Below are 57,671 nucleotides of genomic sequence, written 5' to 3' on the forward strand. Positions count from 1 at the left end.
TGTATTTCACTTCTTTTCTATTATAACATAGCTTAATTATGCTAAACATAAAATTTTAAGATATTTGCTGGCCCTTTATATTAAATAAAATACTTTATTTTCTTATAACCAAATGGTCATAATTTTCATGCCCAATAAATATTTCACATTCTTTTTTAAAACCATAACTTTCGTAGAGTCTTCTCGCTCCATGATTACTCTGAGCAACATTTAAACTTTTTAAAGGATGCTTTTCTATCGTAAATTTAGACAATAATTTATTACCTATTCCTTGTCCTCGATTTTCAGCAAAAACATAAAGTGTATCTAGATAGTGTTCCCCAGGCAACATTTCATCGTAATCAAAGATTACAGTATCATTTTTAAGTTCAAACATGGTAACTACTTTATCAAACCAAAAACTACGCATTTCCTCTAATTTTTCATAATTATATCCAAAAGAAAAACCTAAAATTTCACCGTTTTCTTCATATACCGTACAGTATTTATAACTAAATCTATCTTCTGTTGATTCGAAAATATATGTTAAAATTTCATAAAATTTCTCTTGTGATACTTCTTTTAATATATCAAGCTCTAGCGATTCAACAAACTCCCCTAATCCATCTAAAACTCTTTTATCATCCCTTGTTGCTTTTCTTAACATTACTACCTCCATAAATAGAAAAAGATATGTTTAAGAACATATCTTTTATTATTCATTAAACATACCTTTATCTTATACTTTTATATTACTAATTTCAAGTGATGTACCATGTATAATACGTTTTTTATACGAAATGCTAGCTGGTGAACTATCATCCCAAACACTCTCAAACCATTCTAAAAATTTCTCAATAGAAAAGTCTATTTTCACCAACTCTACATAAATATTATCTATTTTTTCTGAAACAATCGCATCTTCTGATGGTGTTTTGGCAATCCTTGTTATTAATCCATAAGTAGAATCTTTTACATTAGCCATACCTGCCGCTCCGTTATTCACAACAATATGTTTATCATTATTGTATAATGCTGGCAAGCAAGTATGCGTTGTTGCGAGTATATCTACTTTATTATCATCTAACCAAGTATTCAATTCATCTTGGCGCTCTTTTTTCTGCAAAGAACTATGTGAACACTGCCAGCCCGACATACTTTTCTCATCACCATGGGTAATGGCAATTTTTTTGTTTAAAAACTCAACAGACAGCGTCTTACCACGAAGTTGTATTTCTTCTAAAATATCATCATTTCCTAGGTTATCTTTCATCATTTGATGAATAGCATTGGACCTTTCAACAATTTCCTCACTTACATCTTCGGGATAATTGCATCCACAGCCAAGATTATCTTTTGAATTTATTAGTTCATATTCAACATTTCCTAATAGCTTAATCCCTTTAATAGAATTATTTTCTACAGTCAAAAAATCATCTTTATTTATATCAAACCAATGCATATCTCCATTAAAAATGATTTGAGCATTTTCTTTTTCAGCATTGCTATTAATCAACTCTAATGCAAAATTATTACCGTATAATCCACCTACTACATAAAGTACATCTTTATCTATTCTTAAAGTATTCTTCGCCCAATCCTTGTTTAACATATAATCAAGAGAGCAGTTTCTTCCTTTAGTCATAACTATTTCCTTTTAGCAAATAGTCCTGGTATGACATATCCTAGAGTGCATAAAATTAATCCATAGAAGTTTACCCCTAGAAGTAAGGCACTCTTACCACTACCTATTGCCCAAGATGCTGGTATCATCTTAACTGTTAATAATACTCCAAGAATAATTCCAATCCAAAAACTTAGATGGAATCCTATTTTTGTTGGTTTAACAAAACCATGAAGTAGAAATATAGGCGCTAACCCTATAACCATTGTACCACTAATAGTAGTTGCTTTAAGAATATCAGTTCCTATAATCATTGGAAGATTACCTATAAACGCAAATGCTACCATAAAGATAATTGCTACTAGTTTTGGATTTTTTAATGGTTTACCTGCCATTTCTGGTAAATCTTTACCTGTTAATTTCCCAAGACTTGCAAATGTAGAGTCAAGAGTAGACCCTGCCGCAGAAATCATAACAACAATCATCGCAAAATATCCAGCAACTCCTAATGTTTTACCTAAAGCAGCTGGAACGTTACTACTAACTTCCATACCGATAAGTTTTGCATGAATACCTATAAAACTGAATATTAAGATAGAAATAAATCCTAAGATTCCTGATACAATGAAAGCACGTAGCATTGTTTTTTCTTCTGCTATAAATCCTCTATCTGTAAGTACCGGATCATGGAATGGATAACTAAACAATTGAAGAATTGTTACAAGTAACATATCAACCCCTGCTTGCATTGTCCAAGAACCAGACGTAACAAATTCACTAATATTATGTTGTGGTAAAATTAAAGTTATTACCCACCCAACAAAAAATACAAAAATAATCGCTTGAATTACATCTGTAACAATCGAACTACGAAGTCCACCTAATACTGTATACCCTAATGTAATTACTGTAAATAGAATAGCCGAAATAATAAACTCACGACTTCCTGATTTTCCATAGTATCCACCAACAACAGAAGTATTACTCCAAACTTCATTAAATAAACGAATAAGAATTGCTGCTGAAAATGCAACCGAAGCTGCTTTTCCGTAATTAGAGTTTAAAAAACTAACTAATCCTGTGGCTTGATACTTTCTTCTTAAACGATAAATTGCAAAACCTGCTATTGGAATACATAGCCAATATGTAGCATATGCCAAACCGCCAACAAAACCATACTGAGCACCTAAGTTTGCAGCATTAGTAACTGATTTCGCAAAAATCCAACTTATGAAAATACTTAACATAAGCATCATTTCAGTTGGTCGTTCACCTTTATTACTATCTCCTCTAAAAAATCCTGCTTCTGTAACTTTCTTTGGGGATAATAGGAACATAATAAATCCATAAACTATTAAGAATCCCCAAAACAAATATCCTGTCATACCTGTCATTTTCTAATATATCTCCTTTAAATTTTCTCTATCTTACTCAACTTCTCCAACATTAGCATATCTTGCAAATGAAGGTTCATAGTTTCTTACTTTATAACCTAGCTCTTCTAAAATCACTGCAACATAAGAAGCACGTACTCCTGTAGTGCAGTACGTAATTTGAAGTTTATTTTTATCAAGCCCTTTGCTTACAAAATATTCTTCTAACGCTTCTCTTGATTTTATAAATCCATCTTCGTCTACTAATGAATTAAACGGAACAGAAATAGAACCTGGGATGTGTCCTGCTTTATTTTCACCATAGATAACTCGCCCGTTGTACTCTGCTTCTAATCTAGTATCAATAATTTGAACATCTGTACTATTCACGAAAGATAATAACTCATCAGTAAATATTGCTTTTTCATTATCTTGAGCCTCTTCACGAACTATATTTGATACGTTTATTCTATCAGTTTCTGGATTATAGTTTTTATTAAATCCTAGTTGTTCTACTTTATCAAAACCACCATCAATAATTTTTATATTATCAAAACCTGCATAATTAAAAGTATAAACAACACGAGCCTCATCTCCAAACCCTTGATTTGGCATTGTAAAACCATAAACAAGTACTTCTGTATTTTCTTTTATACCTAGAATATTAAAAATTTCTTGATAATTATCTTTTGATAGAAGCTTTCCAAGGTCTTCTCCTCCAAACTCACCTAACAGGCTTATATCCGTCCAATCGACTACAGTAGCTTTATCATACATTAAAGCACCTTCTTTTAGCATACTACCACGTGCATCAATCACGACAACATTATCATTACCACGAGTTTTTAATAAATAATCAGCATCAACTAATTTTTTAAAATCAAAATTTGTCATAGCAAATCTCACTTTCTTTAAATATATGAATTATTATACCATAGAAGATAGAAAAAAACATATTTTTTATTATTAAATAGCATTAATTAAAGATTTTTTTTATTAAGTAATTTTTTTATTTTTGTATAGGCAATTTGAAAATAGATAATATTTATTATTACTATCTATAAAAAATACGATGTATTCTTTTTGAACACATCGTATTTTACAAAATCATACTTTAACTATATTTATATTTTCTAAAATATAAATGAACTTAACTACAAGTATTATTTAAAATTCTTTTTTCTCCTCAACAATACTACTCCACTTAAAATACCTAATGCTGCTATAGTTGTTACTAAGTTAGAACTTGCAACACCCGTATTTGGCAATTTATATTTTGGTTCAGATGGAGCTGGTTGAGGTTTTTGTAAGTTTTCCAGTTTATTTGGATCTTCTCCAGGTTTTTGTGGGTTTTCCGGTTTGTTTGGATCTTTTCCAGGTTTATTTGGCTCCACTGGTTTAGCAGAATAATTAACATCTTTAACGATATTTTCTTGAGTTACTGTTTCTGCTGCTACAATCGAAATATCTACTGTATATCCTTCAATTGTAGGTGATGTAACTTCTGCGTATTTTTCTTTATTTGCTACCCAAGTACCATTATCTGTAACTAATCCTGTTACTTTATCTGTAATTACTGTACGAGTCCATGTTGCTTCTTCCACATGGCTTGGCGGTGTTTTATCACCAGCTCCGTGATAATTAACTGTTAAGCTTACTTTCTTAGTTTCTTCTTTGCTTTCAGTTCCATGTTTTAAATGGATAGTAACAACTTGATCTACTGAATCATCTGTATCAAACTTATTAGGTAATGCTTCTTGTGATACTAATTCATATCCTTTTGCTTTATAAAATTCGACAACATTATTGTAATCTGCTGTTGCTGATACTGGTAAATCAGTATCCGAATCACCTTCTACCAATTTTTCTTTATCACGTAATGTTTTTTGTTCTGTATCATCTATAACTGTGTAAAGAACTTTTTGTTTTGGTTTAGCAGTATATGTAACTTTCTCATTGATATCATTACTATCAGCAGTTACATTAGCTACAGCATCAATTTTAGCCCTATCTGGTGTGAATCCAGCAATATTTGGTGATACTACTTCTGAAAAACTATTTGTAGCAGGCGCCCAGTTCCCATTAGCTACTATCTGACCAGTAACTAAATCTTTACTATTACTTCTTGTGAAATCAAGTTTCGCTACTTTAGTTGGAGCTGCTTCACTACCATCTGCGTAAACGTATTGAATAGTTTGAGTCACAGTTTTATTTTCAACAACTGACTCTTGTTTATGGCGAAGACGAATCACAACATTTTGATCAACATTATCGTTACTATCAAACTTAGCTGGAAGTACATCGCTACCAACTAACTCATATTTATCCATATAACCATCAATAATATCTTGATATTTTGCTTGAGTATCATTTGGTAATTTGCTATTAGATTCTCCCGATACTAATGGTTTTCTATCTTCTAAAGTTTTTGAATCAGTTTCATCAACTACTGTATAAGTAACTTTTTGTGTATTAGCACTATAAACATAGTAAAATACTTGATCATCATTTGCATAAGGAATTGATTTTGCTGTTGTTAATTGCGTTCCATTTACCGTAGTAATTGGTTTAGTTGGTGCTGTTGTTAATAATTTGTAACCAGGTATTGACTTAACTACAGCACTAAAATTTGGAGATGCTGGCGCTATTGGTGACCCTGCTGGATAACCATATCCATAATCTTGAGTAGCAAGCTCATTACCTTCAGTGTCTAAATGATGAATTGTAATCTTTTGTTGTCCTGTGGCTCTAGCATTTGATGGCGTAGTTTGGGCATTAAGAGCTTGATTTGAAATTTCAGTACCTATTCCTTGATCATTAACAGCATAACTATAACTATGAGAATCTATAGAAATACTATTATTAATAGAAGAGTCAGCAAATACAATTTTCGCTGATAAACCTGTTGACTGAATAACATTCATATTTTTTAGAGTTTTATCTACTCTTTTATTTACTTCTTCGGTTCTATTAATTTCTTGATATTCATCGCCTTTAGTAGCATAGTCATCCGTTTCCCAGAAATCATGATAAGTAGTGGCTTCTGGACCTTTTATTTTTCCTAAATTAATAGCCACTATATACTCATCTTCAGCTTTTTTAATTATGACTGATGAATTCTTTCCAGCTTGTTTTAATGCTCTAAAAATATCATCTTTAGTTGCTGTTTCAGGTAATGTTATACTCTTATGATTATCATCACTTTTAATTACATTAGCATTATTAGTATCCCCTTTTACCAAATATCTACCATCTTCACTAATAGCAAGTGATGTTGTGAATCGTTTGTTATTTGGAATAAGAACATCAACTATCTTTGATCCTGGATTAGCTTTTACACTGTGAATTGTAATAATATCACCATCTGGAATGCCAGTTTCTCCTGGATTTTGGCCATCACTTTCAAGCATATTATTATAATAATTAAAATCTGATGTAGCTGTAGTAATATTTATAGTATTCGCACTCGGACTGATAGCTGAATTATAAACATGAAAATCTCCAACTTCTTTATCAAATTGTCTTCTTTCTGGTTTAAATGTAAACTTTGAACCATTAATTGTTAAAACCATATCTGAATAACTTGATTTTGGAGCAAAAAAACCATAATCAGCTGCACGTTGAACAATTTCTACAGTTTTTTGTGTTCCATTTGGCACACTGTCAACAAATTCTTGATTTAATGTTAATATATATGCAAAATTATCTCTAGTAGTATCAAAGCTAATATCCCCAACACCTTGCACTGGCTCTATTGTGCCAGAACTTAAATTAGCCACATGAGTACCATGCTCGTAAATAACATTTGCAAGTTCAACAGGAATACGAAGTTTCGTTCCATTAGCCAATGTACCATCTTGAGTAATTGTAAAACGCATACGTACTTCTTCTAGTTTAGCATTTTGACCTACAAGTTGTTCTATACTATCTGCAGTTAGAACTTTACCATCGCGAGTTTTTATTGTAGCAGTAAAATTAGAAATCTGACTTGGAGCTTGATTTAAAGCTACATTCTTGCCAGATTTTAATAATTCTTTTGGAATTTCTTGTGTAGAATTATTTTCTTTTGACTCAGCTAATGCCTCTAATTTAGATGTTACAGCGTTGTCTTCTTTTGTGACTGTATTCTCTGCATTATTTTTTTCTTGATTATTAGCATATCCAACTTGACCACCCATCGTAGTTCCTAAAACTACAAAACTAGCAACTGCAACCGAAAGAAAATTTTTATTTTTCTTTCTCATAGAAAATTTATAATATTTTTTAAAATTCATAAAATAACCTCCTTTTTAAGTAAAGCGCGCGAAGCTTATCATAACCATTATATATATATATATATATATATTGTCAAGTTTTTCTATATAAATTAATAAAAAATATTTAATATTTTTTTAGTATTAAAAATCGTATTAACTATATATATAATAGTAAAAAATAAAATATTCTTTAATATTTTGATAACATGTATGTATTAAGAGTAAATAAATATTATTTTATAAATCGTAATTATTTCTATTTACAAACCACTAATATTATGTTAGAATAAATCGTAATCATTTTGAAAAATAGAAATTAAGGAGAACTTTTTATATGAATAAAAATAGAAAAACTGCACTTATAATTCCCTGCAGTATTCTTGCACTTGCTGGAATTGGCTACGCTGGTTATGAATTTGGAAAAAATACTGATTCTACTTCCTCTAGCCTTGTTCAAAGTAAACAATCTAAACGCATCGCTTATGCAGATAAGGTAAGTGATATTGTTGTTACAGAAATTACAGAAGATGGTTATGTAACTCTACATGGTGATCATAGCCATTATGAAAAAGGTCTTGTTCCGTATAACGCTAAATTTTTAGACAAACTTGTTTATAATGATAAAAATTATAAATTAAAAGACGAAGATATCCAATACGAAGTAGCTCAAGGTTATATTATAAAAGTCAACGGAAAATATTATTACTACCCTAAAGAAGGTGTTAAGCAAAGTAATATCGTGGACGAAGAAACTGCTAAAACTATTTCAGCTTCTTCACATAGCCATCACCATGAAAAAACTTCAACTCACGAAGATAATTATCAATTCAATCCAAAAGATATTGTTAAAGAAACTGCTGATGGCTATGTAGTCCGCCACGGAGATCATTATCACTTTATTAAAAAATCTGATTTAAGCACTAATCAATTAAACGCTATAAAACAAGCTGGTGTAAATAATGAAGCACCTAGTAGTACAGCCGGTATAACTCACGCCACTAGTGATGGTTATATTTTTAAAGGGGAAGGTGATATTATAGGGCGCAATAGTTTTGGTTTTATCGTTAAACATGGTAGCCATAATCATATTATTCCATTCGATAGTTTACGCGGTACTAAATGGGAATATTTGATAAATAAGAATATTTTTAATAATCATAACACAGTACCAAATTTTAACTATAATAATCATGATAACTATAATTTTAATCCCGAAGACATAGTTGCAGAAGATGAAAATGGGTATACTGTACGCCATAATGATCACTATCATTATATTCCTAAGGAAAAAAGCAATAAACCTGACAACAATAATACTCCATCTTCTGAGTCAAAAACTAAAATAACTAAAGAGATTCAAGATAAAATAGACTATCTATCAAAAATATTAAATATTGATAAATCTAAAATTAAAGTCATTGAAACTACCAAAGGGATAGCCCTTACTTATCCACATGGAGATCATACTCATACTGTCTTTTTAGATGAAATTCATATTGGTGATGATTCTAATCTTTTAAATGATGAAATAGAAAAACAAATTGAGTATATTGCTGATGTCTATGGTGTTCCAAAAAAAGCAATAAAAGTTACAAAAGACTTCTTTATTTTTAACGAACCAACCCAAGAATATGATCCGACTCATATACATCCTTATTTAATTCCAAGAAGTAAATTCAGAATTCCAGAAGTAACAGGAGATAAAGAATTAGATTTTGAACAAGAGTTACTAGCGTTATCAGAGCGTACTGGTATTGCCCCTGATAAAATTCAAATAGACGGAGATAAATTCGTTATTCCCCATGGTTCTCATAATCACTATGTAAAAATAAAATCTGGTGGTGCTGAAGCTTATTTAAAAAATAAAATCCCTAATATTATAGGAGCATATATTAAAGGTGAATTTGATAAGAATACAGTTATTAATAGAATTAATTCTTTAATCGCTGATAATAATCAACTTAATAAAGATAGAAAGCATGCTAACCGTATTAATCGTGCCTTAAATCAATTAAAAGATAGCATTGAAGAACTTCCTACTAACTCGACTATTGGCTACTTAGCTATGTTAGATAGTTTTGATAAAAAATATATTCATATAAATACTTCTACTACTGATAAAAAAGATGAGAAATTTATTAAACAATATAATACGTTACTTAATCGGGTGAAAAATGCAAATATTGAACACTTAGGATATGACAAAGAAAGTTTAATTGAAGAATTGAATGTAGCATCATCAGAACACAATACTGATGCATTCACAAAGATAGAACATATGCTAAATGAATTAGAAAAATTTGACCTGCAAACTGGCCCTACAATCTTAAGTTATACTAAGTACTTCTTAGAAAATATAAATAGCAATAAAATTGATAATGAACTTAGAGAAGAACTTGCATATTTAATAGAATATTCTTACCTAAGTGAAGCAAAAATCATTGAATCTCGTACCAATGAACTCATTGCAAGACTTATAAATGCTAAAAACAAACTTTATTATCAACTTCAACACAATAATGTTCAAGAAGTTAAATACGGAGAAAACTATGCAAAATTAAGTAGAAAATATAATAACGATGATGAAATGTCCATTCTAGATTCTGCAAAAAGCTTTATAAAAGAATTAGAGGATTTCTTACCTACTTTAGAATTTTCAAAAATTAACAACTCAAAAGAACTAACAACAAAAATTAAAAATAAAAATTCAGAAAATAGTGTTATAAAAAATAATAGTAACACTACTGAAAAGGCAACAAATAACACTAATGTAGAAAAAAATAATATTATGTCATCAGATAAAAAAATTGAAGAAAAAGAAGCCAATTCAGAAGAAAGTTTAACGGATGACCATAGAGATGATGAGCATGACTTTAGTTTTAATACTAATGATGTACTAGAAGAAACTACAGATGGTTTTATCGTAAAGCACGGAGACCATAAGCATTATGTTGACAAGAAAAATCTTACAGCTCTTCAAATCAAACAGGCACAAGAATTTTTGAAAAAAAGTAAGTAATATTTAGTTAAACAGCTTGACAAAATACTTAAAGATAAAGTACAATTGATTTAAATAAATATAAAATTTGATTATAGATATGTTTTAATCTAAGAATTTTTTAGAGAAGGTGTGGTTGGTGAAAATACTTAAAATTCATTTTAAAATTCTACTATAACTTATATCAAATTATTTTTAAAGAATCCTATGGATTGAATTTGGGTGGAACCACGATAATTTAGTCGTCCCTTACGTTTAAGTTAAACGTAAGGGACTTTTATTTTAGCCACTCTTTCTATAATATTATAAATAAAGGAGAAATATATATGTTAGATATTAAATTATTTAGAGCAAATCCTGGAATGGTAAAAGAAAAATTGGCAGCAAGAAATCTTGATACTGATGTTGTTGATCTACTAATAGATCTTGATAAAAAGCGTCGTAACCTTCTTGTTGAAGTAGAAGATTTAAAAGCTCTTCGTAACAAACGCAGTGAAGAAATTGCAGTATTAAAGCGCAAGCGTGAAGATGCTACTGATGTTATTAATGATATGAAAAAAGTATCTGATGAAATAACAACACGTGATATCGAAGTAAAACAAATTTCTGAAGAAATTAACGAAAAAATCATTCGTATTCCTAACTTAATATCTGATGAAACTCCTTTTGGAGAAACAGAAGATGAAAACATTGAAGTTCGTCGTATAGGAAAAGTTCGTGAGTTTGATTTTGAACCAAAAGCTCACTGGGATTTAGTAGAAGAATTAGATATTGCAGATTTTGAACGCGCTGCTAAAATATCAGGAAGTAGATTTGTATTCTATAAAAAAGCTGGAGCTTTATTAGAACGTGCTTTAATTAACTTTATGATAGATACTCACGTTATTGAGCATGGTTATGAAGAATACATGGTTCCTCAACTTGTTAATAAAACAGCACTATTTGGAACAGGTCAATTTCCTAAGTTTGTAGAGGATGTTTATACTGTAGAATCAGAAGGATTAACACTTATTCCTACTGCTGAAGTACCATTAACAAACTACTACAACAACGAAATTTTAAGTGAAGACATGCTTCCAAAAGGAGTAACTGCATTTAGTATCTGCTTTAGATCTGAGGCAGGAAGTGCAGGACGTGATACTCGTGGCTTGATTCGTCTTCACCAATTTAACAAAGTAGAAATGGTTCGTTTTGCTAAACCAGAAAACTCATATGAACAACTAGAAATTATGACAGAACACGCTGAAAACATTCTGAAAAAATTAAACCTACCATACCGTGTTATAACTTTATGTTCAGGTGATACTGGATTCTCAAGTGCAAAAACTTATGATATTGAAGTTTGGTTACCAAGTTACGATGCATATAAAGAAATTAGTTCTTGTTCTAACTGTACTGACTTCCAAGCTCGTCGTGCTAATATGCGTTTCAAACGTGAAGATACAGGAAAAGTTGAATTTATTCACACTCTAAACGGTTCTGGTCTTGCTGTTGGGCGTTGTTTAGCAGCTATAATAGAAAACTACCAAAATGAAGACGGTTCTATCACTATACCAGAAGTGCTTCGCCCATATATGCGCGGTCTTGAAAAAATTGAAAGAGATTAATTAAATAAATATAAAAATAAGAGTTTGATGTTAACATCAAACTCTTATTTTTTATTATCTTGCTAAAAATGATAAAAATCCACTAATTATGGCTACATTAAAGAAATCAATAAACAATGCACCTACTATTGGCATAACGAAAAATGCAATATGAGAATATTTATATTTATCTGTTACACTTTGCATATTTGCTATACCATTCGGTGTTGCACCCAGTCCAAATCCTACATGGCCTGCTGAAAGCACAGCCGAGTCATAATTACTTCCCATTACTTTAAACGTTATGAAATAAATAAATACACAAGCAAGTACCGCCTGAGCCAATAATAACAGCGTTAATTGACCTGCAAGGCTTCCTAATTCCCAAAGTCGTAAGCTTATCATTGCCATCCCTAAAAATAAGTTTAAAGAGACACTTTCAAGGACGTGAATTTCTTCGTAATGAAGATCAAATCTAGTAGTTGCATCCGAAATATTTCTAAATACAGCCGCTATAAGCATTGGTCCTATATAACTTGGAAACTTTAGGAACTGATTTATATAAATAGATAGGTAACTTCCTATAAACATCGCTAATAAAATTATAAAAAATGCCTTTGCAAAATTTTCCCCATCTAATTTTTTAATACTATTATTAAATAGAAATTCATCATTTTTATGTCTTTCTTCTATTTCTTCAGCTTTGACTTCTAGATTCTTCCTTCTTATCAATCTATTTGCGAGTGGTCCTCCTAAACTTGATCCAGCTATAAGTCCAAAAGTTGCCGCTGCTATTGCCACACTTTTTGCTCCTGAATACCCCATCTCTTCTACAATAGGTGCCATAGCTGCTGCTGTTCCATGTCCTCCTGTCATAGCGGTTGATCCCGTAAGTAATGCTATAAGTGGATTAATTCCAGTAGCATACCCTATACTAACCGCTACTATATTTTGTAGTACTACTAACATAATTGCAGATAATAAGAATAAAACTACTTTTCTTCCACCAACCTTTAGTAATCTCCAACTCGCATTAAAACCTATACTTGTAAAAAACAACGTCATAAAGAAACTTTGTAGTGTATTATCAAACTCAAATATAACTAAATTAGTTTGTCTTAGTACTAAATTAAGTATTGCGAATAAAAATCCTCCAATTACAGGTGATGGGATACAATAAGTCTCAAATATTTTTACTCTCGTTCTTAAAAATCTACCAATTATTAAAATAACAACAGCGAGACCTACTGTTTGTATCATGTCCATTTTAATATTAAACATGTAATCATCCTTTCTTTGTTAAATTTTCTCACAATCTTTCCTTTAATAAAATAAAACTTCGATTTGATTATTATAGAGCTTATAATAAGTTCTTCTCAAATCGAGGTTCTATTTTTTCATATTTATATATTACAATATTCTTTCTAATCTTACAATATTACGTTAGAAAATTTAACAAGTTATAGATTTACCAAGAATTACATAACTGGTTTTAAAAATTCTGACCAACTTTCATAATTATCTTCTCTTTGCGCTTCTTCTCTTGTTTCCCATTTTATAACTAATGTATCATCTTCTTTTACTTCTACTTTATCTTTATCAACTTCACATTCATAAACTACTCCTATATGAACTTGACCTACTTCTGTTTTATCATCATTAATTAAACCAATAAAATGAAGATTTTCTAACGCATACTCCTCTGATACTCCTACTTCTTCATTAAGCTCACGAGCTGCATTAACTTTTAACATTTCGTAAATAGTTTTCCCTACTTCTTCATTCATATGTCCGCCTATACCTACTGAGGCTTTACCATGAAGTCGAGCTTCTCCTCCGCCTGTTAGTCGTCTATAAACTAAAACTTCTTTTGTTTTAGAGTCTTTTAATAACGCATATCCTATTAATTGTTTATAGCTTGGATCTTCTTCCATATCTCCACGACGTTTTACTTCATACGATACAAACGTATCAACTATTTTTTTTACCTTTTCATCTTCTTTTGGTAAAAAACCGTAAAAATGATTCTCTTCATCGTTAAATAAATCTTTTCTATTTACTACTAAAATTTGTTCATCCCATTTGCTCATGTTCTTTCTCCTTTATTTCGCTTGGTATGTACCATCTCTTAATTCTTTTGCTATTTTAGCTATTTTTCTAAACCTATGATTAAGCCCAGACTTAGATAATTTCCCATCTTCTATCATTTCAGCAATTTCTTTTAGAGGATATTCTGGATATTTCAACCTAGCTTCAGCTACTATTCGAAGTTTGTCATCAATATTATCTAATCCTAAGCGTTCTTCTATAACATTAATATCCTCAACCTGTTTTGCTGATGCATTAACTGTTTTGTTCATATTGGCCATATCACAATTTTGCATTCTGTTAACAGAGTTGTTTATATCGCGGACTATTCTCTCATCTTCAAATTGGAATAAGGCTTGATATGCTCCAACAAGATTAATAAATTCAGCTATCTTTTCCGATTCTTTTATATATACTATAAAACCTTTTTTTCTTTCAAGAGTTCTAGAATTCAAATTAAATGAGTTAAGTAAATCATTTAATTCTTTATTATGTTCTTTGTAGTGAGAGAATATTTCCATATGATAGCTGGACGTACGAGGATTATTTACCGAGCCACCAGCTAAAAATGCCCCACGCAAATATGCTCTTTTCTTTTCCTCACTATTTATTAATTCGTCCGCTATATCAATTCTCATAGTATAATTATCATCCAAAATATATAATTCCGTTAATATTTCTTTTACATTTTGATCCAAACGACAAATATAAACGTTATTTTTTTTTAACTTCAATTTTTTTCTAACTGAAATATTTATGTGCACATTGTAGAAAAATTTTATTAATGAATACATACGACGCGCTATTGAAGCATTTTCTGTTTGAAAACTAAGACTTAATCTACCATTCGCTATGTTTAACATCCCATTCATCTTTATAAGTGCTGATAACTCTGATAAAAATTCTCTATCTCTTGTTATTTCTATCATAGTTAATTCTTTTTTCATATCCGAGGCGTAAGACATATATTCCCTCCTATCTTCAATATTTATACAACTTATTTATTTTATCATGTTAACAGCCATTAGACAAATTATTTGATGAAGTTATTTTCATATTTCATAATAACAAACTATCTTGTGTAATTTATCTAACTTCTATATTTCTAATAAGAGAAAAATTAATTCTCCATTAACAAATTATCAATTAAATCTGTCTATAACACTAATGAACTGATATTAAAATAACATCAGCTCATTATATCTAATATTTTTTCTTTTGTATCACCATCTACTTCAATGCGTTCTTTAATACCTTCTGCACCAAATTGTAGTACTTCATCAGCTATAGTGCATAAAAATTCATAATCATGGGTAATTACAAAAATTATAACATCATCTTTAGCTATCTCTTCAATCAATTTACTTAGTTCTATCATATTAATATAGTCCAAGCCACTTGTAGGTTCATCAAAGATTAATATTTTTTTGTTAGAAAGTAATGCAGAAGCTATAGCTACACGTTGTTTTTCTCCACCACTAAGTGTATTAGGATGCCTATTTAGAAATTTTCTAATATTTAATTTATCTACAACTGTATCAAATAACTCTAGATTTTTACTTCCTAGTCGAATTTCCTTTTCAACTGAATTAGTGAATAATTGATAGTTAACATCTTGCATAACTTGGAACGTATTTTTTAACAAATCTTTTTTAGATAAGTTTTTCCCATTTAAAGTTATATCTTGTTTAATCTTAGACAATCCTGTTAAAGCATTGGCAAAGGTAGTTTTTCCACAACCGTTATCACCTATTACCGCATATATTTTTGAAGTTGAAAAAGTATGATTTTCTATTTTTACAGTTCTATTATTTACTTCATATTCCAAATTCTTTATTTGAAGGTAATTATCTTTATGTGCTCTAGTTGTTTTTTCTCCTAATTCAACTTTTTTTAAGTCTATTTGTCTAGTCCTACAAGCTCTACCATCAAAATCAGCTAACTGTTCTTTACTCACTTCGTGAATTAGTTGACCATCTTTAATTATGTACATACGATCAATCAAATCTCTAAGGTAATAAATTCTATGTTCTGCCACAACAATAGTTTTACCTTGTTTTTTTAGACTTTCTATAATTTCGGATATAAGTTTTATTGCTTTTAAATCTAGGTTACTAGTTATTTCATCAAGTACATAGATATCTGCATCTAACATTATGCTAGCCATAAAGGCAAGCTTTTGTTTTTCTCCACCACTAAGCTCCAAAATATCACGTTCTAGTAAATGTTCTGCAGAAAACTCAACACTTACCTCTTTAATTCTTTTAGTAATATCCTCTCTTGGATAACCATAGTTTTCCATACTAAAGGCTAATTCACTTGTTGAATCTAAATTAAAAAATTGATTTTTCGGATTTTGAAAGACACTTCCTACTATTTTAGAAAATTCTTTTAACTTATCACCTATTTTCAAATGAGCAACTTTTAACTCTCCGTTATATCCTCCATCAAAAAATTCTGGCGCAAGACCATTTAATACTCTTAGTATTGTTGTCTTACCACATCCACTAGGTCCTGTAAAAAGAATACACTCCCCTTTTTTTATATGAAGTGATAAATTTTCTATATTTAATTGTTCTGATTCGATATATTTATAATTAAAATTTTTAAATGTAATCAATTTATCACCTCATAAACATAATATAACTAAATCCTATAATTGCTAATACCATTAAAATATAATCTTGTGTTCTAAATTTTAACTTTATGTACGAAGTTGGTATTTCTTCATTATCCAAACCTCGACATAAGCACGATACCGAAAGTTCATTTGCTATATTTGTACTAGTAATAACGTACGGCACAAAAACATACTCAAAAAATTTAAATGGATGGAGCAAGTAGTACCCTCTACTTACTCCAATTCCTTTCATTCGCAATGAATTCCTAATAAGTTTATAATCCGTCATTAAAACGGGGAAAAATCTATATAAGACAGCTAAGACAACAATCACCTTCTTAGGTAGTCTCAATTTTCTTAAAAAACAAATTAGTTCTGATACTTTTGAACTGCTAACCAACCCAACTCCTGCACAAAGTGGAAAATATAATGTTTTATACATTAATGTTGTCAGTAGTAAAAAACTATCAATTACTTTAACTGTAATCGTGTGAGAGAAATACATTTCATAAATAGTAAAAAACATATATATTAAAAAGAAATTTATCATTCTTCTAGCATTAGAAGTTATCCCTAGATATAGTGTAAATACTATTGCGACGATTAAATGTAAATTTAAACTCATCATTTTGAACATAAGAATATTAGCTATAATCAGTATTAATATTTTAACTCTTATGTCTAATTTTATCATTTTATAATCCTGCTTTATTAAAGTTTTTAAAATATAATTTGCGCCCTAAGTATATTCCAACAAATGACGATAACACGGTAAAGATAACAATAAATACAAATATCTTAATATCAGTACTTCCCATTACCAAATCTATTTTTTCCTGTGAATAATGTCTTCCTTGAAGGTGCCTTATGTAACTTTCTTTCATGAAAAACATTGGTAAAATAATACCGATATTTCCTAGATTAAAGCATAAGTACGAAAGATACTCATTTCCTTTTCTATAGAAAAATTCCGCTAGCATAGCCGCTATAACCAATGTTATTGAACCGACTATTGAATGTCCTGATATTCCCATAAATAACGCAATTATAACTATCATAATAAATATAGCCATATTTTTATTTATTTTATTAAAAATTAAACTATATGCACTTCCACAAACTAATGCTACGGCAACTGATGTATACGTCGCAAAATAAACCTTTCCCCCAAAAATAATCGAAGTAAATAATGTCCCTAAGCCTACTCCTACACCCATTAGAAGAACTAATAGAATAGTATATAGTCCTAATGTTATTAAATCTTTTATTTGAAGATTTTTGCTCTGTTCCCTATTTATATATTTTAACTCTGTCATTTACTACCTCTCTTGTAATTTTTTTATTTCTGATAATGCTGCTTCATAATTAGGTTCATTCCCTACTTCTTCTAAAACTTCTTTATATCGTATAATTCCCTCTTTATCAACAATAAAAACTGCACGAGTAAGTAGTCCAAGCTCTTCAATTAAAAGTCCACTATAGTTTTCAATATCTCTATATTTATAGTCCGATACTGTTATTGCATTTTCTATTCCTTTAGCAGCACAAAAACGTCCCAAAGCAAATGGTAAATCTTTTGATACTGTTACGGCAACAACACCCTGAAAGTTACTTACTTCTTTATTAAATCTTATCGTTTGTAAAGCACATATTCCTGTATCAATTGATGGAAATGTATTTATTACCACAATATTCCCCTCATATTCATCTAGTTTAAAATCTGATAAATCTTTCTTTACAGCAGAAAAATTCGGAAAAATGTCCCCTATATTTAATTTATCTGCAATTGTTACCGCTGTGCCTTTAAAACTAATTTTCTTTTTCATTTATCATTACCTCTATAAATTTACTAAAAAATCTTTTTCCAAAAATACATATCTTAATGATAACATATTTCAATTAGACTTCAAAGTTTTTTCAACTATTTTAGTTGTTTTTTATGTAGTTATGATATAGTTTTGTGGTATAATGTTAATATTAGAGTTATATGAAAGGATTGTAAGAATGACAAAAGAAGAAAAAGATAAGTTAAATAATGATAATTCATCTAACACAGACTCACAAGCAAAGAACGTATCTTTTTTTAACCGTCTAAAACAACAAGTAAAAATTTTGAACTTCAAAAATGAGAAGCAAACAACTGATGATGAAAATATAACTCAAGCTGATGATATTGTTTTAGAGGAAGAATTAAAGAGAAAAGAAAAGGAAGCAAAAGAACGCGCATTTAAACTAGAAAGCGCGAGAAAAAAATTCGAAAAAGAGCAAAAACGTATTGAAGAAGAACATAAAAAGAATATGGCAGATAGAGCCGAACAAGAGCGATTAGAAGCTGAACGCATTGCTCGTGAAAAAGAGCTCGAACGACAACGTATCGAAGAAGAAAAAGCTCGTAAACGCGAGGAAGAACGCTTAGAACGTGAGCGTATTGCTCGTGAAAAAGAGCTTGAACGACAACGTATCGAGGAAGAAAAAGCTCGTAAACGCGAGGAAGAACGCTTAGAACGTGAACGTATTGCTCGTGAAAAAGAGCTCGAACGACAACGTATCGAGGAAGAAAAAGCTCGTAAACGCGAGGAAGAACGCTTAGAACGTGAACGTATTGCCCGTGAAAAAGAGCTTGAACGACAACGTATCGAGGAAGAAAAAGCTCGTAAACGCGAGGAAGAACGCTTAGAACGTGAACGTATTGAAAAAGAACAGGCTGAACAAAGAAGAAAATTATTCCAAAAAAAAGATAAAGAATTTAAACTAGCGGAAGATTTGAAAAAAATTGAATTTCTTGAGAAAGAAAATGAGAAAAAAGAACACGAGAATAATCTTCTTGCTTTAAATACTTCTTTAATAGCCTTGGAAGATAAGATTGGAGAAAAAGCACTTTCTATTAACAAATTAAAAAATAGAAATGCTGAAAAAGAACAAATACTATTAGAGGAAAAACGTTTAGGTACCCTTTTAACTCAAAAACAAATACTCCAAAAAGATATTGCAGCCGAAAAAAAATTAATAGAAAAAATCCAAAAAAATCTTGAACTCGGGCATAAAATTGATGGATTCAAAAAAGAAATTTATAGTATTAAAAAAGAGGTTGTAAATGAAGATGAGACTATCTTCAAAGTTAAAAATCATGAAAACAAATTAGAAAATATATTTATTGCTGCTTTTACTTCTATAAAAGCATTTGTGCTGAAATATATTTTCAAGAAAGAGGTTAAAGACTATAACGGCATTAATAAGACTGCTAAAAATATTAAAGTCAAAATAGCTACTTCTTTCATCCTAGCGATATTATTGTCTTTATGCTTTTTGATTATGCTTAAGTTTATTTCATCTGCTAAGGAACATTATGTTAGTTTTGATGATCTTCAAACTACCGCTGTAGATACTACTGATGAGATGAAAAAACAAAAAGAAGCTGAAGAAAGAGCAAAAATTTTAGAAGCTCAAGAAAAAGCTAATGCTGCTCGAATCGATTTAGAAGCACAAGATGAAGAGATAACAGCAAAACTAGCTGGAACATTTGTTTCTTATTCATTTGATGTTAATCGAGAAATTACAGTTAATAAGAAACTACATACGTTTAAATCTGCAAATTGGTCAGATACTGGAGACGTTATTGAAGCTGGAACTAAGTTTACTGTTGACAAATTGGTTTCACCCGCTGGTTATATGATGTATCGTATTTCATCAGGAGATCATGCTGGACAATTTGTTACTGCTAATGAGAAATTCGTTAGCGTCGATAAGAAAAATGATAATTTCTCTAATTTTGTATCACGTCAAGTTGCTATTAAATTCTTAGCATCACAAAATGTCTATAAAGACCAAGAAATTAATGATGTAAGAGTAACAATGAGTAATGGAGCTGTTCTTAATATTAGTGGTTATGGCATATCAAAAAATAATAGATTAATCTACCATATCACAGACGGTTCATTCATTCCTGTTAATCCTGTTCGTTTAACAGAAGTTAATCGAGAATCTGCAAATTCTAAAAACATAAATAAAGAAGATAAGAATAGTTCAAATAGTCAAAGAAATAGTACTACACAAAATACAACACAAAGAAATAGATAATAGTAAAAAGGAGTTGATTACAGTAAATTAATCAACTCCTTTTACATAGAGTATATCAAAAGCTGTTCAAGTGAATTTACTTGAACAGCTTTTTTTATCTTATTTCTGCCCCATTAGGTATATCAACATTAATTTCTACAACACGTAAAATTCCATCTTTTTCTGCCGAAAGTATCATACCTTCACTTAATTCGCCACAAAGCTTAACAGGTTTCAAGTTAGCAACCACAGCTACTTTTTTCCCGATTAAATCTTCTGGTTTATAATATTTTGCAATACCAGAAACAATTTGTCTTTGATGATTTCCTAAATCTAATTTAAATTTAAGTAATTTTGAGCTTTTCTTAACTTTTTCACATTCGAGTACTTGTGCCACTCTTAAAGACGTTTCAAAGAATTTATCTATTGTTATTTCTTCCGCCAACTCCACATAAGTACCCTCTTCTACTTTATCTTCAGTTTCTAAATTAGCCAGTGCCTTGGGAGACATTTGCTCTTTAATATACTCTACTTCTACTTCTTTATCAAAACGAGGGAATATCGGAGTTGGTTTTTCTACAACTTTAGTAGTGCCATCAAATACGCCAAAAGTTTTTGCTGTTTCGAATGTCAATAAATCGTCTGAAAGTCCTAGTTGAACTTTAATTTCTTTTGGTGCATTAGTTAATGCTGGACTGATTAAAATAGTTGCAATTCTCAAACTTTCCGCTAAGTAATTCATTACCTTATCTAATTCAGTCTTACTAGCTTCATCTTTAGCTAAAATCCAAGGTGTAGTTTGATCAATATATTTATTAGTTCTAGAAATAAATTTCCATACTGATTCTAACGCTTTAGAAAATTGCATATTTTCCATATAACCATCATATTCATCTATAACTTCTTTTGATAGTTCAATAAGTTCAGTATCAAATTCAGTTGTTGGTTCAACAAATTTTGGTATTACCCCATTACAATATTTATTTATCATAGAAATTGTTCTATTAAGGAGGTTTCCTAGATCATTAGAAAGATCTGAGTTTATTCTATCAATAAAGCTTTCCGGTGTGAAAATACCATCTTGTCCAAATGGAACTTCTCTAAGCAGATAATATCTAGCCGCATCCAAACCATAACGCTCAATTAACATATATGGATCTACTACATTACCTTTTGACTTACTCATTTTACCATCTTTCATCAATAGCCAACCATGAGCAAATATTTTTTTAGGAAGAGGTAAATCCAATGCCATAAGCAATATCGGCCAGTAAATAACGTGGAAACGAACGATTTCTTTACCTACTACTTGAACATCAGCAGGCCAATATTTATTAAATAACTCTTCACTTTCTCCAGTTGCATATCCTAATGCTGTAATATAGTTAACAAGTGCATCAATCCACACATAAACAACATGTTTCGGGTTTGATTTAACTTTAACTCCCCAATCAAAAGTAGTACGTGTTACCGCCAAATCCTCTAATCCAGGTTTAATAAAGTTGTTTAACATTTCATTTTTACGACTTTCAGGTAAGATAAACTCTGGGTGTTCATCGTAATACTTAACTAAACGGTCTGTATACTTGCTCATTTTAAAGAAGTAACATTCTTCACTCACAAGCTTTACTTCATTACCGCTTGGAGCAATACCACCAATCATATTCCCATCTTCATCACGAAATACCTCTTGAAGTTGTGTCTCTGTGAAGTACTCCTCATCACTAATCGAATACCAACCTTTATATTCCCCTAGATAAATATCACCTTTTTCTACAAGTCGTTCAAAGATTTCAGCAACTGCTCTTTCGTGATATCCATCTGTTGTACGAATAAATTTACTGTAATCTATATCCATTGCAGACCATAACTTTTTTATATCTTTTATCATATCATCAACATACTGCTGCTCGCTAACACCTTTTTCTTGTGCTTTTTGTTGAATTTTTTGACCATGTTCATCAGTTCCTGTTAAAAAATAAGTATCAAAACCGCTTAATTTTTTATATCTAGTTAATGCATCACATGCCACAGTTGTGTATGCATGGCCGATATGTAAATTACCACTTGGGTAATAAATCGGTGTTGTAACGTAAAATGTTTTTTTCATCATTCTACATTCTCCTCTCATCAGTTTTTTCATTAATATATACTTAATCATTTTATCATATATTCTGTTTAATTGTATAGCTTTTATTTATATTTTTTAAAAATTTTAAAACTTTAGAATTCCTTACTATATATAAATTAATATATAGAGATAAATATATTATTCATAATACAACATACTATTTCCTAAATTAGATTAATTATTCACCTCAAATTACTTATTAATTTCAAATCATTAACTCCATAACTATCTTAACTTTACTTATGGAAAATATGAATATTATACCTTTTTAAAACTATATTCTCTAACTTATTTTTTGATACACCTTATCTTTTGTAAATGATAAAGTATATCATTTACAAAAAAGCAAATTTATATATTGTTTTACTTTGTATAAATAAATCAAAAATCTTATACAAATTCTACTTTTGTTATAATACTATTTATTATATAACAGAAATTAATGCTTTTTTATATTTTTGCAAAAGATTAAACTAACGACTATAGAACACTCTGTTTATGTTTTTAACCATTCTCTTATCTATATCGATTTATATTTTTACAGAAAAAGATGAAACCTCCTCTTCTTTTATTTTCATTTTCTTGTTTTTATATTTATTTAGCTTATACTTCCATTTTAAAGCTGTTTCATGTTATACTGAAATTGCAAGGTAGTCGACACCACTGCAAAAAAAATAATTAATGTTTAAGGTTATAAATTAACATTTTATCTAAATTAAATTATTTTAAATCCCTTCTTTTAATATATTTAAAAATTTTAAAATTTATACCTTAAATTATAAAATAATTTTAATTTTAAAAATATTAATATATAACACTTTATGAATATACGTTATAATTAAATGATCTTTTAGGGAGGAAATTATTATGGTAAAAGAAAAAGTAGTAAATAATGATGCTGTACAAGAAGTAGATATACTAGTAAATAAAGCTCTAACTGCTTTAGATGAATTTAGAAAAATAGACAATCAAGAAAAAATTGATGCCATTGTTCAAGCAGCGGCTGTGGCTGCTGTAGAAGAACATGGACCTTTAGCTATTGCCGCTGTAGAAGAAACAGGGCGTGGTAATATAGAAGATAAAGCTATTAAAAATCTATACGCTGCTGAATATATTACAAATAACCTTCGCGGCCTAAAAACAGTTGGTATTGTTGACAGAGACGAATCAGACGGTCTTATAGCAATTGCTGAGCCTGTTGGAGTTATCTGTGGGGTAGTTCCTACTACAAACCCTACATCAACTACAGTTTTTAAATCACTTATTGCTTTAAAAACTCGTAACCCTATTATTTTTAGCTTCCATCCATCTGCTAATGAATGTTCTAAAAAAGCTGCACGCATAGTGAGAGACGCTGCTATTAAAGCTGGCGCTCCTGAAAACTGTATTCAATTCATTGAAAAACCTACTTTAGATGGAACTAATGCTTTAATGAAACACCCTGGCGTTTCTACTATCCTTGCTACTGGTGGTGGCGCTATGGTTAAAGCAGCTTACTCATGTGGTAAACCTGCTCTTGGGGTTGGACCTGGTAACGTACCAGCTTATGTACATAAAGAAGCTAAATTAAAACAAGCTGTTAATGACATAGTTTTAGGTAAAGCATTTGATAATGGAATGATTTGCGCGAGTGAACAAGCTGCAATCGTGGATAGAGAAATTTACGATGAATTTATCAAACTTATAAAAGCACATCGCGTTTACTTCGTTAACGCTGAAGAAAAGGCTAAATTAGAAAAATTATTATTCGGTGTGCAAGCTTACTCACAAGATGTTGAAACTGCAAAACTAAATTCTGTGATAGTTGGTAAATATGCTGAAGATATTGCAAAAATGGCAGGATTTGAAGTTCCAAAAGGTACTGTTATTCTAGCTGCAGAATGTAAAGAAGTAGGGGTTAACGAACCTCTCACTCGTGAAAAACTTTCACCAGTATTAGCTGTTCTTAAATCTACTAGTACAGAAGATGGTATTGAAAAATCTCGTCAAATGGTAGAATTTAACGGATTAGGGCACAGTGCGGCTATTCATACACAAAATGCAGATGTTGCTGAAGAATTCGGTAAAGTGGTTAGAGCTTGCCGTATTGTTTGGAATTCTCCATCTACATTCGGTGGTATCGGGGATGTGTATAATGCATTCATTCCATCACTTACATTAGGATGTGGTAGCTTCGGAGGAAACTCAGTTTCTGGAAACGTTAGTGCTGTAAACCTTCTAAATATAAAGTTAATCGGTCGAAGAAATAATAATTTACAATGGTATAAAATTCCACCTAAAATATATTTCGAACCAAATGCTATTAGATATTTAAGTGAAATGGAGGGTTTAGAGAGGGTAATGATAGTAACTGATGAATCTATGGTTAAACTTGGATTCGCAGCACGTGTCATCGATCAACTAAACCGTCGTTCAAATAAAGTTCAATATGAGGTATTTGCTGGTGTTGAACCTAACCCAGATATCACAACTGTTCGTCGTGGTTTAGAAATAATGAATGCATTTAAACCAAATGCTATTGTTGCACTTGGTGGTGGTTCTGCTATGGATGCAGGTAAGATTATGTGGTTATTCTATGAAAGACCTGATGCAGACTTTAAAGAGTTAGTTCAAAAATTCATGGATATCAGAAAACGTACTGTAAAATATCCTCATTTAGGTAATAAAGCTAAGTTTATCTGTGTAGCAACTACTTCAGGTACTGGTAGTGAAGTTACACCATTTGCAGTTATTTCTGATAAAGAACACGGTAAAAAATATCCGCTAGCTGACTATGCACTTACTCCTCATGTTGCTATCGTTGATCCAAATATGGTTATGACTGTACCAGCCCGCCCTACAGCTGCCACTGGTATGGACGTTCTTACTCACGCTACAGAAGCATACACTTCTATCTTAGCAAATGATTATACTGACGGTATCGCTCTACAAGCAATAAAAATTGTATTCGATAACCTTGAAAAATCAGTAAAAGAATTCGATAAAGAAGCTCGTGAAAAAATGCATAATGCTTCATGTTTAGCTGGTATGGCATTTGCAAATGCTTTCCTAGGTATTTGTCACTCTATGGCTCACAAAATTGGTGGTAAATTCCATACTATTCATGGTGAAACAAATGCTACTTTACTTCCATACGTTATCCGTTACAACGGTACACAACCTGGTAAAGTATCTATTTGGCCAAAATATGAGCATTATCAAGCAGCTGAAAGATTCCAAAACATTGCTCGCATGTTAGGGTTAAAAGCAGATACTCCTGAAGAAGGTGTTGAATCTTATGCACAAGCAGTATTCGAACTTGGTAAACGTGTTGGTTGTCCTATGTGTTTCAAAGACCATGGAGTTGATTATGAAGCATTCAAAGCGGAACTTCGTCAACTTTCTCTAGATGCATATGAAGATCAATGTACTCCAGCAAACCCTCGCCTTGCACTATTAAAAGATTTAGAAGGTATTATGGAGGCTGCATGGTTTGGATATGATAAGAAAAAATACGAAGAAAATAAATAATTAAAATCAATATAACAGAGAAACCCTATTAGCACTTTCAAGTTAATAGGGTTTCTTCATTTCAATTTAATATACATTAAAATAAGATTGTAAAATTTAAGGATGATCTAATTAGGATTATCCATAATTTTACAATCTTATCTGCTAATTATCGATCACACCACGGTGTAATCTTTTCTACTTTTTTGCTAATTTTGCAATCTCCACAATTACATCTGATGCTTTTTTCATGTGCTCTAGACAACTAAATTCATATTGTCCATGGAAGTTTTCTCCACCAACAAATATGTTTGGTGTTGGAATACCCATATATGAAATTTTTGATCCGTCTGTTCCTCCGCGAATTGGAATAATTATAGGAACAACATCAGCATTTTTCATAGCTTGTTCTGCTATATCTACACAACGTTTATCTTCTTTTATAACGTCTCCCATATTATAATATTGATCATACATTTCATACTCAACAACATTACCATACTTAGCATTTATTTTAGCTGCTACTTCTTCTGCAAATTTTTTACGGGCTAAGAATTTCTCTTTGTCATGATCTCGAATTATATAACTCATTTCAGCAGATTCTATGCGTGCTTCCATGTTATAAAGTAAGAAAAAGCCTTCATAATCATCTGTGTGCTCTGGTACTTCTTTTTCTGGGAATAGCATTGCTAATTCAGCCGCGATCATATTAGCATTTTTCATTTTTCCTTTAGCGGTTCCTGGATGTACACTTACACCAGTGATTTTATATGTAATTTGTGCAGCATTAAAGCTTTCATATTGAAGTTCTCCAAGGACACTTCCATCCATAGTATAAGCATACTCTGTCCCAAATCCTTTGGCATCAAAGTGATCTGCTCCGCGTCCAATTTCTTCATCTGGTCCAAAAGCAATTCTGATGTCTCCATGTTCTATCTCAGGATGTTCACTTAAATATTTTATAGCTTCAACAATTTCTACAATACCTGCTTTATCATCAGCACCCAATAAAGTTGTTCCATCAGTAGTAATTAAAGTTAATCCTTTGTAGTTTTTAAGATTTGGAAACTCTTTTGTTGTCATAATAATATTTTTTTCTTTATTAAGAACTATATCTCCTCCATCATAATTTTTTACTACTTGCGGGTTAATTCCCTCTACATTAAAGTCAGCTGTATCAACGTGAGAAATAAACCCAATCGTATCATAAGGTTTATTAGTATTAGCCGGTAATGTCGCTGTTAAAAACCAATTTTCTTCATTAAGGACTATATCATTTAATTTAAGATCTTCTAATTGCCCCTTTAACATTCTTAAAAAATCTTTTTGCTCAGGAGTTGATGGAATTGTTTTACTATTCGCATCAGACCTAGTTTTGAAATTAACATAACCTAGAAATCTTTCTAACATTGTTTCATATTTCATTATTCTCCACCTCATTTATTTGTTATTTACTCCATTATAATATACTCTTTCACTAAATGTAAAGGTTATAATTTTTAATTTATAATTTATATTTTTCTCTTAATATATTTTCTTTAATATGGTACAATAAATCATATATTCAAAAATTTTATAAATATAAATAAATTTATTGATTCACATTATAGGAAAACTATTAAAATATATAACAAGGAGAACACCTATGCAAGAGGTTATTAATTATAAAGATACTAGAGTAGAAAATTTCCATACAATTTACCCTAATCATATGAATAGACATGATACATTATTTGGAGGTCAAACTCTTTATTGGCTAGATGATGTTCAAGGATTAGTTATAAGAAGATATACTCACTTACCATTTTTCACTGCAAGTATTGATACTTATCAATTCTTAGATGTTGTCCATCGACATGAAGCACTTATAATAGATAGTTATATTTCGAGAGTTGGGACCCGAAGTGTTGAAATTTTTGCTGAACTAAGTGCATTCAATCACGAAACAAGACAGACTCGTTTAGTAGGAATTTGTTTTTCTACTTTCGCCCTTAACAAAGAAACTGTTCTTGAAAATCCACTACCAAAAGTAGAATATACAGATGAAATTTCAAAATTTGTAAGTGGAACATATGCCGATAGACAAAGTGGAAAATTAACTGCTCGTGCTTTTTGTAAAGAATATTTAAAATACTATAATAAATAACAAAAAAGTAAAGTACTTTCTAACATATAAGTACTTTACTTCTTTTATATTAATTAGTCGATAGAATAAAGTAATTCTAAAACTTTTTCTTCAAATTTAACTAACTTCTCTTCTGCTACATCTTTATTTTCGTCTTTTACATAAATGTAAAGCTTAACTTTTGGTTCTGTTCCACTTGGTCTTAATGTATACCAAGATTCATCCGCATAACTGAATTTAACAGCATCTGTTTTTTCAATATCAATAGCTTTTTCTTCTCCAGTAGCTACTGTTTTCTCTTTTTGAGTTAAGTAATCAGTTACTGCAACTACTTCGCTTCCTGCAATCTCACGTGCAAAGATTTCACGATATTGTTTCATCATACGTTTAATTCTTTGCGCTCCTGCTGCTCCTTCAAGTACGATTGAAATAGTTTTATCTAGGTAATAACCATATTTTTCATAAAATTCATCTAGAACATTAACTAATGTTTTGCCTTGTTTTTTGTAGAATGCTGCTGCTTCTACTAATAACATAGCGATAGTAACACCATCTTTATCTCTTAAGAATGTTCCTACATTATAACCGATACTTTCCTCATATCCCATAACATAGTTTTTCTCACCTGTATTATCCCATTCATTAGGTAATGCACAAATATTTTTAAAACCTGTAAGAACGTCTATTACCTCAACTCCATATTCTTTACATAATGGTTCTACCATTTTAGAAGTAACGATAGATTTTACTAAAACAGGATTTTCTGGTAACTTCCCTTGCTTAGCTAAGTTTTCAATTACGTATTGAACTAAGATAGCTCCAACTTGGTTACCATTAAATGATACTACTTCTCCGCTATGCATAGCCTCTACTGCTAAACGGTCACAGTCAGGGTCTGTTGCAATAAGAATATCCGCATTAACTTTTTTAGCTAATCTTTCACTATATTCAAACGCTGCAGTATCTTCTGGATTTGGATATTCAATAGTTGGGAATGTTCCATCTGGATCTTTTTGTTCTTCAACAACATGAACATTTTCAAAGCCACGACGTGCAAGAACTGTGGTTACAGCCTTGTATCCTGCTCCATTAAGTGGTGTATAAACAACAGAAATATTTTTATCTATATTTTCATCATTTATTGCACAATCTAAAGATTCTTTATAGAATTCTTCATCAACTTCTTCCCCAATATAAACCAACAACCCTTTAGCTTTTGCTTCTTCTTCTGTTATTGTTACATATTCTTCAAAAATATCCATTGAGTTGATGTATTCAAGAACTTTATCACTTATATCTGATTTAATTTGAGATCCTTCTTGCCAATATACTTTGTATCCATTGTATTCTTTTGGATTGTGGCTTGCAGTAATATTAATTCCACTAGCAGTTCCTAAATAACGAACTGCAAACGACAATTCTGGAGTTGGACGTAAATCTTCAAATAAATATGCTTTAACTCCATTACTAGCCATTACTAAAGCTGCCAATTTTGCAAATTCTTTTGAAAAAAGACGTGGATCATGTGCAATAGCTATACCTTTTTCTTGTAAACCATTATCAATAATAGTTTGTGCTAAGGCTTTAGTTGCACGTGCAATAATAAAACGATTCATCCTGTTTGAACCCATTCCTACTTTACCACGAAGTCCTGCAGTCCCAAATTCTAATTCTTTATAAAATCTATCTTCTTTTTCTATTTCATCGCTTCCCACAGCTTTTAGTTGAAGCTTTTCCTCTTCTGTTAAAGCTGGACTATTAAGCCATTTTTCATATAATTCTTGATAGTTAGTCATAGTTTTTACTCCTTTTACATATTTTTACGCTAAACCTAATGCAATTTCCATCATTTTAGTAAATGCTGTTTGTCTTTCTTCTGGTGTTGTTTCTTCGCCAGTAACTAATGAATCACTTACTGTTAAAATTGTTAATGCATTTACTCCTGCTGCTGTTGCATTAGCATACAATGCTGTGCTCTCCATTTCTACTGCTAGCACACCCATTTTAATCCAGTTATTCATAGCTTCTTTATCAGCATTATAAAAAATCTCACTACATAAGATATTTCCCACATGCACTGGTTGCCCCATTTCTTGAGCTTTATTGTACGCTTTTAATAGTAAATCAAATGATGCTGTTAAACTATAATTCCCTGGTATATTATATTGGTGCATGTAATTTGAATTAGTTGATGAACCCATTCCTAAAATTACGTCGTATAATTTAACTTCTGGTTGTAACGCTCCGCAAGTCCCTATTCTTATTAGGTTTTTGACTCCAAAAGTATGAATTAATTCATAAGAATAAATACCTATACTAGCTGGTCCCATCCCAGTTCCCATTACAGAAATCTTTTTACCTTTGTATGTTCCAGTATATCCAAGCATTCCACGTACTTCATTGAAACAAACCGCATCTTCTAAAAATGTTTCAGCTATAAACTTGGCTCTAAGCGGATCTCCAGGTAATAAAATAGTTTCGGCAATTTCTACTCCATTTGGTTTAATATGTGGTGTTTGTTTATGTGACATCAATTTGTCCCCCTGTTGATATTTAATAACTCTATTATACCTTTTTTCTTTTTCTTAAACAAGGGTTATCAAGAGTTATTAAAAAAATAATTATCTATATTTTGTACACAGTAACCACTCTACTCTTCATTATATTCTTTTTTTAACATTCCTTTTATATATGTTTTTGAAATCGTTTTTATAATAATATTTAGACTCTGTTAAGTAGTATTTAATATTAAAATTTGTTGATTTATTGATACAAATTCACGTTTACTAAAATAATAATTTTATTTGAGATATAAAATAATTTTCTAAAAAATAAATTTTAATGGTATTTTAAGCTATTTTATTATATAATAAATGTTATGAATAAAATTTATTAGAAAGAGGTTTTTATATGTTACAATTAGCCGTCTTTTTACCAGTAATTGCAATGTTCTTTGTTCCATTTTTAAGGAGAACCTTTAAACAAATTCATACTGGTAAATTTGTTATAATTGTGCCTTTAATCTTATTTGGATATTTCGTATTTAATATTAAAGATATCTACTTAGGTGGTACTATCTATAAAGCTTGTTCATTTGCTTCTAACGTAGGACTAGATATAAACCTAAAATTAGACGGTTTATCATTATTATTTTCTCTTCTTATTACAGGAATTGGTACATTAGTAATATTATACTCTTGTTATTATATGAGCATAACAGACGAAAAATTACATAAATTTTATATATTTTTATTAATTTTTATGTCAGCAATGTTAGGAGTTGTCTTATCTGACAACCTTCTAAGTATGTATATGTTTTGGGAGCTGACTTCTGTGTCTTCTTTTCTTCTAATTAGTTATTGGCATGAAAATGATGCTTCAAGAAAAGGAGCGTTGAAGTCATTAATTATTACAGTTTTTGGTGGTGTTTTAATGCTTGGAGGAATATTTATTCTTCATAGAATCACTGGAAGCTTTAATATAAGTGAAATTATAGAATATAGTCATAACCATGGTTTTAACACTACATATTTTATAGCAATGATATTAATACTATTTGGGGCATTCACTAAATCTGCACAGTTCCCATTCCACATTTGGTTACCTGATGCTATGGCTGCTCCTACGCCAATTAGTAGCTATCTACATTCTGCAACAATGGTTAAAGCAGGTATCTATTTACTTCTTAGAATAGGTATAGTTTTTTCATTTACTCCTATCTTTGGAAATATATTAATCATTGTTGGAACTCTAACAATGGTTATTGGTTCAATTTCTGCTATTTTCCTTAAAGATTTAAAAGGAATTTTAGCTTACTCTACTATAAGTCAGCTAGGTATGATGACTTTAATGATAGGTATAGCGAATTTAGGTCTATATAATGACAATAACTATGTTTATACCTTTGCATTTTATGCTGTTTGCTTCCATATCATTAATCATGCTGCATTTAAGGCTGGGTTATTTATGATTACTGGTGTTATCGATCATACATTCAATACGCGTGATGTAGATAAATTACGCGGTATTCGTAAATTTATGCCAATTAGTTTTATACTTAGCGTTATCGCTGGATTCTCAATGGCTGGTATTCCTCCTTTAAGTGGATTCTATTCAAAAGAGTACTTCTTAACTGCTGTTTATAGTTTAACTAGCTCTAGTATTCTTTATACTGTAATCGCAATTCTAGTAGTTATCGCTGCACTAGGAACTGCCATTTACTCATTTATTTTATCATTCAAACCTTTTATGGGGACTCTTGATAAAAATAAACTTGAAGGTAAAAGAATCCACCTACCAGACAACAATATTTTTATAGCGCCTATTATTCTAGTATTTTTTGTAATTATAAATACTTTTATAAAAGACTATGTTGTGATACCTGCGCAAAAAGCGGCACTTGCTACCAATGTTACCAATAATGAAGTTATTAATCACGTTCATCACGGAAGTTTCTTTTCAATAGAACTAATTACTTCTATTTTAATAATAATAGTTGCTGGAGTTCTTTATAAGTTATATGCTAGCACTAACAATATATATAAATATAACCCTACTATCTTTTCTGTTCATGGCTTGTATAACCGTCTGGGAAATATGCTTCACAAAGGAAGTGCACTTCTTCATGATACATTTGTTACAAACGAGCTTAGAAGAAATATGAGTTATATCTTTAGTGTTTTATCTATAACTATTATTGGTGGATACTTCGCAGTTGGTTCGCCAATTGTTATAAATAAATTTTCTACCGTACATATTATGAATATTTTTATTGGGCTTTGCATCGCTGTGTGTTGTATTGCTTTAGCTAAAACATATAATCGCCTTGTGCTTATTATCCTTTCATCTGGAATTGGCTTTATGATGACTGCACTTTATGTTACTTTCAGAGCACCAGACCTTGCAATGACACAATTTGTTATAGAATCTATTTCAACTATTATTTTCTTAGTTGCCTTTATTCTATTAACTGACAAAACAAAACATGTTGAAAAACAACCATTTAAACTAACTAATGCTATTATAGCTACACTTAGCGGAATCAGCTTTATCATTATTGGTTTAGTTGCATATGCTTATAAACATCCATCAGAAATTAGCCAGTTTTATTTTGATAATGTTGTTGCCTCTGGTGGAGGAAATATAGTTAATGTTATTATTGTTGACTTCAGGGGATTTGATACATTATTTGAAGTTACAGTTATGACAATGGTAGCACTAATTATTTATGCAATGTTTAAAATTATCAAACGAGGAGGTCCTAAAGATGAAAACTAATGATGTTATTTTAAAATCACTATCTATTATAATCTCAGGTTGTATATTTTTACTATCACTTAGTTTATATTTTGGTGGCCATTTTCTTCCTGGTGGTGGATTTGTGGGCGGACTACTATGTACTATGGCTTTGGCCCTTGCAATGTTCACTTATGGAATTGATAAAGTAAATAAATTGCTACCTATTAATTATGTTTATGTCACTGCTCTAGGATTACTATTTTCAATCGGAACTGCGTTTAGTGGTATAGTTACAGGTGAAAATTTCTTCAGACATCACTTTACTCACATCCATATGCCACTTATGGGTGAAATGGAACTACATACAGCTGCAATTTTTGACCTTGGCGTATATTTAATTGTTGTTGGAGTATTGATGTCTATAATCTTAGCTTTTGGAAAGGATGGTAAATAATGGAATTTTATATGATTATATTATGTGGTATTCTTGTTGGATTTGGCGTTTACCTTATGCTTTCTAAGAGTATGATGCGTATTATCATTGGTGTTGGGCTTTTTGGGCACGCCGCAAACTTAATTATTCTAATTGCTGGTGGATTATATGATGGAGATATTCCCATTATCTCAGAACTGGGAAAAAATTATATTGATCCAGTTCCAGCAGCATTAATCCTTACTGCAATTGTTATTGGATTTGCAGTTACATGTCTTTTAATTTCAATTTATATCGCAAACTATAAGCTAAAAGGTAGTGATAATGTTATTGAGTTAGAAGATACAGAACATATAAAGGAGGTTAATAAAAATGCATAGTAATTTACCTGTTATACCAATTTTTATACCTCTTTTATTCGCGGCAATTACAATATTGTTTAGAAAAAGAATAGGTATGCAACGCTTTTTAACGTTTATAGCTACTATTCTTACCCTTGGATTTTCTATCTATAATATTTATGTAATAAATAAACACAAAATTTTAATATTAGAAATGGGGAATTGGGCAAGTCCATTTGGTATAACACTTACACTGGATGGTTTAAATAGTATTCTAGTGACAACATCTAGCGTAGTATTTCTAGCTACACTATTTTATTCATTTAAAACTATTGATAAAATACGTGAACTTAGCTTCTTTTATCCTGGATTTTTATTAATCATGGTTGGAGTTAACGGAGCATTTACAACTGGAGATATATTTAACCTTTTTGTTTTCTATGAGATACTTCTTATGGCTTCATACTTACTCCTTTTAGTAGGTATTAACAAAGAACAGCTTAAATCTTCAATAAGTTATGTATTAATGAATGTTTTTGCTGGAAGTTTATTTGTTATTAGTATTGGTTATTTATATACGATTGTTGGTAGTTTAAATATGGCGTATATTTCACAAACCATTGCCAATATGGATGACCGCCGAGGTGTTTATCTTGTTGGAGCAGTTATGATTTTTGTTTTCTGTATGAAAGGTGCATTGTTCCCATTATTTACATGGATGAATAGATCATATGCAGCTCCACCTATTGCTGTATCAGTAATTTTTGCTGCACTGCTAACAAAGGTTGGTTTATATTCTATTATTAGAACTTATGGATTATTCTATTACGCATCAAGCTTCATAAAATCATATTTATTAATTCTTGGGGCTATTTCTATCATTGCAGGATGTATTGGTGCCATTTATCAAAAAAATCTAAAGCAAATTGTAATCTTTAATATAGTTATTTCTCTTGGGGTTATGGTTTGTGGGACTGCAACTTTAAATATTTTTGGAGTTAAAGGAGCATTATTCTATGCTGTTAATGATATCCTCCTAAAATCTGCACTATTTATAGTTGTCGGATTAATAATATATGTTAGCGGAGTTAAAGTTCTTAAAAAATGCGGTTTAATAAATAAATATCCACTCTTAGCATGGACTTACTTCATTATTGTATTATCTCTAGCTGGTGTACCACCATTCAGTGGTTTTTATGGTAAAGCACTTATTATTCGTGGACTAGTTCTGGATAATAATATATTGATTGCTGTTCTTGTCGCAGGTTCAGGTCTAGTAGTATTTTATTCTCTAATAAAAATATTCCTTAATATTTTCTATGATAATATTAATAAAAGCCTTATATTAACAGTTCTACCAAAAGGGATTTTAATACCACTTGTATCATTAGTTGCTATTGCTTTCATTATAGGAATATATTCTAATCAATTGGATCCTTTCTTTGAGCAAGCAATCCAAATGATTTTGAAACCTGAACAATACATTGATTTAGTACTTAAGAAAGGAGCATAAGTATGGCACTACAATTTTTAATAAATATACTTGTCGGAGTTATATGGATGTTCTTTTCAGCAAACTATAACTCAGAATACTTCGCTGTAGGTTTCTTTTGGGGGATGGTAATTCTATTTATTTTTAGAAATACCTTCGCTAAGAATTTCTTAGGAAAACAACTATATTATGTTTATCTCTACAAATGGATAAAACTAATAGTAATGTTTCTTATAGAATTATTAAAAGCTGATATCAACGTATTAAAAATGATGTTAAAAAAGGATTTAGATGTTAATCCTGTAATTTTCGAATATCCTTTAACAGTTAAAAAAAATTGGCAAATAACACTACTTGCCAATATGATTACATTAACACCCGGAACTTTAACCGTTAATGTAGGACATGACAATAAACAATTGTTTATCCATTGTCTTGATACGAATGATATTGAAGGTGAAATTGAAGGAATTAAAAATAGTTTTGAAAAAGCGATACTGGAGGTTGATTTAGATGGATAAAATCTTAGACTATACTATTATAATAGGTATTTTTGCTAGTATAGCAATGATATTTTTCCTATTAGTTTATATTGTTAAAAAACCAAGTATCTTTGATAAACTAATAGCCAGTGATTTACTTGCTATGCCTCTTATTTGTTTAATAGTTTTGGTAAGTATGTATTACAAAACATTCTCTTATGTTTCACTTATCTTAATTATTGCAATTATTTGCTTAGTTGGAACAATTGTCACAGCAAAATTCTTAGCAAAAAAGGAGGTTTTCAGTGATGATACTAAATAGTATTTTAGATATTATAATGATTATCCTTATCCTTATTACTGCAGTAGCTATGGCTGCAACAGTAATTGGATTTATAAGACTTCCTGATGAATTAACAAAAATACATGCCGCTGGAGTTACAGGATCATTTGCAGTTGAATTAATTTTAATAACTGGTTTTATCTATTTCTATAGATATCTCCAAATATTTGAGTTTAAATTTCTATTAGCAATTGCCTTCTTATTTCTAGCAGCACCTGTATCTGCACATATAATTTCGATAAGTGCAATAATTTTTAACAAAAAGGTTTACTCTAAAAATCAAAAAGATGAAGCTAAAAAAGTTTTAGATGACATACAAAAATTAAATGAACAATAGAAAAAAGACGATTGCACATGCAATCGTCTTTAATTTTCTTCCGTTTCCCAAACTTCTAAAGTTCTTATTTGATTTTCTTCTACTTTTCTAACTATAAAAGTTAGTTTATCGACTATATATGTTGCTCCTACTTTTGCCTCATATTTTTCTAAATAAATATATGCCCCTATCGTATCTACCTCTTCATGTGGTAGTTGAACATGAAAAAGTGCATTAACATCTTGAATAGGAACCCAACCGTCTAATAAGTAATGACCATTTTTTAATTTTTTAATTAAACTTTGCTCATCATTATCAAATTCATCTCTAATTTCACCAGTAATCTCTTCTACAATATCTTCTAATGTAACTACTCCACTAGTTCCACCATATTCGTCTGTAATGACTATCATATGCTCTCGGCTTTGTTTTATAGTCGCTAATACTTGAGAAATAGGTGTATGCTCAAAAACCTTTATAGCTGGCGTTATATACTTTTCTAAATCCTCTGTTTTTTCTAACGGTTTATCAGTAAATAATAATTTTTTTACATTCAAAATACCTAATATTTCATCTTTGTCTCCATCTTCAATTACTGGATACCTTGTATATTCTTCTTGTTTTAGTTGACGCATGATAATTCCTAAAGAATCACTCATATCAATCGCTTCGACTTCAGTCCTTGGAGTCATAATCTCTTTTGCAATTTTATTATCAAATTCAAAGATTTTCTCCACATATCTATATTCAACATCGTTTATCTGACCATGTTCTCGCGAAGATTTCATAATCGTACGCAGTTCTTGTTCACTATGTATTTCATCATGTTCAGATGCTGGTTCAAATCCAAATAATTTAGCAATAAGGTTCGCCAATGAATTTAGCAACCATACTAGTGGACGCATAATTTTATCAAACATGTACATTGGCCACGCAACTCTCAAACACGTCTTTTCAGCTGATTGTATAGCGATTGTCTTAGGGACTAATTCTCCTAATACTACATGTAATAATGTCATAAAACCAAACGCAACTACCAGCGAAATCGTATGTGTAATAGTTAAATTCAGGTCTAAAAGCTCAAACATTGGTCTAAAAAGAGCGTGAAATGTCGATTCTCCTAACCAACCTAACCCTAAAGATACAATGGTAATTCCAAGCTGTGTTGCTGATAAATAATGATCTAATTGTTCTACCATCATTACTAAAATTTTAGCAGTCTTATTCCCTGATTCTGTCATTTCATTGACACGTGTTGGCCTTAACTTCACTAGTGCAAACTCAAACATTACAAATATTGCTGAAGCGATAAGTAATAATATAATTATTAATATTTTAATTAAGATACTGAGATCCATATGGTTCTAATTTATCCTCTTTCTTTTTATGTATTAATATATAATTTTACTATATAAAAACAAATTTTTCAAATATTAAAAGTTTTATTATAATAATTTTTCTAATTTATATTATAGTTACTTTCTCTCAATAAATAATATACTATAAATTTTTTATTGTATTAAGTAAAATACTAAATATCAAAGAATTTTTTAATATAATTTAACCAGTCTGTATTTCTACAGACTGGTTCTCTTTTTATTTTTAACTAATTTTTCCCTTTAATTCCATATTTTTAACAATCTTCTCTATTGAATTGACATATGCAGCTTTTCTCATCGGAATAGTAAATCTTTCTTTGACTTTCCAGATATCATTAAATGCTTTTGTCATAACTCTGTCTTGTTTTTCTACTACTTCTTCTTCAGTCCAATAATAACCTTGTAAGTTTTGAACCCATTCGAAATAAGAAACCGTAACTCCTCCACTGTTGGCTAGGATATCAGGAATTACTACAATTCCTTTTTCTTGAAGCACCTTATCCCCTGCTAATGTTGCTGGTCCATTTGCACCTTCAGAGATGACTGGTGCTTTAATAAGTTTAGCTTCTTGCTCATCAATGGCATTTTCTAATGCACATGGACAAAGCACATCTACATCTAACGCCCAAAATTCATCTAATGTTAAACGTTTAGTATTTGGCAATGTATGGAATCTAACTTTTTTATCTTTGCATTCTTGAAGTTCATCATAAGTTAATCCTTCTGCTCGATAAACAGCATATTGAATACCGTCATCATCACGTTCAGTAGCTGCTACTACTGTAGCACCATATTCAATTGCAGTACTCACCGTATAACTACCGACATTACCAAATCCTTGGACCGCAAATTTTGCTCCCTCAACAGATTTTCCTAATTTTTCTAAAGCAAGCTTAGCAGCTAATGCAACTCCATGCCCAGTCGCTTGTGTTCTACCTAATGATCCTCCAAGTTCTAAAGGTTTTCCTGTTAAAGTCCCTATTCCTTGCTCACCTGTAAGAATATTGAACTCATCTATCATCCAAGACATAATTTGACCATTTGTGTTTACATCAGGTGCTGGAATATCTTGTTTTTCTCCAAGATATTTATATAGCCCTCGAATATATCCACGCGATAATCTTTCTAATTCTCCTTTAGATAATTCATTAGGATCTACTATAACTCCACCTTTTCCTCCACCATATGGAAGATTAGCAACAGCACATTTGAATGTCATCCAAATTGACAATGCTTTTACTTCATCTCCTGTAACCTGTGGATGGAAACGAAGTCCACCTTTTGTTGGGCCAATAGCATCATTGTGTTGTGAGCGGAAACCTTTGAAATACTTAACTTCACCATTATCCATTCTTACCGGGATAGAAATTTCTATAAAACGTTGAGGATCTTTTAGTGCTTCATATACCTCTTCTTTATAACCTAATATATCACAAGCATTTTTTATTTGTTCTCTTGCATTCATTAATGGATTGTTATTCATAGATTAATTCTCCTTAAACTTTTAAATTATATTTTATAACTGCCTCTTTTTTTATTATAACAGACTTCGAAATATTTTGTAAATTATTTTTTGATATTTTTCATTATTTTTCTGAAAAATAAGGGTGCTATCTATACTTTCACAACTAAAAAACTCTAAGTAACTTTTCGGTTACCTAGAGTCTATTATATACCTTATTTTATCCATTAAATATTTTTTGTTAAATTATTTAACATGGCATAATTATTTAGTGTCATACCACGAGCTTCCGCTACTAGCTTCTGCTTTAAGCTTAACATCTAGTTCGACCGCTTCTTCCATAATTTTTACCATTTCGATAGTAAACTCATCTACCACATCTTTATTTACATCAAAAATAAGTTCATCATGTACCTGAAGTAATAATTTTGCATCAACTTCTGTTTTTTCAATATAGTCAAAAGCATTTATCATAGCAAGTTTTATTATATCAGCTGCAGTACCTTGAATTGGCGTATTCATAGCTAACCTCGCATTAAGGCTTGCTACTATTTTATTTTTAGCATTAATTTCTGGTAAAGCACGACGGCGATTATATAAAGTTTCTACATATCCATGTTCCTTAGCAAACTCAACTATATCTGTCATATATTTGTTAACACCACTAAATGTTTCTAAATATTTGTCAATAAATTCTTTAGCTCTCTTGCGTGTTATTCCTAAATTATTTGATAACCCAAAGTCAGAAATTCCATAAACTATACCAAAGTTTACGGCTTTAGCCTCTCTACGCATAGTTGGAGTTACCTCATCTAAACTTACTCCATTTACTTCACTAGCTGTCTTAGTATGAATATCTAAATCATGAGTAAATGCATCAATCATTCCCTTATCCTGTGCCATATGGGCTAATACACGTAGTTCAATCTGAGAATAGTCGATAGATAATATTACTCTATCAGCCGAAGCAGGAATAAACGCCTTGCGAATTTTTTTACCCTCTTCTATTCTCGTAGGAATATTTTGCAAGTTTGGATTAACAGATGACAATCGCCCCGTTTGTGTTAATGTTTGTTCATAACGTGTATGAATTTTCCCTTTACGAGTAATGTCTTTAACCAAACCTTTGGCATAAGTTGAGTTCAATTTTGTTAATACCCTATACTCCATTATTAAAGGTATGATTTCATGGCTATGTTGAAGTTGTTCTAATACTTCTACCGACGTAGAATAACCTGTTTTTGTTTTCTTTACAGGGGGTAATCCTAAATCTTCAAATAATACTATTCCCAATTGTTTTGGTGAGGCAATATTAAACTCTGAACCCGCTAGCGTATGAATACTTGCTTCAAGTATTTTTATTCGCTCATCTAACTCATCACTCATATCCTCTAATGCTTTCTTACTAACATGTATTCCTTCAAACTCCATATTAGCAAGAACACGCGCTACTTTTATTTCGATATTTTTATAAAGAGAATCCATATTTTCTTCTTTTAATCTCGCACTTTGAATTTCTTTTAAATCAAAAATACTTTTTACTACTTGTGCTAAGTACGGATAAAGAATTTCGTTAGTTGGTAACGTGCGTTTGACACCTTTTCCATAGATTTCTTCTTCACTTTTTATAATATTACCTAAGGTATTAAATACTATTTTATCAAGTTCTGTTTTTACCGTAACGTCTAAAAGATATGCAGCAATTTTTACATCAAAAACATTACCAGCTATATCAGAAATACCATTTCTTTTCGCAATATACAAGATTTTCTTGTAATCATAAACTACTTTTTCCGCATCACTTTCCAAATAGTTACGCACAAATTTATTTTCAAAGAAGTTATCTTCACTAAAAATATAGACATTTTCATCTTTGTATACTGCTATATTAACAACATCTGAATTATGATAATCTTCTGTAAAACATTCAATATGTAGTGAACTATTTTCAAAAGATAGTTCTGTTTTTTCATCAGCATTTATTATTTCTAGTTCTTTTTCTTCTTTTCCATCAACATCTACATCGTCATTTTCAGCTAATTTTTTTAAGAAAGAAACAAACTCTAATTTTTCAAATAATTCTTTTTTCTTGCTTCTATTCTCACTAAAAGTTAAATCCTCTAACTTGTTTTCTACTGGAACTTCTGTAAAAATTGTAGCAAGTTCTTTACTAAGTAAAGCATCTTCTTTACCTTCTGCTAAACGTTCTTTTAGTTTTTTCCCGCTAATATTATCAATATTATCTAAAACATTTTCTACAGTTTTGTATTCAGCTAGCAATTTTATCGCCGTTTTTTCTCCTATACCAGCTATCCCTGGTATATTATCACTTTTATCTCCCATTAAGCCTTTCATATCAATGATTTGTTCTGGACTCAAACCATATTTTTCATTGATAAACTCTGGAGTATAGTGGTCAACTTCAGTAACTCCGCGTCTTGTGTAGTAGATTGTAATATTATCACTAGCTAGTTGTGTTAAATCTTTATCTCCCGAAATAATTATTACTTCAAGCCCTGCTTTTTCTGCTAACTTAGCATAGCTTCCTATGATATCATCAGCCTCATAATCAAAATGTTCTTCATATTTTATTCCATAAGAGTCTAGCAATTCTCTTACATAGCCAAATTGTTCAACAAGTTCACTTGGTGTTTTATCACGTGTACCTTTATAGTCTTGATAAGTTTTGTGACGGAAAGTTTGTTTCCCTTTGTCAAAAGCTACTAATGCGTACTTTGGCTTTATATCTTCTAACATTCTTTCTAACATCAAAGTAAATCCATATACACTATTTGTATACAAGCCACTTTTGTTTTGTAGAGCAGGCATAGCATAGAAAGCACGATAACTCAAACTATTCCCATCTAATAAAATTATTTTATCCATTTACCTCTCCTAATAACCAAATATTTGCAACTAGAAAACTAGTTTTATATTTAATTTACATCTGTAATTAACTTTAATATTTTATAACAAATTATAGATAGTTTCTATTTTTTTCTTCCAAGAATGTCTTTCTACTTCTTCTAATAATTCTTGTGGTAGTTTTCTTTCTTTTCTTGTCCTTTCTATCATAAGTTCCAATGCAGCTACTATTCTTTCAATAAAAGCAGGTTTTTCTTCTTCTACTGCTTTATCAGTATCGTAAATAGTCGGCATAGCAATATATTCTATAATATCTGAGTTATTTATTTTATCTCCTAAAAACTCAATAAGTCCCTCTATTTCAGTAGCAACGACTCGCAACCCGCTTCCTAGAGCCTCTACAGCTATAAGACCTAACCCTTCAAAATAAGATGGCAAAATAAAAATATCTTTTTGGCGCATAATTTCTCCAAGATGCACTTGATCCATTGCATTATAAATTTTAATATTTTTTGAATCTCCTACCAAACTGTAAACACGTTCTTTATCTTCTTCTTTTAAATTTCCTATTAAATCTAGCTCAACATCTCTTACTTTTGTTTCTAATATTCTAAAAGCTTTTATAAGCTCATAAAAACCTTTTGACTCATCAAACTTACCTGCATATAATATTTCTAATTTTTCTTTTGGTTCATAGTTATTTAATGGAAAAAATACCTTCTCATTATAGCCAGCTCCTATATTAATAATATTTTCTTTTGAATAGTTATATACAGTTACTATCTCATCAATTTGACTGCTACTAAGTGCTAATATTTTATCCAATTTATCTAAATTCGTCACATACTTCTCTTTTATACTTGGATTTTTCTCTGCCTGACGTAAATCAGTATTATGACAAATTGCCAGAACTTTTTCATCAGTAAAAATTTCACAGACAATTGAACTTAATATCCATAAATGATGTGTAATAACTATATCTGGCTTAAACTCATCTTTAGCTTTTAATAATTTTTCTCGAAAAGCATTTTGCCATGTAGTCATCATATTCTCACTCATATTTTTATAAAGAGTATTATTATAAGGCATAACGTCACTCATCCCTACAATAGGAAACTCGATATCCTTGCCTTCAAATTCCACTTCATACACTGTATCTAAAATATTAAACTCATATTCTGGTGTTGTTCCATAAATTGCAGCTTGTTCTACTTCATAATTTTTCAAACCATCTATAACATTAGTAAAATATACCCCGCTTCCCGTTTTTACTGGTAATTGAGCAAGAACATGTAAAACTTTCATAGTATGAATCCTCTTTTTTTAAATTTTATCTATTTTTATATTATACCATACATATAGAAATATACCCTACTAAGTACTTAAAATCATATAAAAAAACTTTGAAGATAAAAGTATCTTCAAAGTCTTCTATTATAACGATAACCTTATCGTTTTATTAAATTCTACCCTCAAGCGCTACATGCTGCAGCATCCTTTTCTGCTGGATTTTCATCATAATCTTTCGGATTATAAAATGCATCTCTATACTTCTTAGTATAAAATGGTTCTACTAAATTAATAATAGTATAACCTTCTTCTCCTAATTTTTTACAAACTGGTTTACTTTCCTCTGGAGTATCACTATATACAAAAATATCCGCATTTTTATCTAATTTGTCTTTTACTGAATTAATGTCTGTTGGTGAAATTTTAATCTCATCATCGTTTAAGATTTCAGTACCTAAATTTAACAATTGTTTATTTTTACTCTTAGTAAGTCGATATTTAAACTCAGACAGCAAAGCATTTGTGTAAATAGCTTTACCATAATCATATTGTTTTACTCCGTCTCCAATGTGAAGTTTAGTGAACCCACGTTCTAGCAATAATTTCTCAGTAGCACGTGATGTTACATCCACAACACAGTAAAGAATAATATCTTTATCTTTATAATCATCTAGAACATCACTACCATCTTTAAATAGCTTTATCGGTAAGTTTACAGCGTTTATAGCATGTCCTCTGGCATATTCTTTACGCCAACGTACATCCACAACTAATGCCTCTTCATAAGTTTTCTTCTCTACATCATGACCTTGAATACGTCCTGGCTTTCCTTTTTTTAATTTTAACCAGAAAGCATACAGTCCTAAAACAATAACTAAGAAAATTATTGCAATTGTTGATAAAATATTCATTGTTATGCCCCTTTCTGTTCTGATATAATTTTATCATATTTTTTTTATTTTTTGTAATAAAATGTTTTAAAATTACTTTGATTTTTTTGCTATTAGGAGTAAAATATAAATTAGGTATATATTAACAATAAATAAAAAAGAAAGGAGTTAAATGTGAAAATCAATAATATTAATAATATTGAAAATAAAAATATGAAAATTGAATCTTCACTCCTGCTTAATGGTATATTAGTCGGTATTTTGGCGGGAGTTGTTGGAGCGATTTATAGACTTCTTATAGGCTATAGTGAAAAATTAGTTCACTTCACTGCTGAATATATCAAATCAGGAATTTTTTATAAATTTATTCTTCTAATAATACTGATTATTCTTGCCCTTATTTCTGGATTCCTTCTAAAACGTGAACCTATGGCTAGCGGCAGTGGTATCCCACAAGTTTCTGCTGAAATAACAGGACGTCTTAATTCTAATCCTTTAAAAGTCTTAATTTATAAAATAACCGGTGGTTTAGTCGCTAGTCTTGGAGGGCTATCACTTGGGCGTGAAGGCCCATCTATCCAATTAGGTGCAATGAGTGGTAAATTAGTATCTAGGATACTACGAAGAAATAGTATTGATGAGAAATATCTAATTACATCTGGTGCTAGCGCGGGTCTTTCTATTGCATTTGGAGCTCCTCTTGCTGGTGTTTTATTTTCGATAGAAGAAGTTCATAAAAATGTTACTAAAAAAATAATTATAGGTTGCTTCAGTGCGGCTGTAGTTGCGAATATTATTGGACAATACATTTTTAGCTTAAAACCTGTATTCTCTTTTCCAGATATTGATTACGTAACTCCTAGTATCTATCCTTGGATTGTTATCCTTGGAATTTTACTTGGGATTTTTGGAACATTTTATAATAATACAATAAAAGTCTTATATAAGCTTTATGAAAAATTAAATCTTAATATAGTATTTAGACCACAGGTAGCGTTCTTAACATCTTTTGTACTTTTTATTTTTTATCCTATAGTATTAGGTAGTGGGCATGGTCTAGTCAGCTTCTTATTAGAATATAAGTTTAGTATTGTATTTTTGATAATATTATATTTTATAAAAACTTTATTCTCACTTATCTCATTTACATCTGGTGTTGCTGGGGGAATATTCTTGCCGATACTAATTCAAGGAGCCGTATTAGGAACTTTATTCAGTAACTTTTTTGATAGCAAATATGCAGGATTATTTATTATTCTAGCTATGTCAGGCTACCTAACAGCCATTGTTCGTAGTCCTATTACGTCTGTTATCCTATTATTTGAAATGACTCAAAAACTAAATTACTTCCTACCTATTGCATTGTGCTGTTTATTTGCATATTTCACTGCAAATATCCTTGGCACAAAACCAGTATATGAATATTTACTAGATAGAATTTTAACTAGTAATAAAATAAAAGATGAAGAGCTAGATATGGAAGTGGAAATCACAACAACTATAACAAATGATAGTACATTAATTGGAAAGACTATTAGCGAAATCCAGTGGACCAAACATACATTAGTATCAAATATCGAACGCTCTGGACGAGAAATTATTCCTAAAGGAACTACTATTCTTGAGGCTAATGACAGACTTACAGTAATCATGCCAAAAAGGACTGTTGATGAATTCCTAAAAAGATTTAATGATGTGTAATAGTATAATTTTAAAGAGATAAAAAAATCTTTGAGGATCTTAAATAAATTCCTCAAAGATTTTTTATTCTAATACTCTAAAATGTTTTAAAGCATAAGTAATTCCATCATCATCAACATCTGCTGTAACAAAGTCCGCTATTTCTTTTACATCATCCCTCGCATTTCCCATAGCAACACCAACACCTACATGTTTCAACATATCTATATCGTTTCCACCATCACCAAAAGCCATGATTTCTTCTACTTTAATGTCTAAATGATTAGCTATAGCATCTATTCCTTTGTCTTTTCCACCATCACTTGGAATAACATCGGTAAATGCTGATGTCCAACGAGCCGACTTTGAGTTTGGCATATATTCTAAGAATGCTACCTCCTCTTCTTCAGTAACAAAGACATTTAGTTGATAAATTTTTTTGTTTAATGCTTTTTCATAAGCATCTTCCAACACCACAAAACGCTCATGATCTCCTAGCTCATCTTCAAGCCATTTTACACGATTATTTTTCAAGTTCATAAATGCACCATCTAATAAAGCAAAGTCACAAGCAATATTATTTTCTTTAAAGTATGGTAAAACATTTTCTATATCCTCTTTTGGTAGTACTTGGTTATTAAGAACTTCACCAGTAGATAAATAGCAATATTGACCATTAATAGTTACATAACCATCAAACTCAAAATCTATTAAATCTTTTAAAAATGTGATATGAAAAGGTGCTCGTCCTGTAGCTATAAATAGTTTAATTCCTTTTTCTCTTAGTGCTCGTAAAGTTTTTTTCGTATTCTCTGGAATTGTTTTTGTTTTAAAACTTCTTAATGTCCCATCTATGTCAAAAAATATCGCTTTTATTTTAGTCATTTCTTTCTCTACTTTCTATAAATTATTTAAATCTACAACACTACTTCTAGTTTTCAAGTCGTAACCTATTAGTATTTTCATCTCAGTTTCTTTTTTCTTAATAACATTAAGTAGCATTTCCACCGTTTTTTTAGCTGCATCTTCTAAATCAAATTTTATCGTTGTTAATGGTGACTTTAATAATGCTGATGAAGCATAATCCCCAAAAGCTGCCACAGAATAATCTGTACCTATATTTAATCCATTTTCCTCAAGAGCTTTTATAGCACCATAAGCTAAATTATCAGTAGCACATATCAAACACGTAGCTTTTTTTAGCTTATCTATATTTTCATTAGTTAGACGATAACTATCTTCCATACCAAAATTTGTTATAAGAACATCTACTGGTGAAAGATTATATTTTTCAAGGGTAGTCATAAATCCTAATTTTCTATAATAACCTACCGCAATATCTTCCTCACCCACACCAAGGTAAGCTATCTTTCTGTGACCACACGCTAAAACAAAATTAGCTAAATCTCTAGCTGCATTAAAGTCATTATATTCAACGCTATAAGTATACTCACCTTCTTGTCCTAAAAGGACAACAGGGACATCTATCGACTTAATAGTGCTCTCATAACTTTTGCTCATCGTTGTAGGAAGTAAAATTATTCCATCAACATTCATCCTAGCAAGTTTTCTTATATAATCAAGTTGCTTTTCTTCATCAAAATTTGCATTCATAATTAATGTTTCATAATTATTTTCTTTTAAACTTTTATCAATATATTTCAAAGTATTTGAACTTACATAAGAATGCAAACATGGGACAATAACTCCAATAATTTTACTATCTGTTCCTTTTAAGGCCTTAGCAAATGTATTAGGCGTGTAATTATACTCCTCTACTATTTTTTTTATTTTTTCTCTAGTTTCTTTTTTTAAATTTCCACCGTTAAAGTATCTAGATACAGTAGTAGAACCTACTCCTGCCATTTTGGCTATATCTACTATAGTCAATTTTTTCATAAAATACTATAACCCCCTTAGCTATCTTATATCAATATCTTTCACTTTGTTTTTTAAATTTTTTACTTTATATAAACACATATCTTATTATAAACTATACATAAAAATAAATAAAGTCTTTAATAAAGTTTCACGACTACAATTATTTTATCAAATTCCCTGGTAAGTTGTATTAGTCTGCATTCTATGTTTAAATGATACAGCTTTAATAAAACCTTATAATAATTATTTTGAAGTGTATTCAGTAAAGAATGAAAAAATTAATACATATAGTATCTTTTTCTTGAACTCCTTTTCAAAAAGTGGTATATTCTTCCTTGGAGGTTATTATGATAGTTCAATTAAAAAACATATCCAAACAATATAAAGATGCTAAGTTTAAACTTCAAAATATCTCTTTTGATATAAATAAGAAAGAAGTTATTGGAATTATTGGGCGTAATGGTACTGGAAAAAGCACTATTTTGAAAATGATTAATGGCATTGTCAACTATGATAGTGGTGATATTCTTTATAAGAATCAATCTCTTAGTGAAATGACTCCGGCTACTCTTAGACAAACTAGAAAAAATCTTGCTTATATATTTCAACATTCTAATCTTATTGATAACAAAAGTGTATATTATCATTTAAGCCTGGTATACAAATTAAATAAAGTCCCTGTTGATAAAAAGAAGGTAAATTATATCCTTGAGTTTATGAATATATCCCGTCTAAAAGACAGCCTTTGTGGTAGTCTTAGCGGTGGAGAACAGCAAAAAGTAGCTATTGCTATGGCACTTCTGCAAGAACCTGAAGTATTACTTTGCGATGAGATTAGTTCAGCACTCGACACCAATAGTGAAAAAGAAATTTTTACACTGTTAAACAAACTACGAGAAACATCAGATATCTCTATAGTAATGATTTCTCACAGTTTATCTTTACTTAAAAACTTCTGCGATAAGGTAATTATCATCGATGATTCTACAATTAAAGATATTATTATACCTAACAAAGATATTAAAGATGATTACGACAGCAATTATTATAAGTATGTAAAGGAGTTTTTATTAGATGATTGATTTATTCTTAAAAAATTATGATGGTATAGTAAAAGCTTTTTGGGAAACAAATTATATGATGGGAATTTCTATGGTTACAGTTTTTGTAATCTCTATGCCACTAGGTATTCTATTATTTTCACTTAGTAAAGATTATTTACTGAAAAATAAAGCATTATATGAAGGGCTTAGTATTTTCTTAAATGCTCTTCGCAGTGTCCCCTTCTTAATATTTGTATTTATATTAATACCTGTCAATAGATTTTTATTTAAAACGTCATTTGGTAATATTGCAGCTATTTTACCTTTAACACTAGTTGGAGTTAGCTTATATGCTCGTTTTGTAGAGCAAGCATTGCTGAATGTTCCTCAAAAAATTATTGATAGAGCTATTAGTATGGGAGCTACGAAATTCCAAATTATTAGATACTTTCTCTTACCAGCAACAGTCGGAAATTTAATTTTATCCTTTACCTATACAACCATTAGCTTGTTAGCATATACCACTGTAATGGGTGTTATTGGGGCTGGCGGATTAGGTGAATTTGCCTTCAGGTATGGCTATCAAGAATACGATTATAATCTTATGTATTTAATTGTACTTATATTTATTATATATGTATTTATTATTCAAACAATTGGTTATGGATTAGCCAAAAAATTCACAGGTAAAAAAGAAAAATAATTTTATTGAACTATTTTATAAACATATATTCCTATAAATAAGTATTCAAACACCTCTAAACTTATAAACAATTTAAGGAGACAAAAAATGAAAAAATTACTATCAATTTGCGCAAGTTTATTAGCGCTTGTATTAGTATTAACCGCTTGTTCAAGCAAAACTGAAACTAAAAAAGAAAATGTTACTATCAAAGTAGCTTCTCATACTGCACCTATGACAGATATGCTAGAGATGATTAAAGACGATTTGAAAAAAGAAGGATATAACCTTGAATTAGTAAAAGTGTCTGATAATGTTCAAGCTAACGTTGCATTAAATAATAAAGAAGTAGATGCAAACTTCTTCCAACACAAACCATTTATGGAGCAATTTAACGCAAAAAACAAAGCTAATCTAGTTGCTATTCAGCCTATTTACAATGCAACTGTTGCCTTCTATTCAAAAGATATTAAAGATCTTAAAGATCTTAAAAACGGGGCTGATGTGGCTATTCCATCTGATCCAACAAATATGGCACGTGCTTTACGCCTATTAGATCATGGTAAAGTTATCACTCTTAAAGATCCAAATAGTTATACTGTAACTATTGATGATATTAAAGAGAATCCAAAAAATCTTAAATTCTCACCTATTAGTTTACTTAACTTAAATGAAGCATATAAAGAAAAAGACCTAGTATTCAACTACCCTACTTATATTGCTAAATTAAACCTTACACCTGGTAAAGATGGACTTCTAGTTGAAGATGAAAAAGATTCTACTTTTGCAGTAAGTTTAGTTGCACGTGAAGATAATAAAGACTCTGATGCAGTAAAAGCTCTTAAAAAAGCACTTGCTAGTGAAAAAATTAAAAACTTCATTAATGAAAAATTAAAAGGACATGCAACTCCTGCATTTTAATTTTAACTCTTACTCATAAAGATTTTTTACCACTATTTCCTTAAAGTTAGATTAGAAGTCTAGCTTTAAGGATTTTTTTCACTCTAAATAAACATAGAAAAAACGAGTCTTTCGACTCGTTTTCTTATTACTTTTCTATTTTAATAATTTTTCAAATGCTTCTCTTACTTGTCCTACAGAGAATCCAATAATTACTTGAATAGCTTTACCATTACGCGCAACTCCAAGAGCTCCAGATTGTTTAATAAAGTTATCATCTTTTACTAAGCTTTCATCTTGTACATTAACACGTAATCTTGTTACACAGTTAGTTACATCAACGACGTTATCTCTTCCACCTAAACCTTCTAAAATAATTGCTGCTTGATCCGCATAAACCGTAGCATCATCAACAACTTCTGTTTTAGCTGCTTCTTTACCTCTTTCACGGTATTCTTGTTTAGAGTAAAGTTTAGTTTCAGCATCATCTTCTTCACGACCTGGTGTGTTTAAGTTGAATTTAAGAATCATAAATCTAAACACGAAGAAGTAAATTACTGAGAATATTAATCCTATTGTAATTTGAACAAACATTTGTCCAGAGTGATTTTTGAACATTGGTAACCAGTTAAGTGCTAAGAAGTCAATTAATCCACTTCCGAAGTTACCTACAACTCCAAACCCATACATAGTTGCTGACATTGCTGCTCCTAATACTGCGTGAGTAGCGAATAACATTGGAGCTGCAAATAAGAATGTGAACTCGATTGGTTCAGTAATTCCTGTTAAGAAACCAGTAAGAGCTGCTGGGATTAATAACCCTGCTACAACCTTTTTCTTTTTATCTTTAGCTGTAACATACATAGCTAAAGCTGCTGCTGGTAAACCAAATACTTTTGAGTTACCGTGTAATGAGAATCCACCTTGTGGGAATAACTCTTTTAATGGAGTTGTACTTTGAGAGAACTCTTTAATATGTTGCACCCAGTACGCTGTAATTCCATTTTCTACTGCTGCTGGTCCAAACATAAATGGTCCATAGATGAAGTGGTGTAATCCTGTTGGGATTAAAATTCTTTCTAAGAAAGTATAAGTAAATACTCCAGCAATTCCAGATACTTTTAAGAATCCTTGTAAAGCAGCAATTCCTAATTGAACTTTTGGCCATAAAAGAGCTGTTAAAAATGCAGCTGGAATCATTAAAATAAATCCTATTAAAATAACAAATGTTGAACCTTGGAAAATTCCTAATAACTCAGGAAGTTTTTTATCAAAGTATTTGTTGTGAATCCAAACTGAAATTGATGCAATAATGATAGAACCAATAATTGAAGTATCTAGTGTGATTGCTCCAGCAATTCTAGTTAATCCTGTTGGTAATTTAAGAGCTGGCGTTACATCCACTCCGAAGAATGGGAATACTGTTAAGAACCCATTGATGAAGTAGTTAAAAATCATATAAATTAAGAACGCTTCTAATGCTGCACGCCCATTTGCTTTTTTAGCAAGACCAATCGGAATACCAAGAGCAAAAACTACTGGCATTTGGTTAAAGATTGTCCATCCACCTTGTTCTATTACGAACCAGAAGTTGTACCAAAGTGTCCCTTCTGTCGCAATGCTCCCTACTAAGTTAGGGTTTTTAAAGATTGAAGTTAATCCTACTACTAATCCGAAGAATGCGAATATAATAGATGGCATTAACATAGCGCCTCCAAAACGCTGAATTTTTTGTAACATAACATTTTCCTCCTTTTATTTATTTTTCTGCTAATGTTACTTCTAAGCCATTATGGTCAGAAATTATTGGATAATTTTCATTATTAAAGATAACAAAACTTTCTTCAACATTTAATTTTTTGTTAGAAAATATATAATCCAATTTCTTCTGACACATAGAATCTTCCCAACCACTGATATTTTTATACACGGTAACTCCTTTATCTTTTTTTAGAGCCATTTCATAAGTATCAAATAAACCTTGTTCAAGTATAGCTTTATATTCATCTACTTGATTAAAGTAATCTGTATTGAAATCTCCCATAAAAATTTTAAGATTTGTATTATCTGTATAATTTACTAAGTTGTAAAGATTTTGTTCTATGTTTTCTCCTTTACAAGTTGGCAAGTTCATATGACAACTGTAAAATTCTACAATTTCATCATTTATTTTTAAATCTACTTTTAAAATTTTTCTTGATTCTATAGAGGTCACGGTTTGTTGTGCCGTACAGTAAAAATCCTCTACGGCAACAACTTCACCTTTAGCTAAGATTGCTAAGCCCTCTTCAAATTTATCAAAACCAATATGTGAGTAAGTCCAATAATATTTATATCCTTGCCCTCCATATTCATTTATTTTATCTAATAATAATTTTCCGAAATTGTCTTCTCTAATCCCTAGTTCTATAAGTTCACTACTAATCAATTGGTTTACTTCTTGCATCGCTATCACGTCATATTTTTTTTCTACGATAGTTTTCGCTAAAATATTCAATTTTTCTAGTTGATTTTCTTCTAACCAACTATGAACATTTATTGTTAGTAGTTTCATAGTTATATCCTCACTATTTTTTCTATTTATTCCAAATTTCTTCATTGTACTGAGTAATTGTACGGTCTGATGAGAAGAATCCTGCTTTAGCTATATTAGCAATTACTTTTCTTAACCACAAGTCACGATTTTCATAATCTGCTAACATCTCTTCTTTTTTCGCATAATACTCTTCAAAATCGATAAGTGTCATGAACCAGTCTTTGTTTAATAGTTCATTGTACAATCTTTCTAATCTTTCTTTATTTCCAAGTTTTACTAAATCTTCTGAAATAATAAAGTCAACTACTTCTTTTACTCCATCTTTATTGTAGTAATCTTTTGAAACATACCCAGCAGTTTCATATAGTTTGATAATCTCATCACTTTCTTTACCAAAAATATAGATATTCTCACGTCCAACAAGCTCATCAATCTCTACATTAGCACCATCTAATGTTCCAAGTGTTAATGCTCCATTTAGCATAAATTTCATATTACCTGTTCCACTAGCTTCTTTTGATGCAAGTGAGATTTGTTCAGAAATATCTGTCGCTGGAATTAATTTTTCTGCAACACTTACGTTGTAGTTTTCAACTAAGTATACATTTAAGTATTTATTTACTTCTGTATCATTATTAATCAACTCTGATAGACATAAAATTAAATGAATAATATCTTGTGCTATGATATACGCTGGAGCAGCTTTACCACCGAAAAATACTGTAATTTTTCGTTTTGGTAATTTTCCATTTTTTATATCAAGATATTTTTTTATTACATATAAAGCGTTCATTTGTTGACGTTTATATTCATGGAATCTCTTGATTTGAGTATCGATAATACTATTTTCATCTAACTCAATTCCTTGTGTTTCTTTCAAATATTCTTTTAAAACAAGTTTATTTTCATGTTTAATTTCTTCTAACTTAGCTGCTACTTCTTTACTATCAACAAAAGCCAATAATTTTTCTAGTTTAGTTGCATCTGTTAAATACTCATCACCAATTAGTTCTTTTAAGTACGCTGCTAATGGTCTATTAGAAAACTCTAACCAACGTCTAAATGTGATACCATTAGTTTTGTTGTTGAATTTCTCTGGATATAACTCATAGAAATGTTTTAATTCAGAGTTTTTAAGAATTTCTGTATGTAAGTAAGCAACCCCGTTTACACTGTTTGAGAAGTGAATATCCATGTTTGCCATATGTACTCTATCATCTTTATCGATAATTTGAATATCTTCACCTTCATATTTAGAACGTATTACTGCATCTAGTTTCTTAATAATTGTTACTAAATGTGGTACTACTTCTTCTAAAAATTCTAAAGGCCATTTTTCTAACGCTTCAGCCAAGATAGTATGGTTTGTATATCCTGTCATTTTTTGGACAATTGTGTATGCTTCTTCAAACTCAATTCCATAATTTTCTGTCATAAGACGAATAAGTTCTGGAATTACCATACTTGGGTGCGTATCGTTAATTTGAACATACGCATATTCATATAAATCATGAACATTACTTCCTTTAGCACGAGCTTCATCAATAATTAATTGCGCCGCATTTGATACCATGAAGTATTGTTGGTAAATACGTAAAAGTTCACCATTTCTATCACTATCATCTGGATATAAGAACAATGTTAAATTTTTCTTGATATCTGTTTTATCAAAACTAATTCCTTCGTTAATAATCGAACTATCGATTGAATCAATATCAAATAAGTTTAGATAGTTTTTAGTCTCTTTTTTATAACCAAGGACATCAATTCGTTTTAATGATGATGTTAGACTAAAGTTTTTAAATGGTACTGTATATTTTACATCAGTATCTATTAACCAAGAATTATCTTCAATCCAGAAGTTTGGTTCTGCATGTTGTTCATTTTTAGAAAATACTTGTTTAAACAAACCACAGTGATAATTTAAACCTACTCCATCACCATTAATTCCTAAAGATGATATAGAATCAATAAAACATGATGCTAAACGTCCTAGTCCACCATTACCTAATGATGGCTCTAATTCTACTTCTTCAACTTCACTTAGACGTTTATTTGCTGCTGCTAATTCTTTTTCAATTTCATCATAAATTCCAAGATTTATTAAATTATTTGATAATAATTTACCAATTAAAAATTCTGCAGAAATATAATAAACTTTTTTCTTATCACTATTTAATTCTTTTTTTGCAGCTTTTTCTTTTACATAATTCAACAATTGAATATAAAGTTCTTTATTATTCAAATCACTTAGATTTTTTGTTGTTTTGTCTTGTACATAATTACTAAAAGTCATCTTATCCTCTCTCTCTTGCATATAATTTTGTAATATTTTTCAAGAACTCTTTACGTTCTGAAGTTAAATCCTCTTCCAACATTCTCCACTCCCAGTTTCCTCCAACTGTAGATGGAATGTTCATTCTACTAGTAGTATCTTTATCTAGTAAATCTTGCATTGTTACAATCGCATAGTCACTTACTGATGAATAAATTCCTCGAATCATTGCTTCTGTAATTTTTTCACCATCACGACGGTTTAAGTAAGTATCAACAAATTCTTTTCCTTTTTCATCCAATTCAGCATACCAACCGTTAACTACATCATTATCATGTGTTCCAGTGTATGCTACACTATTTTGCGTATAATGATGTGGACGGTCTAAGTTGTCTTCTCCAGGAAACGCAAATTGAAGAATCTTCATACCTGGGTAAGTAGAATCTTCTAGAAGTTTTTCGGCTTTAGCATCGATAAATCCAAGATTTTCTGCAATAATTGGTAAATCTCCTAATTCAGCTTTTATTTTTTCAAATAATTCTATACCGGGTCCCGCTTCCCAAGTTCCTACAGCTGCCGTTTCTGCATTACTGTCTATTTGCCAGTAATCAGAAAATCCTTTGAAGTGATCTATACGAAGTACATCGTATATTTTAAAACTTTCTTGAACTCGGTATACCCACCAAGAATAGTTTTGGTCTCTATGTTTTTCCCAATTATAGATTGGATTCCCCCAAAGTTGACCAGTAGGACTAAAATCATCAGCAGGACATCCAGCTACATAAAGTGGCTCGTTGTCTTCATTCACCTTGAATAGTTCTGGCATTGTCCACATTTCTACACTATCAGCACTAACATATATTGGCATATCTCCAATAATTTTAATTCCTTTTGAGTTTGCATAATTCTTAAGAGCTAACCATTGTTTGAAGAAAAAGTACTGTGTTATTGTGTAATAACGAATACTATCTTGTAGCTCTATACGATATTTTTCGCGGGCACTTATTTCAGCACGTTTTATATCCTCATCCCAATGAATGAAGCTTTGATAACCAAAACTTTCTTTAATTGCCATATATTCAGCATAATCAACTAACCAGCTTGCATTTTCTTTTTCAAATTTCTCAATTTCGGCTAAAACTTTATCGCTTTTAACAACATTAGCGACCACTTTTTCTAAAATTGGTCTTCTTACATCAAACAATAATCCATAGTCTACTTTTTCTGGATTATCTCCAAAGTTAACTCCTTCATAGTCTACTTTTTCTAAAAGACCTTCTTCTTCTAATAAGTCGAAGTCAATTAGATTTAAATTCCCTGCCACTGCAGAAAAACTTTGATAAGGAGAATCTCCGTAACTTGTTGTTGTTAGTGGTAAAAGCTGCCAATATGTTTGTTGAGTCTCTTCTAAAAAATCAACAAAATCATAAGCGCTTTTCCCAAATGTTCCAATACCTTGTTTCCCAGGTAGTGACGTAATATGCATCAATACCCCACTTGAACGTCTTCTCATTTTCGTCTCCTCCATAAAATTTTACAACTTAATAATTACTTTAACTACTTAACAGTAATTATTATAATAAAAGCGTTTCATCTTGTCAATACATTTATGTAATTCTTTTATTTTTTTCTTCTAACATATCCGTAAATGTTGGATTTTTGTAGAGAGATTTATATTACTCTTGATTTTTTATAACTATACGTTTATAATAGTAAGATGAAATTTTAGAAAGGGTTTAGGGAGTATGAGTAAATACAAGCAAGTCTATAATGATATCAAAGGAAAAATTGATACACGTTTCTATAAACGTAATACTG

The 57,671-nt window shown here is 30.5% G+C and carries 44 protein-coding genes (1 of these 44 cut by a window edge); 17 read left to right on the plus strand and 27 right to left on the minus strand.

The features are described 5' to 3' along the window. Positions 1 to 94 precede the first annotated feature (94 nt). From O3802_RS02975 to O3802_RS02995, 5 genes are all read right to left on the minus strand, one after another. On the minus strand, positions 95 to 646 hold the full coding sequence (locus O3802_RS02975; protein ID WP_371458237.1) for a GNAT family N-acetyltransferase: 552 nt from the start codon (positions 644 to 646) through the stop codon (positions 95 to 97). A 72-nt stretch (positions 647 to 718) separates the two neighbouring features. Continuing rightward, a complete protein-coding gene (locus O3802_RS02980) occupies positions 719 to 1,624 on the minus strand; it encodes a calcineurin phosphoesterase (RefSeq protein WP_371458238.1) in 906 nt (301 codons plus the stop codon). 2 nt (positions 1,625 to 1,626) lie between these two features. Beyond that, positions 1,627 to 2,997, minus strand: a complete 1,371-nt coding sequence (locus tag O3802_RS02985) for a sodium:solute symporter (RefSeq protein ID WP_371458239.1) — start codon at positions 2,995 to 2,997, stop codon at positions 1,627 to 1,629. 33 nt (positions 2,998 to 3,030) lie between these two features. Further along, a complete protein-coding gene (locus tag O3802_RS02990) occupies positions 3,031 to 3,870 on the minus strand; it encodes a sulfurtransferase (RefSeq protein ID WP_371458240.1) in 840 nt (279 codons plus the stop codon). Between the two features lie 269 nt (positions 3,871 to 4,139). Next, complete coding sequence (locus tag O3802_RS02995) at positions 4,140 to 7,250, minus strand: mucin-binding protein (protein ID WP_371458241.1); 3,111 nt, start codon at positions 7,248 to 7,250, stop codon at positions 4,140 to 4,142. A gap of 316 nt (positions 7,251 to 7,566) precedes the next feature. Between O3802_RS02995 and O3802_RS03000 the strand changes: the two genes are divergently transcribed. After that, the gene (locus tag O3802_RS03000) at positions 7,567 to 10,251 is read left to right on the plus strand and encodes a pneumococcal-type histidine triad protein (RefSeq protein ID WP_371458242.1); all 2,685 of its coding nucleotides are present in this window, start codon (positions 7,567 to 7,569) and stop codon (positions 10,249 to 10,251) included. Between the two features lie 305 nt (positions 10,252 to 10,556). Next, positions 10,557 to 11,837: a serine--tRNA ligase gene (gene serS / locus O3802_RS03005; RefSeq protein WP_371458243.1), complete on the plus strand. Its 1,281-nt coding sequence runs from the start codon at positions 10,557 to 10,559 to the stop codon at positions 11,835 to 11,837. A 54-nt stretch (positions 11,838 to 11,891) separates the two neighbouring features. Here the strand turns inward: serS and gltS are convergent, their stop codons facing one another. The 7 genes from gltS to tpx all read right to left on the minus strand — a co-directional run bounded on the left by gltS (position 11,892) and on the right by tpx (position 18,350). After that, a complete protein-coding gene (gene gltS, locus O3802_RS03010; protein WP_371458244.1) occupies positions 11,892 to 13,097 on the minus strand; it encodes a sodium/glutamate symporter in 1,206 nt (401 codons plus the stop codon). 197 nt (positions 13,098 to 13,294) lie between these two features. Further along, positions 13,295 to 13,906, minus strand: coding sequence for an NUDIX domain-containing protein (locus O3802_RS03015; protein WP_371458245.1), 612 nt, complete (start codon positions 13,904 to 13,906; stop codon positions 13,295 to 13,297). Between the two features lie 12 nt (positions 13,907 to 13,918). Continuing rightward, positions 13,919 to 14,869: a DNA-binding protein WhiA gene (gene whiA / locus O3802_RS03020; protein WP_276766556.1), complete on the minus strand. Its 951-nt coding sequence runs from the start codon at positions 14,867 to 14,869 to the stop codon at positions 13,919 to 13,921. 224 nt (positions 14,870 to 15,093) lie between these two features. Then, positions 15,094 to 16,524: an ABC transporter ATP-binding protein gene (locus O3802_RS03025; RefSeq protein ID WP_371458246.1), complete on the minus strand. Its 1,431-nt coding sequence runs from the start codon at positions 16,522 to 16,524 to the stop codon at positions 15,094 to 15,096. A 4-nt stretch (positions 16,525 to 16,528) separates the two neighbouring features. Further along, the gene (locus O3802_RS03030) at positions 16,529 to 17,218 is read right to left on the minus strand and encodes an energy-coupling factor transporter transmembrane component T (protein WP_371458247.1); all 690 of its coding nucleotides are present in this window, start codon (positions 17,216 to 17,218) and stop codon (positions 16,529 to 16,531) included. Position 17,219: 1 nt separating this feature from the next. Then, positions 17,220 to 17,840: an MptD family putative ECF transporter S component gene (locus tag O3802_RS03035; RefSeq protein ID WP_371458248.1), complete on the minus strand. Its 621-nt coding sequence runs from the start codon at positions 17,838 to 17,840 to the stop codon at positions 17,220 to 17,222. Positions 17,841 to 17,843: 3 nt separating this feature from the next. Then, entirely contained in the window at positions 17,844 to 18,350 is a 507-nt protein-coding gene (gene tpx, locus O3802_RS03040) for a thiol peroxidase (RefSeq protein ID WP_371458249.1), read from the minus strand. A gap of 178 nt (positions 18,351 to 18,528) precedes the next feature. Here tpx and O3802_RS03045 point away from each other — a divergent pair, with 178 nt between their 5' ends. Then, positions 18,529 to 20,601 (plus strand): transporter, encoded by a 2,073-nt coding sequence (locus O3802_RS03045; RefSeq protein ID WP_371458250.1) that lies wholly within the window; start codon positions 18,529 to 18,531, stop codon positions 20,599 to 20,601. Positions 20,602 to 20,695: 94 nt separating this feature from the next. Here O3802_RS03045 and metG read toward each other — a convergent pair whose 3' ends face one another. Further along, on the minus strand, positions 20,696 to 22,693 hold the full coding sequence (gene metG / locus O3802_RS03050; RefSeq protein ID WP_371458251.1) for a methionine--tRNA ligase: 1,998 nt from the start codon (positions 22,691 to 22,693) through the stop codon (positions 20,696 to 20,698). Between the two features lie 882 nt (positions 22,694 to 23,575). On the opposite strand from metG, the gene adhE reads away from it, so the two are divergent. Then, a complete protein-coding gene (gene adhE / locus O3802_RS03055) occupies positions 23,576 to 26,221 on the plus strand; it encodes a bifunctional acetaldehyde-CoA/alcohol dehydrogenase (RefSeq protein WP_371458313.1) in 2,646 nt (881 codons plus the stop codon). A 177-nt stretch (positions 26,222 to 26,398) separates the two neighbouring features. Here the strand turns inward: adhE and pepT are convergent, their stop codons facing one another. Beyond that, positions 26,399 to 27,625 carry a peptidase T gene (gene pepT / locus O3802_RS03060; protein WP_371458252.1) on the minus strand — a complete coding sequence of 409 codons (1,227 nt, stop codon included), beginning with the start codon at positions 27,623 to 27,625 and terminating at the stop codon, positions 26,399 to 26,401. 220 nt (positions 27,626 to 27,845) lie between these two features. On the opposite strand from pepT, the gene O3802_RS03065 reads away from it, so the two are divergent. Then, positions 27,846 to 28,346, plus strand: a complete 501-nt coding sequence (locus tag O3802_RS03065) for an acyl-CoA thioesterase (protein ID WP_004632665.1) — start codon at positions 27,846 to 27,848, stop codon at positions 28,344 to 28,346. A gap of 53 nt (positions 28,347 to 28,399) precedes the next feature. On the opposite strand, the gene O3802_RS03070 is transcribed toward O3802_RS03065, so the two are convergent. After that, a complete protein-coding gene (locus tag O3802_RS03070) occupies positions 28,400 to 30,121 on the minus strand; it encodes a phospho-sugar mutase (protein WP_371458253.1) in 1,722 nt (573 codons plus the stop codon). 24 nt (positions 30,122 to 30,145) lie between these two features. After that, positions 30,146 to 30,856 (minus strand): purine-nucleoside phosphorylase, encoded by a 711-nt coding sequence (gene deoD, locus O3802_RS03075; RefSeq protein WP_371458254.1) that lies wholly within the window; start codon positions 30,854 to 30,856, stop codon positions 30,146 to 30,148. Positions 30,857 to 31,235: 379 nt separating this feature from the next. On the opposite strand from deoD, the gene mbhE reads away from it, so the two are divergent. Genes mbhE through O3802_RS03110 form a run of 7 tightly spaced genes read left to right on the plus strand, consistent with a single transcriptional unit; the run spans position 31,236 to position 36,991 of the window. Then, on the plus strand, positions 31,236 to 33,602 hold the full coding sequence (gene mbhE / locus O3802_RS03080; RefSeq protein WP_371458255.1) for a hydrogen gas-evolving membrane-bound hydrogenase subunit E: 2,367 nt from the start codon (positions 31,236 to 31,238) through the stop codon (positions 33,600 to 33,602). Further along, positions 33,592 to 34,017, plus strand: coding sequence for an MnhB domain-containing protein (locus O3802_RS03085; RefSeq protein WP_371458256.1), 426 nt, complete (start codon positions 33,592 to 33,594; stop codon positions 34,015 to 34,017). The genes mbhE and O3802_RS03085 overlap by 11 nt, the downstream gene beginning before the upstream one ends. After that, positions 34,017 to 34,376 (plus strand): sodium:proton antiporter, encoded by a 360-nt coding sequence (locus O3802_RS03090; RefSeq protein WP_371458257.1) that lies wholly within the window; start codon positions 34,017 to 34,019, stop codon positions 34,374 to 34,376. The genes O3802_RS03085 and O3802_RS03090 overlap by 1 nt, the downstream gene beginning before the upstream one ends. Further along, positions 34,369 to 35,850: a proton-conducting transporter transmembrane domain-containing protein gene (locus O3802_RS03095; RefSeq protein WP_371458258.1), complete on the plus strand. Its 1,482-nt coding sequence runs from the start codon at positions 34,369 to 34,371 to the stop codon at positions 35,848 to 35,850. Before O3802_RS03090 ends, O3802_RS03095 begins: the two co-directional genes overlap by 8 nt. 2 nt (positions 35,851 to 35,852) lie before the next feature. Beyond that, positions 35,853 to 36,350 carry a Na+/H+ antiporter subunit E gene (locus tag O3802_RS03100; protein ID WP_371458259.1) on the plus strand — a complete coding sequence of 166 codons (498 nt, stop codon included), beginning with the start codon at positions 35,853 to 35,855 and terminating at the stop codon, positions 36,348 to 36,350. Continuing rightward, the gene (locus O3802_RS03105; protein WP_004632682.1) at positions 36,343 to 36,633 is read left to right on the plus strand and encodes an MrpF/PhaF family protein; all 291 of its coding nucleotides are present in this window, start codon (positions 36,343 to 36,345) and stop codon (positions 36,631 to 36,633) included. The genes O3802_RS03100 and O3802_RS03105 overlap by 8 nt, the downstream gene beginning before the upstream one ends. Next, a complete protein-coding gene (locus tag O3802_RS03110; protein WP_371458260.1) occupies positions 36,620 to 36,991 on the plus strand; it encodes a monovalent cation/H(+) antiporter subunit G in 372 nt (123 codons plus the stop codon). The genes O3802_RS03105 and O3802_RS03110 overlap by 14 nt, the downstream gene beginning before the upstream one ends. 29 nt (positions 36,992 to 37,020) lie before the next feature. Here O3802_RS03110 and O3802_RS03115 read toward each other — a convergent pair whose 3' ends face one another. The 5 genes from O3802_RS03115 to O3802_RS03135 form a co-directional block, all read right to left on the minus strand. Next, positions 37,021 to 38,328, minus strand: coding sequence for a hemolysin family protein (locus O3802_RS03115; RefSeq protein ID WP_371458261.1), 1,308 nt, complete (start codon positions 38,326 to 38,328; stop codon positions 37,021 to 37,023). 244 nt (positions 38,329 to 38,572) lie between these two features. Next, positions 38,573 to 39,832: a Glu/Leu/Phe/Val family dehydrogenase gene (locus tag O3802_RS03120; protein ID WP_371458262.1), complete on the minus strand. Its 1,260-nt coding sequence runs from the start codon at positions 39,830 to 39,832 to the stop codon at positions 38,573 to 38,575. 243 nt (positions 39,833 to 40,075) lie between these two features. After that, a complete protein-coding gene (polA, locus tag O3802_RS03125; protein WP_371458263.1) occupies positions 40,076 to 42,697 on the minus strand; it encodes a DNA polymerase I in 2,622 nt (873 codons plus the stop codon). A gap of 81 nt (positions 42,698 to 42,778) precedes the next feature. Then, entirely contained in the window at positions 42,779 to 43,981 is a 1,203-nt protein-coding gene (locus O3802_RS03130) for a glycosyltransferase family 4 protein (RefSeq protein WP_371458264.1), read from the minus strand. 167 nt (positions 43,982 to 44,148) lie between these two features. Then, complete coding sequence (locus tag O3802_RS03135; protein ID WP_371458265.1) at positions 44,149 to 44,877, minus strand: rhodanese-like domain-containing protein; 729 nt, start codon at positions 44,875 to 44,877, stop codon at positions 44,149 to 44,151. Positions 44,878 to 45,030: 153 nt separating this feature from the next. On the opposite strand from O3802_RS03135, the gene O3802_RS03140 reads away from it, so the two are divergent. After that, on the plus strand, positions 45,031 to 46,557 hold the full coding sequence (locus O3802_RS03140; protein ID WP_371458266.1) for a ClC family H(+)/Cl(-) exchange transporter: 1,527 nt from the start codon (positions 45,031 to 45,033) through the stop codon (positions 46,555 to 46,557). A 63-nt stretch (positions 46,558 to 46,620) separates the two neighbouring features. Here O3802_RS03140 and O3802_RS03145 read toward each other — a convergent pair whose 3' ends face one another. Then, the gene (locus O3802_RS03145) at positions 46,621 to 47,421 is read right to left on the minus strand and encodes a Cof-type HAD-IIB family hydrolase (RefSeq protein ID WP_371458267.1); all 801 of its coding nucleotides are present in this window, start codon (positions 47,419 to 47,421) and stop codon (positions 46,621 to 46,623) included. Between the two features lie 15 nt (positions 47,422 to 47,436). After that, complete coding sequence (locus O3802_RS03150; protein ID WP_371458268.1) at positions 47,437 to 48,435, minus strand: LacI family DNA-binding transcriptional regulator; 999 nt, start codon at positions 48,433 to 48,435, stop codon at positions 47,437 to 47,439. A 329-nt stretch (positions 48,436 to 48,764) separates the two neighbouring features. Here O3802_RS03150 and O3802_RS03155 point away from each other — a divergent pair, with 329 nt between their 5' ends. The 3 genes from O3802_RS03155 (at position 48,765) to O3802_RS03165 (ending at position 51,063) form a co-directional block, all read left to right on the plus strand. Further along, positions 48,765 to 49,499 (plus strand): ATP-binding cassette domain-containing protein, encoded by a 735-nt coding sequence (locus O3802_RS03155; protein WP_004632702.1) that lies wholly within the window; start codon positions 48,765 to 48,767, stop codon positions 49,497 to 49,499. Next, a complete protein-coding gene (locus tag O3802_RS03160) occupies positions 49,492 to 50,163 on the plus strand; it encodes a methionine ABC transporter permease (RefSeq protein ID WP_281665391.1) in 672 nt (223 codons plus the stop codon). The genes O3802_RS03155 and O3802_RS03160 overlap by 8 nt, the downstream gene beginning before the upstream one ends. A gap of 87 nt (positions 50,164 to 50,250) precedes the next feature. Then, positions 50,251 to 51,063 (plus strand): MetQ/NlpA family ABC transporter substrate-binding protein, encoded by an 813-nt coding sequence (locus O3802_RS03165; protein ID WP_371458269.1) that lies wholly within the window; start codon positions 50,251 to 50,253, stop codon positions 51,061 to 51,063. Between the two features lie 135 nt (positions 51,064 to 51,198). Here the strand turns inward: O3802_RS03165 and O3802_RS03170 are convergent, their stop codons facing one another. Genes O3802_RS03170 through malQ form a run of 4 tightly spaced genes read right to left on the minus strand, consistent with a single transcriptional unit; the run spans position 51,199 to position 57,366 of the window. Beyond that, the gene (locus O3802_RS03170; RefSeq protein WP_371458270.1) at positions 51,199 to 52,782 is read right to left on the minus strand and encodes an alpha-glucoside-specific PTS transporter subunit IIBC; all 1,584 of its coding nucleotides are present in this window, start codon (positions 52,780 to 52,782) and stop codon (positions 51,199 to 51,201) included. A gap of 19 nt (positions 52,783 to 52,801) precedes the next feature. Then, the gene (locus O3802_RS03175) at positions 52,802 to 53,596 is read right to left on the minus strand and encodes an endonuclease/exonuclease/phosphatase family protein (RefSeq protein ID WP_371458271.1); all 795 of its coding nucleotides are present in this window, start codon (positions 53,594 to 53,596) and stop codon (positions 52,802 to 52,804) included. A gap of 22 nt (positions 53,597 to 53,618) precedes the next feature. Beyond that, positions 53,619 to 55,874 (minus strand): glycogen/starch/alpha-glucan family phosphorylase, encoded by a 2,256-nt coding sequence (glgP, locus tag O3802_RS03180; RefSeq protein ID WP_371458272.1) that lies wholly within the window; start codon positions 55,872 to 55,874, stop codon positions 53,619 to 53,621. A gap of 1 nt (position 55,875) precedes the next feature. Further along, entirely contained in the window at positions 55,876 to 57,366 is a 1,491-nt protein-coding gene (gene malQ, locus O3802_RS03185; RefSeq protein WP_371458273.1) for a 4-alpha-glucanotransferase, read from the minus strand. Positions 57,367 to 57,598: 232 nt separating this feature from the next. Between malQ and O3802_RS03190 the strand changes: the two genes are divergently transcribed. Beyond that, positions 57,599 to 57,671: the 5' end (the start) of a UTRA domain-containing protein gene (locus O3802_RS03190; protein WP_371458274.1), read on the plus strand. The gene runs 635 nt beyond the window's last position; the window shows 73 of its 708 coding nt (coding positions 1-73); its start codon is at positions 57,599 to 57,601; its stop codon lies beyond the right edge, outside the window.

Origin of the sequence: Gemella sp. 27098_8_92, from assembly GCF_041433685.1 — a bacterium.
In the GTDB taxonomy this organism is placed as follows: Bacteria; Bacillota; Bacilli; order Staphylococcales; family Gemellaceae; genus Gemella.

Bases quoted from the DNA above. Each gene is read 5' to 3' on its own strand.
- O3802_RS03120 (WP_371458262.1), bottom strand. From the start codon at position 39,832: ATGAATAACAATCCATTAATGAATGCAAGAGAACAAATAAAAAATGCT.
- O3802_RS03070 (WP_371458253.1), bottom strand. From the start codon at position 30,121: ATGACTAACTATCAAGAATTATATGAAAAATGGCTTAATAGTCCAGCT.
- O3802_RS03045 (WP_371458250.1), top strand. From the start codon at position 18,529: ATGACAAAAGAAGAAAAAGATAAGTTAAATAATGATAATTCATCTAAC.
- O3802_RS03150 (WP_371458268.1), bottom strand. From the start codon at position 48,435: ATGAAAAAATTGACTATAGTAGATATAGCCAAAATGGCAGGAGTAGGT.
- whiA (WP_276766556.1), bottom strand. From the start codon at position 14,869: ATGTCTTACGCCTCGGATATGAAAAAAGAATTAACTATGATAGAAATA.
- O3802_RS03170 (WP_371458270.1), bottom strand. From the start codon at position 52,782: ATGTTACAAAAAATTCAGCGTTTTGGAGGCGCTATGTTAATGCCATCT.
- gltS (WP_371458244.1), bottom strand. From the start codon at position 13,097: ATGTTTAATATTAAAATGGACATGATACAAACAGTAGGTCTCGCTGTT.
- O3802_RS03090 (WP_371458257.1), top strand. From the start codon at position 34,017: ATGGAATTTTATATGATTATATTATGTGGTATTCTTGTTGGATTTGGC.
- O3802_RS03030 (WP_371458247.1), bottom strand. From the start codon at position 17,218: ATGATAAAATTAGACATAAGAGTTAAAATATTAATACTGATTATAGCT.
- malQ (WP_371458273.1), bottom strand. From the start codon at position 57,366: ATGAGAAGACGTTCAAGTGGGGTATTGATGCATATTACGTCACTACCT.
- O3802_RS03015 (WP_371458245.1), bottom strand. From the start codon at position 13,906: ATGAGCAAATGGGATGAACAAATTTTAGTAGTAAATAGAAAAGATTTA.
- O3802_RS03085 (WP_371458256.1), top strand. From the start codon at position 33,592: ATGAAAACTAATGATGTTATTTTAAAATCACTATCTATTATAATCTCA.
- O3802_RS02975 (WP_371458237.1), bottom strand. From the start codon at position 646: ATGTTAAGAAAAGCAACAAGGGATGATAAAAGAGTTTTAGATGGATTA.
- O3802_RS03145 (WP_371458267.1), bottom strand. From the start codon at position 47,421: ATGACTAAAATAAAAGCGATATTTTTTGACATAGATGGGACATTAAGA.
- O3802_RS03095 (WP_371458258.1), top strand. From the start codon at position 34,369: ATGCATAGTAATTTACCTGTTATACCAATTTTTATACCTCTTTTATTC.
- O3802_RS03115 (WP_371458261.1), bottom strand. From the start codon at position 38,328: ATGGATCTCAGTATCTTAATTAAAATATTAATAATTATATTATTACTT.
- polA (WP_371458263.1), bottom strand. From the start codon at position 42,697: ATGGATAAAATAATTTTATTAGATGGGAATAGTTTGAGTTATCGTGCT.
- deoD (WP_371458254.1), bottom strand. From the start codon at position 30,856: ATGTCACATAAACAAACACCACATATTAAACCAAATGGAGTAGAAATT.
- serS (WP_371458243.1), top strand. From the start codon at position 10,557: ATGTTAGATATTAAATTATTTAGAGCAAATCCTGGAATGGTAAAAGAA.
- O3802_RS02980 (WP_371458238.1), bottom strand. From the start codon at position 1,624: ATGACTAAAGGAAGAAACTGCTCTCTTGATTATATGTTAAACAAGGAT.
- O3802_RS03100 (WP_371458259.1), top strand. From the start codon at position 35,853: ATGGCACTACAATTTTTAATAAATATACTTGTCGGAGTTATATGGATG.
- O3802_RS03175 (WP_371458271.1), bottom strand. From the start codon at position 53,596: ATGAAACTACTAACAATAAATGTTCATAGTTGGTTAGAAGAAAATCAA.
- O3802_RS03165 (WP_371458269.1), top strand. From the start codon at position 50,251: ATGAAAAAATTACTATCAATTTGCGCAAGTTTATTAGCGCTTGTATTA.
- O3802_RS02995 (WP_371458241.1), bottom strand. From the start codon at position 7,250: ATGAATTTTAAAAAATATTATAAATTTTCTATGAGAAAGAAAAATAAA.
- O3802_RS03155 (WP_004632702.1), top strand. From the start codon at position 48,765: ATGATAGTTCAATTAAAAAACATATCCAAACAATATAAAGATGCTAAG.
- O3802_RS02990 (WP_371458240.1), bottom strand. From the start codon at position 3,870: ATGACAAATTTTGATTTTAAAAAATTAGTTGATGCTGATTATTTATTA.
- O3802_RS03000 (WP_371458242.1), top strand. From the start codon at position 7,567: ATGAATAAAAATAGAAAAACTGCACTTATAATTCCCTGCAGTATTCTT.
- O3802_RS02985 (WP_371458239.1), bottom strand. From the start codon at position 2,997: ATGACAGGTATGACAGGATATTTGTTTTGGGGATTCTTAATAGTTTAT.
- O3802_RS03130 (WP_371458264.1), bottom strand. From the start codon at position 43,981: ATGAAAGTTTTACATGTTCTTGCTCAATTACCAGTAAAAACGGGAAGC.
- O3802_RS03035 (WP_371458248.1), bottom strand. From the start codon at position 17,840: ATGACAGAGTTAAAATATATAAATAGGGAACAGAGCAAAAATCTTCAA.
- O3802_RS03160 (WP_281665391.1), top strand. From the start codon at position 49,492: ATGATTGATTTATTCTTAAAAAATTATGATGGTATAGTAAAAGCTTTT.
- tpx (WP_371458249.1), bottom strand. From the start codon at position 18,350: ATGAAAAAGAAAATTAGTTTTAAAGGCACAGCGGTAACAATTGCAGAT.
- pepT (WP_371458252.1), bottom strand. From the start codon at position 27,625: ATGAAATATGAAACAATGTTAGAAAGATTTCTAGGTTATGTTAATTTC.
- O3802_RS03110 (WP_371458260.1), top strand. From the start codon at position 36,620: ATGATACTAAATAGTATTTTAGATATTATAATGATTATCCTTATCCTT.
- mbhE (WP_371458255.1), top strand. From the start codon at position 31,236: ATGTTACAATTAGCCGTCTTTTTACCAGTAATTGCAATGTTCTTTGTT.
- O3802_RS03065 (WP_004632665.1), top strand. From the start codon at position 27,846: ATGCAAGAGGTTATTAATTATAAAGATACTAGAGTAGAAAATTTCCAT.
- glgP (WP_371458272.1), bottom strand. From the start codon at position 55,874: ATGACTTTTAGTAATTATGTACAAGACAAAACAACAAAAAATCTAAGT.
- O3802_RS03105 (WP_004632682.1), top strand. From the start codon at position 36,343: ATGGATAAAATCTTAGACTATACTATTATAATAGGTATTTTTGCTAGT.
- metG (WP_371458251.1), bottom strand. From the start codon at position 22,693: ATGATGAAAAAAACATTTTACGTTACAACACCGATTTATTACCCAAGT.
- O3802_RS03135 (WP_371458265.1), bottom strand. From the start codon at position 44,877: ATGAATATTTTATCAACAATTGCAATAATTTTCTTAGTTATTGTTTTA.